Here is a 43,086-nt window from a genome sequence, read left to right as displayed (position 1 = left end):
GGCACCCCCCGCCCCGTCATCCATCACCTGCAGCATCAGCCGGTTCGCCACCCGCCACACATCCACCGACGCCCCCGACGCCCGCGCATGCTTGCTCACGTTCTGCAGCAACTCCGACACCGTGAAGTAGACGATCCCCTCGATCGCCGCAGCCGGCCGCTCCGTCAGATCCACGTCCACCCGCACCGGCACCACGCACCGGGAAGCCACCGCCGACAGCGCCGCGTCCAGCCCCCGATCCGTGAGCACCGCCGGATGTATCCCGCGCGCCAGATCCCGCAGCTCCCGCAACGCCGTCTTCACCTCACCGTGCGCCTCCTCCACCATCCGCGCCGCAGCCCGCGGATCCTCCGTGAGCTTCTCCTTCGCGAGCCCGAGGTCCATCGCCAGGGCCACCAGCCGGGCCTGCGCCCCGTCATGCAGATCCCGCTCGATGCGCCGCAGATCGGCCGCGGCGGTGTCGACGACCACCCCCCGGTCGGACTCCAGCTCGACGACCCGTGTCACCAGCCGCGACGGCCCGAGCAGCCCCTGCACCATCACCCGGTCCACCTGGGTCAGCGCCCGCACGATCCAGGGCGTGGCGATGGTGAACAGCAGTCCGACCAGCGCGGTCACGGTGATCTCGAACGGGTTGTCGAGGTAGACGCTGTGGGTCTCGTCGCCGTACAGCTGAAGACCGTCCTGTCCGCCGTACATCGGGAAGAGCCAGAACCACAGCGGATACGTGAGCAGCGCCCAGCCGTACACCCAGAAGATCACCGCGACCACGAACGAGAACATCGCCCACGGCAGATGCAGCACCGAGTAGAGCAGGTGCCGCCACGAGGTACCGCTCTTGAGCACGGCCCCCATCCAGCCCGTCGCCCCGGACCTCCGCGCGCGCACCGGCTCCGGTTCGGGCATGTCGAGCCCGAGCAGCCCACGGGCCATCTTCCGCTCCAGCACACCGAACCCGCGGCACCCCGCCAGACCCACGGCCAGTACCGGAATCCCGAGGAAGGTGACGAGGAGCAGCGAACCGGCGAACAGCAAGGTCACGGCGTACGAGAACACCAGCACGCCGACCGGCAGACTCAGCAGCACGTACCCGAACTCACGCCAACTGCGCGCCTCGACGGGCGCCCGCAACGCGGCCGGCAACCGAGGCCGCCTCCCCTGCCCGGCGCCCCCGGCACCCCCGTCGGCCGAGCCGTGGAATCCGGCCCCGGGGCCACCTTGCCCCCCGTACCCCTGTCCGTACTCCATGGCCATCGCCCCAGTCCGTTCTACTAGTCAGCCCAGCTAGCCAGATAGCCAGATCGTCAGCGCATGGGCTCGCCCGTTTGTCTGCCATCAGCCTGCTCGCGCCGAACCCCACGGACCATGGAGCACGTAGGCGTCTTCCCCCGGGGGTTTTCCCTACCTACGCCCGACGCCTACGCCTCGACCCGCTCCCGCCAGGGCAGCTCGGCCGTGACGGTCGTGGGCCCGCCCTCGGGCGACTCGATGACGAACAGCCCGTCCACCGCGCCCAGTCGGTCGGCCAGCCCTGCCATTCCCGTACCGCCGTCGAGCCGCGCACCGCCGCGCCCGTCGTCCCAGACCTGGATCAGCAGCCGGTCGTCGGTGCGCCAGACGTCGACGGACGCGTTCCGCGCCCCGCTGTGCTTGCTGATGTTCTGGAGCAGCTCGGAGACCGTGAAGTAGGCGATGCCCTCGATGGCGGGGGCAGGCCTGGCCGGCAGGTCGGCGGTCACCTGCACCGGCACGGTGCACCGCGAGGCCACCGAGGACAGCGCCGCGTCCAGCCCGCGGTCGGTCAGCACGGCCGGATGGATCCCGCGCGCCAGATCCCGCAGCTCCTGAAGCGCGAGCTTCACCTCACCGTGCGCCTCGTCGACCATCGCCGCCACGTGTTCGTCGGCCTGCCCCTCCAGGAGCTTCTCCTTGGCCAGCCCGAGCCCCATCGCGAGGTTCACGAGCCGGGCCTGGGCCCCGTCGTGCAGATCGCGTTCGATACGCCGCAGATCGGCGGCGGCCGTGTCGACGACGACCCCCCGGTCGGACTCCAGTTCGGCGATACGGCGTTCCAACTCGTCGGAGGGGGACAGCAGCCCGCGCACCATCACCCGGTCCACGTTCGTGAGCCCCCGGGCCAGGAACGGCAGCACCGGCCACAGCACGAAGAACGACACGAGCACGAAGGAGAAGGTGAAAACGCCCCACGGCAGCCGGACGAAGTCGTACAGCAGGGTGCGCCAGCCGACCGGGTCCTTCAACGTCAGCATCATCCGCCCGAAGAACCCGAGCTTCTGGCCACGGGCCCCCCGTGAGCCCGCCGACGGCAGGGGGCTCGGCTCGTCCACCCGGACCCCGAGCAACGCCCTGGCCCGCGCCCGCTCGAACCGGCCCAGCAGACGTGCGCCCATCAGCCCGGCGGCGAGCATCGGAAGACCGATCACCGTGAGCGTGAGGAAGGAACCCACGCTCACCACGGTCACCACGTACACGAAACCGAACAACGCCATCGGCAGGTTGGTCAGGAGGTGAACGATCTCCTTCCAGGTGTGCGGGTCGAAGGCGAAACGGACAGGGGGCAGTCGGTCGCCCTCGGTTTCCGCGCTGGTGGCGGTGATACGTGCGGTCATGCCCGCCAGCCTGCCCGCCACCAGGCCCCGGCGCCATGAGGCGGACCGCCCGCCGACCCGGGGGAAAACCCCACCTCGTACGGCATCTCGGCATGGCCATGCGTGACGGGCTGCTTACGGTCTCTTTAGCAGGCCCTAGACTCCGGACCGTACAGATCTCCGACAGATCGCACGAGGCCAGGGAGCGAGGGACGGACGTGCCGGTACCGACCGCCGTAGCCACGACGGAGTACATCGCAGCGACATCGACGTCGTCCACGTCGGCGTCGGCGTCGATGTCGGCGACATCATCGATGTCGTCAGCGTCGGAGTACTTCCAGTCCTACTCCGTCGTCGGACTGCTCGCCACCGTCGGCGTGCTCTTCGTCGCGGTCGCCTTCGGAGCGGGCCGCCTGCTGCGTCCCGTGGTCCCGACCCCCGAGAAGCTCCTGACGTACGAGTGCGGTGTCGACCCCGTGGGCGAGGGCTGGGCCCACACCCAGGTCCGCTATTACGTCTACGCCTTCCTCTACGTCGTCTTCGCCGTCGACTCGATCTTCCTGTTCCCGTGGGCGACCGTCTTCGCGGCCCCCGGCTACGGAGCGGCCACCCTCGTCGAGATGTTCATCTTCCTCGGCTTCCTCGCCGTGGGCCTGCTCTACGCATACAAGAAGGGCGTCCTGACATGGACGTGACGCCAGAAACGAATTCACCGGAGCCGGAGCCGCAGCCGGTGCCCGTATCCGCGCCTGTGCCGGTGTCCGCGCCCGTGCTCCTGCCGGAGCCGAAACGCCTGGGTGCCCTCGCCCGGCTGGCCCCCGAGCCGATGAAGGTGGTCCTGAACTGGGGCCGCCGCTACTCGCTCTGGGTCTTCAACTTCGGCCTCGCCTGCTGCGCGATCGAGTTCATCGCGGCGTCCATGGCCCGTCACGACTTCATCCGCCTCGGCGTGATCCCGTTCGCCCCCGGGCCGCGCCAGGCCGACCTGATGGTGGTCTCGGGCACGGTCACGGACAAGATGGCCCCGGCCGTACGGCGCCTGTACGAACAGATGCCCGAACCGAAGTACGTCATCTCCTTCGGCGCGTGCAGCAACTGCGGCGGCCCGTACTGGGACTCCTACTCCGTGACGAAGGGCGTCGACCAGATCATCCCGGTCGACGTCTACGTCCCCGGCTGCCCGCCCCGCCCCGAGGCGCTGCTCCAGGGCATCCTCAAACTCCAGGAGAAGATCGCCCGGGAGTCCCTGGGCGAGCGGTACGCCTCCGGGCAGGCGGCGCGCCCGTCACCGGCCGTGCTCCAGAGCCCTCTGGTCCAGGCGCCGACCGCAGGGGAGGGGAACGGAAGATGACGACCACCGGCTGGCTCCCCGCCCCCACCGAGGAACTCTTCGGTACGGAGGCCACGGCCGAGGAGTCGTACGACGTCCTGACCGTCGACGTACCCCCGGTATCCTGGATCACGGCGCTGGAGACAGCCCGCGACCGCCTCTCCTGCACCTACTTCGACTGGCTCAGCGCGGTCGACGAACCGGGCACGGGCTTCCGCGTCGCCGCCCACGTCGTCGCCCTCTCCCCGGTCCGCCGGCTCCTCGTACGGACGACAGTCCCGCACGAGTCCGCCGTACTGCCCTCCCTGGTCGGCGTCTACGCGGGCGCCGCCTGGCACGAGCGCGAGACCCACGAGATGTTCGGCGTACGTTTCGAGGGCCACCCAGGCCTGGACCACCTCCTCCTTCCGGAGACCTTCGAGGGCCACCCCCTGCGCAAGGACTTCGTGCTGGCGGCGCGGGTCGCCAAGGCGTGGCCGGGCGCGAAGGAACCGGGGGAATCGGAACACGGGGGCGCGAGGCGCCGCCAGATGCTCCCACCCGGAGTACCCGACCCCAACGAATGGGGCCCCCTGAAGGGCCAGCTCCCCCCGGCCCCGACCCGCCCGGCCCGCGCCGCCGCCGGTGGCCGCGCGACCGGCGACCGCCCGGTACGCCGCACCCGCACGGCCTCAGAGGGCTCGGCAAGCCAGCCCCCGGCAACGGAGGGCACCCCCACGGAGGCCCCGCCGACAACGCCGCGCCGTGCACGCAGCGCAAGCCAGGGCTCGGCGTCACAGCGCCCCCAGACACCGCCGACACCGCCGACACCGCCGACCGAACCTGTTGACGCCCCCAAGCCCCCATCCGCGCCGGACGCCCCCTGGCCCCCGGCTCGCCCGGCCTTCGAAGAACCCGCTGAACCCAGCGAACCCAGCGCACCCACCGAACCCGCCTCGGACGACGCCACCTCCGAAGGCCGCACCCCGGAAGACCGCACCCCCGAACACCGCACCCCCGAAGACCGCACCCCCGAAAACCCCGCAGGAGGCTCGCAGTGAACGACGCGCTCGACGTCGCCCTGCGACTCCTGATCGTCTTTGTCGTCTTCCTCACCTTCCCCCTGATCGTCGGGCAGACCGAGCACAAGGTGATGGCCCACATGCAGGGCCGCCTCGGCCCGATGTACGCCGGCGGCTTCCACGGCTGGGCCCAACTGGTCGCCGACGGCGTGAAGTTCGCGCAGAAGGAAGACATCGTCCCGGCCGGAGCCGACCGCCGTATCTTCCAGCTCGCCCCCGCAGTGGCCCTCCTCCCGTACCTTCTCGTCCTCCTCGCCATCCCGATCGGCCCGGGCGACGGCGCCGTCGGCGAGGTCATCGACGCGGGCGTCTTCTTCGTCCTCGCCGTCATGGGCGTCGGCGTACTCGGCTCGCTCATGGCCGGCTGGGCGTCGGCCAACAAGTTCTCCCTCCTCGGCGGCCTGCGCACCGCCGCCCAACTCCTCGCCTACGAGCTCCCGATGCTCCTCACCGCCGCCTCGGTCGCGATGGCGGCGGGCACGGTGTCCATCCCCGGCATCCTCGACGCCTTCGAGTGGTGGTGGCTGCCCTGGCAGATCGTCGGCGCGATCGTCTTCTTCGTGGCCGGCCTCGCCGAACTCCAACGGCCCCCCTTCGACATGCCGGTGGCCGACTCGGAGATCATCTTCGGCGCCTACACCGAGTACACCGGCCTCCGCTTCGCCCTCTTCCTCCTCGCCGAGTACGCAGGAATCGTCGTCCTGTGCGGCCTGACCACCGTCCTCTTCCTGGGCGGCTGGCACGGCCCCTGGGCCGCCGACGGCCTGGGCTGGGTCTGGACCCTCCTGAAGACCGCGCTGCTGGCCTTCGTCGTGATCTGGCTGCGCGTCACCTACCCCCGCCTGCGCGAGGACCAGCTCCAGAAGCTCTCCTGGACCCTCCTCGTCCCCCTCTCCCTAGCCCAGATCGCCGTCACCGGCATCGTGAAGGTGGTGATCTCGTAACCATGGCTGGACCTACCCCGCCCACCGGGCCCCGCATCCCCGGCATCGGCCTGGCCAAGGGCCTGGCCGTCACCCTCCGCACGATGACGAAGAAGACCGTCACCGCGCAGTACCCGGACGCCCAGCCCGACCTCCCGCCCCGCAGCCGAGGAGTCATCGCACTCTTCGAGGAGAACTGCACGGTCTGCATGCTGTGCGCCCGCGAGTGCCCGGACTGGTGCATCTACATCGACTCCCACAAGGAGACGCTCCCGGCCGCCGCCCCCGGCGGGCGTGAGCGCAGCCGCAACGTCCTCGACCGTTTCGCCATCGACTTCTCCCTCTGCATGTACTGCGGTATCTGCATCGAGGTGTGCCCCTTCGACGCCCTCTTCTGGTCCCCGGAGTTCGAGTACGCCGAGACCGACATCCTCGAACTCACCCACGAACGCGACAAGCTCCGCGAGTGGATGTGGACGGTCCCGGCCCCGCCCGCCCTCGACCCCGCAGCCGAGGAACCGAAGGAGATCGCGGCCGCCCGCAAGACGGCCGAGAAGCTCGCCGCCGCGACGCAGGCCGAGCCGACCGACCCGACCGACCCCGCCGATCTCCAGGGAGGAGACTCGTGACCCTCGCCGCAGCCACCACCGCGGCGGCACACGCCACGACCGCCGCCTCCCGAACCCACGGCTTCCTCTCCCCGACCGGCGTCGAGATCGCCTTCCTCCTCGTCGGCCTCGTCACCTTCGGCGCCGCGCTCGTCACCGTCACCACCCGGCAACTGGTGCACGCCGCCCTGTGGCTCGTGGTGACCCTCGGCGGACTCGCCGTCGAATACCTCCTCCTCACGGCCGAGTTCATCGCCTGGGTACAGGTCCTCATCTACGTCGGTTCCGTCGTCGTCCTCCTTCTCTTCGGCCTGATGCTCACCAAGGCCCCCATCGGCCGCTCCCCGGACGCCGACTCCGGCAACCGGTGGGCCGCCCTCGCCGTGGCCGTCGCCTCCGCCGTCGCCCTGGTCTGGGTGGTCGTCGACGCCTTCCGCGCGACCTGGATCGACCTGGACGGCGCCGCCGCGGGTTCCACCGCAGTCACCGGCGCGAGCCTCTTCCAGAACTGGGTCCTCCCCTTCGAGGCCCTCTCCGTCCTCCTCCTCGCGGCCCTGGTCGGCGCGATCGTCCTGTCCCGCAAGGCGAAGGCGGAGTCGAGCTCTCCCCCTGTGAACTCCCGAGCCGCGACCGGTAGTTCCCCTTCTGTGCCGAATTCCGGGAATCACCCGATCGAGCGAAGCAACCCGGTCGAGCAGGAAGGTGCCCGCTGATGCACCTCGCCTATCCCGCCGTACTCTCCGCCCTCCTCTTCTGCACCGGCCTCTATGGCGTCCTCGCCCGCCGCAACGCGATCCTGGTCCTGATGTCCGTCGAGCTGATGCTCAACGCCGTCAACCTCAACCTCGTCGCCTTCGACGTCTGGCTCAGCCGGACGGCCCGCGACACCCTGCACTCCGGCCAGGCCCTCACCCTGTTCACCATCGCCATCGCCGCCGCCGAGATCGGCATCGGCCTGGCGATCGTCCTCGCCGTCCACCGGGGCCGCGGTACCGCGGACATCGACAAGCTCCGCGACGCCGCCGAGCCGCACGGCCCCGACGAAGCCGCCCTCCCACAAGACGAGAAGGCCGAGGCCACCGCGTGACCACCACGACCCTCGCTGTCCTCGTCCCCCTCCTCCCGTTCCTGGGCGCCGCGGCCGGCCTGCTCCTGGGCCGCACGGCCCCCGGCTTCGTACGCCCCCTCGCCGTACTGCCGCCCCTCGCGGCACTCGTCCTCGCCGTCCTCGTCGCCGTACGCCAGGGCGGTGGCCGGGCCATCGACGCCGCCACCGAACTCACACCCACCGGCTCGGTCCCCATCGAGCTCGCCCTGCACATCGACGGCTTCGCTGCCCTCGTCGCCGTCCTCGTCACCCTGATCGCGACCTGCGTGCAGATCTACTCGACGGCCTATCTGCGCGACGACCCGCGCTACCCCTCGTACGCCGCTCTCGTCTCCCTCTTCACCTCCGCGATGCTGCTCGTCGTCTACTCCGGCGACCTGATGGTCCTGCTGGTCGGTTGGGAGGTCATGGGCATCTGCTCGTATTTCCTGGTCGGCCACTACTGGGAGACCCCGGAAGCCCGCGCCGCCTCCCTCAAGGCGTTCCTCGTCACCAAACTCGGTGATGTCCCCTTCTTGATCGGCCTGTTCGCGCTCGCCACCGACGCCGGGTCCTTCCGGATCACGAAGATCCTCGGCACCGTCGCGAGCGGCGGACTCGACCACCCGACGCTGGTCGCCCTGCTGCTCCTGGCCGGCGTGGCGGGCAAGTCGGCGCAGTTCCCGCTGCACACCTGGCTCCCCGATGCGATGGCGGGCCCCACTCCCGTCTCCGCGCTGATCCACGCCGCGACGATGGTCGCCGCCGGTGTCTACTTCGTCGCCCGCCTCCTCCCGGTCTTCGCGGCCTCCTCGGCCGCACTGGTCGTCCTCGCCGTCATGGCCGCCGTCACGATGACCGGCTCCGCCCTCGCCGCGCTCGCCCAGGACGACATCAAGCGCGTCCTCGCCTACTCGACGATGGGCCAGCTCGGCTACATGACCGGCGCCCTCGCCGTCGGCGACCGTGGCGCCGCCGTCTTCCACCTCCTCACCCACGGCGCCTTCAAGGCGCTGCTCTTCCTCGCGGCCGGCGTGATCATCCACGCCGCCGGCACCAACTCGCTGGCAGCCATGTCCCGCATGGGCCACCTGCGCGACCGCGTCCCCGACGCCTACTGGACGATGACCGTGGCGCTCCTCGCGCTCGCCGCGATCCCGCCCTTCAGCGGCTTCTTCTCCAAGGAGTCCGTCCTCGGCGCCGCTGAACACGCCACCACCGGCCACGCCGAGGGCATCCCCGAGGCCGTCGGCTGGCTCGTCCTCGTCGCCGGCCTGGTCGCCGCCCTGCTCACCGCTGCCTACGCGATGCGCCTGTGGCTGCTCGCCTTCCGGGGCCAGGGCGTCGACGCCCCCGACCATGGAAGGCAGCCCGTCGCGATGACCACGGTGCTCTGGGTGCTCGCCGTCCCCTCCCTCGCCCTCGGTGGGCTCACCTACGGCAGGCTGCCCGACTGGCTTGACGGCCACGACCTGACGCCGACCCTCACCACCTCGGTCCTCGGCACGGGCGTGGCCCTGGTCGGCGGCATCGTCACCTACGGAGCCTGGCGCCACACCACCGCCCTGGCGGCCCGCGTCCCCCTGGGCGCCGTCGCCGCCCACCCGGATGCCGACGGCGGCCTGGTCGAGGCCGAGGCCATCTCCAGCCACACCCCCGCCTACGGAGACATGGCCGGCGCACCCGACCCGGCGGACCCCGGCCGCCTCCTGCTCGGCCCCCTACACCGCCACGCGGCCGTCGGCTTCCACCTGGACGCCCTGTACACCGTGCTGTTCGTCCGCCCGGTCCAAGCCGGCGCCACCCTCGTCCGGTTCCTCGACCGCGAGGTCATCGACACCTATGTACGCGGTGCGGGCGCCGTGCCCCGCCTGCTGGGCACTGCCGTACGGCGCGCCCAGACCGGCAACGTCCAGACCTATGTGAGCGCGCTGCTCGCCGGCACCGTCGTCCTGGTGGTCGCCGTCCTCCTCGTCGCCACGGGAGCGTGAGCAGGCGTGATCGATATCAACGAGTCAGTGATGCAGTTCCTTCTGGCATTTCTCGTCGCGGGCCCGCTGATCGGCGCCGTCGCGGCTCTCCTGCCGGCCCCGCCCGGGCTGAAGGGGAAGTCGCCCGAGCAGGCCGTGCTGCGGCACGGCGTGACGGTCACCGGTGTGGTGCTCATCGCCGCGATCGTCCTCGCGCTCGGCTTCGACCACGACCATCCGTCGAAGATGCAGGCCACGACCGACATCAGCTGGATCCCCGCACTCGACGTGCGGATCCACCTCGGCGTCGACGGCATTTCCCTCCCCCTTCTGGTCCTGAGCGCGCTCCTCACCTTCCTCTGCGCGCTCTACTCCTCCTTCAAGCTGCCCTCCGGCCCTTCCCCGAAGGCATTCGTCGCGCTCCTCCTCGTCCTGGAGTCCGGCACCCTCGCCACCTTCGCCGTCCTCGACCTGCTGCTGTTCTTCCTCGCCTTCGAGACGGTGCTCATCCCGATGTACTTCCTCATCGCCCGCTGGGGCGGTGAGCAACGGACCCGGGCGGCCTGGAAGTTCATCCTCTTCACCCTGCTCGGATCCGTGGTCATGCTGTTGGGCCTGCTCCTGATCGGGATCAAAGCGGGCACGTTCGACATCATGGCACTCGCCACTGACAACGGGTCAGGACTGACCACATCAGTGCAGGTCACCGCCGTTTTGGCGATCGGGATCGGGCTCGCGGTCAAGACGCCGATGTGGCCGCTGCACAGTTGGCTGCCGGACGCCCACACCGCCGCCCCGACCGTCGGCTCGGTCCTGCTCGCGGGCGTCCTGCTCAAGATGGGCACGTACGGGTTCGTGCGCATCCTGCTGCCGGTCGCACCCGACGGATTCCGGACGTTCGCGCCCTACCTCGGCGCCTTCGCCGTCGTCGGGATCATCTACGGCTCCCTGGCCTGCCTGGCCCTCGCCCGGCAGGGCGCGAAGGGCGACCTCAAGCGGCTCATCGCCTACTCCTCCGTCGGCCACATGGGCTTCGTCCTGCTCGGCATCGCCACGATGACCCCGACCGGCGTCAACGGCGCGCTCTTCGCCAACATCGCCCACGGCCTGATCACCGGCCTCCTCTTCTTCCTGGTCGGCGCGCTGAAGGACCGCACGGGCACCACCGACCTCGACACCCTCGCCGACCACACCGGCGCCGCCCTCTACGGCCGGGCCCCGCGCCTCGGCGGCCTCGTGGCCTTCGCCGCCGTCGCCTCACTCGGACTGCCCGGCCTCGCCGGGTTCTGGGGCGAGATGCTGGCCCTGTTCGGCGCGTTCAACCCCGCCGACGACCTCAGCCGCCCCGCCTTCCTCACCTTCATGGCGATCGCCGCGTTCGGCACCCTGCTCACCGCCGCGTACATGCTCGTCGTCGTACGCCGCGTCTGCATGGGCGCCGCCCCGCAACCGGACACTCCGCGACTCGCCGACGTGCAGACGTACGAATTCGCGGCCTGGACCCCGCTCGTCGCCCTCACCGTCGTCGCCGGACTGTGGCCGAAGGTCCTCCTCGGCCTGACCGACCCGGCCGTGCAGCAGCTCCTCTCTGGAGGCCCCCGATGAGCTCCCCGGCTCAGTCCGTCGTCCAGTCCGTCGACTGGCTCGCCATCGCACCGCCCACCGTCGCGGCTTTCGTGGGACTCGCCGTGCTGGTCGCCGACCTGTTCGTCGGCGACAACAGAAAGGCACTCCTCGGCTGGACCTCGGTCGCCGGCCTCGCTGCCTCCGCTCTCCTCCTGCTGCCCCTCCTGGACGGCGACCGCTCCACCTTCTGCCTCGCCGGCAGCGCCGACGTCTGCAGCTACACGGCCGACCGCTTCACCCTCGTCCTCCAGTTCCTGGTCCTCGGCGGCGCACTGCTCGCCGCCCTCCTCTCGGTCACGGCCCTCAAGGACGCCGACCGAGGACTCCCCGAAGGGGAGTACTGGTTCCTGCTGCTGTCCTCCGCCGCGGGAGCCGCCCTCCTGCCCGCCTCCCGCGACCTCGCGACCCTGATCGTCGCCCTGGAGGTCGCCTCCCTGCCCGCCTTCGCCCTCGTCGGCATCCGGCACGGCGACCGGAAATCCTCCGAAGCGGCCCTGAAGTTCTTCCTGTCGTCCGTGACGGCGACCGCGGTCAGCCTCATGGGCATCAGCTTCGTGTACGCGTCCACCGGCACCCTCTACCTCACCGAGATCGCCGACCGGATCCAGCACGTCGACCCCCAGTTCCACACCCTCGCCCAGGCAGGCGTCGTCCTCACCCTCATCGGCTTCGCCTTCAAAACGGCCGCCGTACCCTTCCACTTCTGGGTCCCCGACACCTACGTGGGGGCGCCCCTGCCGATCGCCGCCTATCTGTCGGTCGTCGGCAAGGCCGTCGGCTTCTCCGGCCTGATCCTCATCACCGTCGTCGCCTTCCCGTCGTACGCCGACGTCTGGGGCCCGGCACTGGCCGCCCTGGCCGCGCTCACCATGACCGTCGGCAACGTCGGCGCCCTGCGCCAGCAGTCCACGCGCGCGTACAGCGCGGTACGCCTGCTCGCCTGGTCCTCCGTGGGTCAGGCCGGCTACCTCCTGGTCCCGATCGCCGCCGCCGCGTACTCCGACGACGCCCAGAAGTCGATCGGCTCCACCGTCGCGTACGCCCTCATGTACGCCGCCGTGAACCTCGGCGCCTTCGCGGTGGCGGCCCTGGTGGCCCGTACGAAGCCCCTGAACCGCGTCAGCGACTACCGGGGCCTGTACGCCACCCGCCCCCTGCCGGCGCTCGTCCTGGGCTTCTTCCTGCTGTGCCTCGCTGGGCTGCCGCCTGGGATCATCGGCCTCTTCGCGAAGGTCACCGTCTTCTCCGCGGCCGTGGACGCCGGAATCGGCTGGCTGGCCGTGATCATGGCGGTCAACGTGGTGATCGCCCTCTTCTACTACCTCCAGTGGACGGCCCTGCTCTTCCGCGCCCCCGAGAAGGCCGAGGAACGCCACCGCGCCCCCGCCCCCCTCACGGCCGCGATCGCCCTGACCGCCGTCCTCGGCATCGCCCTCTCTGGCGCGCCCCAACTGGTACTGCGCTTCGCCGACACCGGCCTCTTCTGACCCCAATGGCCGCCCGCGCGCGTGGACCTCACCCGAACGGGCCACGCGTGCCTGAGCGCACGCAAGGGAACTGCGCATCCCCGCCTGGCGTTGACCAGTGGAGAAGGGTCCACTGGACCTGACACCAGGGTTCCCCTGCCGCACTACTTGGAGGGCGTACCGTGCACCGCTGGCATAACGGGCTCAGGACAGCCCTTCTCCTCGGGGGACTGTCCGCACTCATCATCGTCATCGGCAGCTTCTTCGGCCGTGCAGGCCTGGTGATCGCACTCTTCGTCGCGATCGGCACGAACGCGTACGCGTACTGGAACAGCGACAAACTGGCTCTACGCGCGATGCGTGCCCGCCCGGTGAGCGAATTCGAGGCCCCGGCCCTGTACCGCATGGTCCGTGACCTCTCCACCCAGGCCCGCCAGCCCATGCCCCGCCTGTACATCTCGCCGACCGAAGCACCGAACGCGTTCGCGACGGGCCGCAACCCGCGCAACGCGGCCGTCTGCTGCACCGACGGCATCCTGCGCATCCTCGACGAGCGCGAGCTGCGCGGCGTCATCGGCCACGAGCTGAGCCATGTCTACAACCGCGACATCCTCATCTCGTCGGTCGCCGGCGCCCTGGCCTCCGTGATCATGTTCCTGGTCAACTTCGCCTGGCTGATCCCGATCGGCCGCTCGAACGACGACGACGGCCCCGGCATCCTGGGTATGCTGATGATCATGATCCTGGGCCCACTCGCGGCCACCCTCATCCAACTCGCCATCAGCCGCTCGAGAGAGTACGAGGCCGACGCGGCGGGCGCCCAGCTCACCGGGGACCCCCTGGCCCTCGCCAGCGCCCTGCGCAAACTGGAAGCGGGAACGAAGCAACTCCCGCTGCCCGCCGAGCCGCGCATCGAGACCGCGAGCCACATGATGATCGCGAACCCCTTCCGCCCGGGCCAGGGACTCTCCAAGATGTTCTCTACGCACCCGCCGATGGCGGAGCGCATCGCCCGGCTCGAAAAGATGGCAGGTCGCCACCAGTGAAGACAATCCTCAACGTCATTTGGCTCGTCCTGAGCGGCTTCTGGCTGTTCCTGGCCTATCTGGCCGCAGGTGTGCTGCTGTGCATCACGATCATCGGAATTCCGTTCGGCATCGCCTCTTTCCGTATCGGTGCGTATGCTCTGTGGCCCTTCGGCCGTACGACGACCGAACGCCGCGACGCGGGCGCCCCCTCCTGCATCGGCAACGTCCTGTGGCTGGTCCTCGCGGGCTGGTGGCTCGCAATGGCCCACGTGGTCACCGGTGTTCTTCTGTGCGTCACGATCATCGGCATCCCGTTCGGCATCGCCAACTTCAAGCTCATCCCCGTCTCGCTGCTGCCGCTGGGCCGCGAGATCGTGCCGACGGACGAGCCGTTCAGCTCGCGCTGGTAACGCTGCCGGGCGGGGCGTCTCCGTCCCGCCCAACCGTTTCTCCACAGCCGGGCGGGGGCATCGCACCCGCCGCCCGCCGGTTGTCCACAGGCCGACTCGATTGTCAGTGGCGGCCTGCATGATGAATCCATGACCGAGATCGAGCAGTTGCTGACACGGGTGGCGGCCCAGGCGCGCAACATCCGTCCGTGGGGCTGGCCTTCGCTCCCCGCTCCCGTGGACGCGGCCACGCTCGACCGCGCCGAGACCGCCCTCGGCTTCTCGCTGCCGCCGCTCCTCGCCGCGCTCTACCTCCGGATAGGAGACGGCGGATTCGGCCCGTCCTACGGTCTGTTGCCCCTGCTCGACAGCGCGCCCGCAGGTGAGCCGCCTGTCGTCGCCCAGTACCTCGCCAACCGCGCGGAGGCCCGCAAGGACCCGGAGTGGCTCTGGCCCGAGGGCATCCTGCCGATATCCCACTGGGGCTGCGGGATGTACGCCTGCGTGGACTGCCGCACCCCGCAAGACACCGTGCTGCTCTTCGAGCCGAACGCCGAGGACGCCGACCACGCGTGGTACACCGACGCCCCGGGCCTTGCGGAGTGGCTGGACACCTGGCTCGACGGCACCGGCTGGTACGAGGAGTCCAACGACGACGCGGCCCTGAAACCCTGGCCCGAATTCCGCATACGTACGGCGCCGGCGCCGCCGACGGCCCAGGCCTGACGACCGAAGCGAGTTCCGTCAGCGGTGAGGCTAGGCCGGCGACCGCGAAGCCGACCACCACCGTCGTACGCCATACGCGACCGCCCCCAACCCCAGCACACCCGCGCCCACGACCACCGACACCCCCGGAAGCGCGAACGCCAGCGTCACACAGCCGAGGAGCCCCACCGCCGGCACCAGCCGGGACACGGCAGCCGAACTCAGTGTCCAGGCGGAGGCGTTGGCCACCGCGTAGTACGCCAGAACCCCGAAGGAGGAGAAGCCGATAGCGCCCCGCACATCCACCGTCGCGGCCAGCACCGCGACCACCGCGCCCACGGCCAACTCGGCCCGGTGCGGCACCTGGAAGCGCGGATGCACGGCGGCCAGGGCACCGGGCAGATGACGGTCACGGGCCATGGCCAGCGTCGTCCGTGAGACGCCCAGGATCAAGGCGAGCAGCGAGCCGAGCGCGGCCACGGCGGCACCGGCCCGCACGACCGGCACCAGCCCAGGCACGCCCGCCGCCCGGACCGCGTCGACCAGGGGTGCGGTCGCATGCCCGAGCCCACCCGACCCCAGCACGGAGAGGACAGCAACGGCCACCGCCGTGTACACCACCAGCGTGATGCCCAGGGCCGTCGGGATCGCGCGCGGAATGGTGCGCGCGGGATCCCGTACCTCTTCACCGAGGGTCGCGATCCGGGCGTACCCGGCGAACGCGAAGAACAACAGCCCGGCCGCCTGAAGGACTCCGCCCACCCCCTCGGAGGCCCCGATCCTCAGTCGGCCCACGTCAGCGGCATCGGAGCCCAGGGACACCACCACCACGGAAGCGAGGACAGCGAGGACGACTGCCACGATCACCCGCGTCAGCCGGGCGGACTTCTGGACGCCGCCGTAGTTCGCCGCGGTCAGCGCCACCACGGCCGCGACCGCCACCGCGTGCGCCTGGCCAGGCCAGACGTACGTGCCCACGGTGAGCGCCATCGCCGCACAGGAGGCCGTTTTCCCGACGACGAACGACCAGCCCGCCAGATAGCCCCAGAAGGCGCCGAGGCGCTCGCGCCCGTACACGTAGGTGCCGCCGGAAGCGGGATAGAGGGCGGCCAGTCGGGCGGACGACATGGCGTTGCAGTAGGCGACCACGGCCGCCACACCGAGCCCGAGCAGCAGCCCGGACCCGGCCACGCGGGCCGCGGGCCCCAGGGCGGCGAAGACCCCGGCCCCCACCATCGAACCGAGCCCGATGACCACGGCGTCCCCGACGCCGAGGGTGCGCCGCAGTTCGGCGGACGATTCCGTACCAGGCTGTGTCATGCGCCGCACCCTACTGACCGCTGCAACCGCCAGGCGCAGGGCCGGCGTCGTATGAGGCAACACCGCAGGAACAACGCACCAACCAGAACGCACCGGCACAACGCGGCCGACGGGATCGACGAGAGCGACGCCGTCGCAATTCACAGTGCCGGGAGAGTTCGAACACGGCACAGAGGGGCAGGTTCAGGGCATGAGCATCATCGGCTGGATCATCCTGGGGCTGTTGGCCGGGGCCATCGCCAAATTCCTGCTTCCGGGACGCGACCCGGGCGGTTTCATCGGCACGACGGTCATCGGCGTCGCGGGCGCGTTCATCGGCGGCTGGATCTCGGCGCACTTCCTCGACCACCCCGTCAGCAAACAGTTCTACGACGGCACCACATGGGCGGCGGCGATCGGCGGCTCGCTGGTGCTGCTGATCGCGTACCGCATTCTGTTCGGCAACTCGCGCGACTGAGCAAGGGGAAGGGTGGGCACCTCGGGTGCCCACCCTTCCTCAACTGCTCGTGGACTACCGGTAGTTCACGAACTGCAGGGCGAAATCGAAGTCCTTGCCCTTGAGGAGAGCGATGACGGCCTGAAGGTCGTCGCGGTTCTTCGAGCTGACGCGCAGCTCCTCACCCTGGACCTGGGGCTTCACGCCCTTCGGGCCCTCGTCCCGGATGATCTTCGCGACCTTCTTCGCGTTCTCCTGGGAGATGCCCTCCTCGATCGAGGCGAAGATCTTGTACTCCTTGCCGGAGAGCTGAGGCTCACCGGCGTCCAGGGACTTCAGCGAGATGCCGCGCTTGATCAGCTTGGTCTCGAACACATCGAGGACCGCCTTGACGCGTTCCTCGGAGTTCGCCTCCATGAGGATCTTCTCGCCGGACCACGAGATCGAAGCACCCACGCCCTTGAAGTCGTAGCGCTGAGAGATCTCCTTGGCGGCCTGGTTGAGGGCGTTGTCGACCTCCTGCCGCTCGACCTTCGAGACGATGTCGAAACTGGAGTCGGCCATGTCCTGTGGCTCCTTGTATGGGGTGCTTGTCGGAATCTGCGAGGCGCGTATCGGCATGCGTGACGACAGCAGCCGAGCCCGGCGTACGTCCCGGGCCGCATCCGCATAAGCCTAGCCACCCCCTTCTGTCCGGGCGCCGCTCAATCGGGTGGCGAAGCACCCCGGTCCATCAGGTATCGTTTACGTCGTTGCCAAGGAGCACCGCCGAAAAGCGGTTCGAAGGGCAGCAAACCTTGGCGGTGTGCCCGAGCGGCCAAAGGGAGCAGACTGTAAATCTGCCGGCTCAGCCTACCCAGGTTCGAACCCTGGCGCCGCCACATTGGGGAGGCCCTCTTCCTCTGCGAATACGCAGAGGAAGAGGGCCTTTTCGTTGTGGGCGGGCGTGGTGGTCATGAAGTCATGAGGGAGAGTGATTCCCATGTCATCGATGTCACGGTCGTCGTTCGCGTCGTCGTCCCGGCGCCGGAGTTGTCCCGAGTGCCGGCGGGAGATCGCTGTCGTCGCCGGGAGGTTCGCGCGGCATGATCCGGAGGGCGCCCGGGGGAGGGGTGAGCTCGTTTCGTGTCCGGGGTCGCGGCGGCAGGCGGAACTCGGGGCGGTCCAGCCATCGTTGGACGGGTACGTCCAACCCGAATTTCCCGGCCAGCTGCCCCTCTTCTAGCCCCTCCGCTCACTCTCAGTTACCCGCCACAGACTTCACCGCCACCGAAACCGGCGTCGACCCGGCGATCAGCTCCAGCGTCAGACCTGCCGTCGCCGGAGTGTCCAGGAGTTCCGTGATGACGGCGGCCACATCGTCGCGCGGGACCTTGCCGCGCCCCGTGTCGGCCTCCAGGCGCACGCGGCCCGTGCCCGGGTCGTTCGTCAGGGCGCCGGGGCGCAGAATCGTCCAGTCGAGCGCGTCCAAGCCGCTGACGTACGCGTCCGCCTCGCCCTTCGCGCGCAGGTAGATGTCGAAGACGTCGTCGCCCCGGTGGGCCGGATCCGCGCCCATCGACGACACGACCACGTGCCTGCGTACCCCCGCGAGGACCGCCGCGTCCGCGAACAGCACCGCCGCTCCCCGGTCCACCGTGTCCTTGCGGGTCGTCCCGCTGCCCGGGCCCGCGCCCGCCGCGAAGACCGCCGCGTCAGCGCCCCGCAGCAGTGCCGCGACCTCCTCGGCCGACGCCGACTCCAGGTCGCACACCAACGGTTCCGCGCCGGCCGCTCGCAGGTCGTCGCCGTGTTCGGGACGGCGGATGATGCCCGCGGCCTCGTCACCGCGCGCGGCGAGCAGGCGCTCCAGCCGCAGCGCGATCTGACCATGTCCTCCAGCGATGACAATGCGCATGCCTTCGACCGTACGCCCCGGCGAACCCGTTCGCCGCACAGCAGGGCACAGCACGTACGACGCCCGTCCGTTCCGCCGAACCTTCGCCCTTTCCCTCACCTCACGGCGGCTCCGTACGCCCCTGCCGCGGCAGGTCCAGCGCCGCCACCACAGGCGTGTTGCAGTACTCCCGCACCGCACTGGTCCGCGCCACAACGCGCCCCCTGTGCACCACGATCCGGCTGTAGGCGAGGGACAGCGCGCCGGCCAGGTGGTCGCCCCGTACCGCCAGCAGGTCCGCCGGGAAGCCCGCCTCCACCCGCACCTCCGGCAGGCCGAGCACCGCCCGCGCGGAAGCGCTCACGGCGTCGTACGCCTCCTCCGGGCGCAGTCCGTGCCGCGAGGCGAGCAGATAGGCCGCCTCCAGGGGGTCCCCGCGGCCCACCGGGTTCGACACGTCCCGCAGCGCGCCACTGCCCGCCGCCACCCGTACCCCGGCCGCCCGCAGCAGCCGTACCGGAGCCGTGGCGCGGCGTTCCGCGCTCCCGCAGCCGCCCTGCGGGAGGCACACCACCGTCACGCCCGCCGCGGCGAGCTGGTCCGCGGCCCGCGAGGCCGCCTCGGCGGGAAGCCGGCCCAGGCCGCCGCAGGGACCGATGGTCACACCCGGGCGCAGGCCGCCCGCCATCGCCGCGAGGCGGGCCAGCCGGGCGGGATCGTCGCCGTCCGTGTGCAGGTCGACCGGACAGCCGTGTTCCGAGGCGATCTCCAGGACCGCCTCCACGTAGCCCGTCGGATCGGGGTCGCGGTCCGGGCAGCCGCCCACCACCGACGCGCCCATCTTTACCGCGTCCCGCAACATCGCCAGACCGTCCGTCCCGGCGGCGCCGGTCAGCACACGCGGCATCGCCACCGCCGTCAGCTCGGCGAGACCACGCAGCGCCCGCCGCGCCTGCAGTACGGCGGCGAGGGCACCCAGCCCCGGTACGTCACCGATGCGGACGTGTGAGCGCAACGCTGTCGCTCCGTGGCCGAGTTGGAGCAGCGCGGCCTCGGTGGCCCGGCGCTGGACGTCCTGTGGGTCGTACGAGACCGGGCCGTCGGCGTCGGCGGACAGGGCGGTGTCGCCATGGCCGTGCGGTTCGGCGGGAGCCGGCAGGAGGAGGTAGCCGCTGAGGTCCACGCGCGCGGCGTACGCGCTGAGGCTGCCGACCGTGCCGACCGCCTCGATACGACCGCCACCCAGCCGTACGTCCACGGTTCGGCCGTCGGTGAGCCGCGCCCCGCACAGCAGGAGGGCGGCCGGGTCCCCGGAGGAGGCGGGCGACGGGGAGGAGGACGAGGAGTGGTGCGGCTGGCTGTCGGGCATCGCGCTCCTGTGCTCGGGGGCGGCTGCGCGCAAGCGGGGACACAAGATCACGCAGAGTGAGTCGAGCCTAGGGCGGGCGTCCGCCCCTGTTGCGGAGGAGCGCAATAGTCGTACCGGTGTGGTCCGCCGGATGGGAAAAGTCACTGGCGAGGGGGTGTGGGAGCGGTTGCGGGAGGGGGCTTCGAGGCTGCTGGGGGAGGGGTTTTCGGAGCCCGGAACGCGGGCCGGAAGAGGGCGGGGAGGGGACCGCGAAACGGATTTGGGTGAACGCAGCCGAGCGTGTAATGTCTTCATCGCTCGCCCCAATAGCTCAGTCGGTAGAGCGTCTCCATGGTAAGGAGAAGGTCTACGGTTCGATTCCGTATTGGGGCTCTGGTGTGAGAGGTCCCCGTCGAAAGACGGGGTCCGATCGCATCACAGCGGTGTAGCTCAGTCGGTAGAGCAAGCGGCTCATAATCGCTGTGTCACCGGTTCAAGTCCGGTCACCGCTACTGACAGTAGCCGATTGCGGGGTCGGTCCTTCGATCGGCTACTCTGTTATGCGTTCAACGTCCCATCCGTTCGTCAAGGAGCACTCCTGTGGCTGCCACCGACGTCCGCCCGAAGATCACGCTGGCCTGCGTGGAGTGCAAGGAGCGGAACTACATCACCAAGAAGAACCGGCGTAACAACCCGGATCGAATGGAGATGAAGAAGCACTGCCCGCGTTGCAATGCGCACACCGCGCACCGCGAAACGCGATAAATCAGGCTCGTACGTCGAGGCCGTCCCCTGTTTGTTGGGGGGCGGCCTCGCGTCGTTACATCAGCTGTGAACCACGCGACCTCACGATTACGTGACATTGCGTAACCAGTGCGATTCAGGAGGTACCGAGTCCATGGCGCTCGACCAGTCCTTCGTGGGGCGGACCTATCCGCCCACCGAGCCCTATGAGGTCGGCCGGGAGAAGATCCGCGAATTCGCGGAGGCGGTGGGAGACGCCAATCCCGTGTACACGGACCCCGAGGCCGCCAAGGCCTTCGGTCACGCCGATGTGATCGCCCCGCCCACTTTTGTGTTCGCGATCACCTTCAAGGCGGCCGGAGACGTCGTGGCCGACCCGCGGCTCGGGCTGGACTACAGCCGGGTGGTGCACGGAGACCAGAAGTTCGCCTACGTCCGCCCCGTTCGCGCGGGCGACCGGCTCACCGTCACCTCGACCATCGAGACCATCAAGTCCATGGCGGGCAACGAGATCATCGACATCCGTGGCGAGGTCCACGACGAGTCGGGCGAGCATGTCGTGACCGCCTGGACCAAGCTCGTCGCCCGCGCGGCCGAGAAGGGCTGACCCCATGACAGCCAATTCCCTGAACGCCTCCGCGAGGGTCTCCTACGCCGAGGTGGAGGTCGGCACCGAGCTGCCCGCCCAGACGTTTCCCGTGACCCGCGCCACCCTCGTCCGGTACGCGGGTGCCTCGGGGGACTTCAACCCCATCCACTGGAACGAGAGGTTCGCGGTCGAGGTCGGTCTGCCCGACGTCATCGCGCACGGCATGTTCACGATGGCCGAGGCGATCCGCGTCGTCACCGACTGGGTCGGCGACCCGGGAGCGGTTGTCGAGTACGGCGTCCGCTTCACCAAGCCGGTCGTCGTTCCCAACGACGACCAGGGCGCCACCATCGAGGTCAGCGGCAAGGTCGGGGCCAAGCTCGACGACAACAAGGTCCGCGTCGACCTCGTCGCGATGTGCGCCGGCCAGAAGGTGCTGGGCATGTCGCGGGCTGTTGTCCGGCTGGGCTGAGCACGGTAGTTCGAGGCCATTCGGGTCTGAGTAAGGGGCGTTCGCCAATGGCGGGCGCCCCTTACCGGTCGGCCCACTACCGCTCGGCTCCTTCCGCCCTCCGGCCCACCCTTGACTTAGTTAGTGATTGAGTACTAACTTACCTGCATGGTCAGGATGAGCGCAGAAGAGCGGCGTGAGAGCGTCATTCGCGCGGCGATCGACGAGTTCGCCCAGAAGGGCTTCTACGGCACTTCCACCGAAGTGATCGCCAAGCGGGTGGGCGTCTCGCAGCCGTACCTCTTCCGGCTCTTCCCGGACAAGAAGGCCATGTTCGCCGCCGCCGCCCGGCGGTGCATGGATGATGTGCGCCGGGTCATGGGGGAGGCGGCCGAAGGGCTGGAGGGCGAGGAAGCCCTGCACGCCATGGCGGATGCGTACGCGCAGTTGATCGGTGAGCACCCCGAGCGGCTGCAGATGCAGATGCAGACCTACGTGACTGTCGCCGCCGCCGAGGCCGAGGGCGACCACGAGTTCGGTGAGGCCGTGCGGGCCGGCTGGATGAGGCTCTGGGATGCCGTGGAGATGTCCGTCGGGGAGGAAACGACGACCTTCCTGGCGTGCGGGATGCTCATCAACACTCTTGCGGCCATGGGGTTTCCGCCTGGGCATCGGGTCTGGCACGGTATGTGGCCCGCAGCGCAGATGAAGGGGCGGACCGAGGTCTGAGGGGCGCGGGTCGCTGTTCGTGGTCTTGGTCTTGGTTTGACCGTAAAAGTTAGTGATCAATAACTAAATTCTCGCAGGTAACAGGCGAAGCGATCACTCCAGGGGGAGCGATGTCACAACAGCAGAGCAAGCAGGGCGAGCAGAGCAGGAGCGGCACGCCACGCGGCGGTGCTGTCTGGGCCCTCGTCATCACCAGCGTCGCCGGGTTCATGGCGGCCCTCGACAACCTCGTCGTCACCACCGCACTGCCCTCCATCCGCAAGGATCTCGGGGGAGCGCTGGACGACCTGGAATGGACCGTGAGCGCCTACACACTCACCTTCGCCGTGCTGCTGATGTTCGGCGCGGCCCTCGGTGACCGCTTCGGCCGGCGCCGGCTCTTCCTCGTCGGGCTCACCGTCTTCACCGGCGCCTCCGCGGCCGCGGCCATGGCACCCGGCATCGACTCCCTGATCGCCGCCCGCGCGGTCCAGGGGGTCGGCGCGGCCATCATGATGCCGCTGACGCTGACCCTTCTCACGGCAGCCGTCCCGGCCGCCAAACGCGGTATGGCGTTCGGTATCTGGGGTGCCGTGAACGGGCTCGCCGTGGCCTCCGGGCCGCTCATCGGCGGCAGCCTCACCGAGCACATCTCCTGGCACTGGATCTTCTGGCTGAACGTTCCGCTGGGCCTCGCCGTGCTTCCGCTCGCCCGGCTGCGCCTCGCCGAGTCGTACGGCACCGGCGCCCCGCTCGACGTCACCGGCACCCTACTGGCCAGCGGCGGCCTCTTCGGCATCGTCTACGGGCTGGTGCGCGGCCCGGCCGACGGCTGGACCAGCTCCTACGTCCTGACCGGGCTGTTCGCGGGCGGCGCGCTCCTCGTCGCCTTCGTCGTCCACGGCACCCGTGCGAAGAACCCGATGCTGCCCATGCGGCTCTTCCGCTCCCGTGCCTTCGCCGGGATCAACGCGGCCTCCCTGCTGATGTTCCTCGGGATGTTCGGGTCGATCTTCCTGCTCAGCCAGTACATGCAGGGCGTCCTCGGCTACTCGCCCACCGAGGCGGGCCTGCGGATGCTGCCCTGGACGGGCATGCCGATGCTCGTCGCCCCGATCGCCGGCATCCTCTCCGACCGGATCGGCGGCCGGCCGGTCGTCGCCACCGGGCTCTTCCTCCAGGCCGCCGGCCTCGGCTACCTGGCCTTCGTGGTCACCGCGGACGCCTCCTACGCCATCCAGCTGCCCGGCCTGATCATCAGCGGCATCGGTATGGCCCTGTACTTCGCCCCGGCCGCCAACCTGGTGATGTCCGGCGTCCGCCCGAGCGAACAGGGCATCGCCTCCGGCGCCAACAACGCCCTGCGGGAAGTGGGCGGCGCCCTCGGAATCGCCGTCATGGGATCGATCTTCGCGGCCCAGGGTGGCTACGAGAGCGGCCAGACCTTCGTCGACGGTCTCCGGCCCGCCCTGGTCGTCGGCTCGGGTGTGGTCGCCCTGGCGGGCGTCGCGGCCCTGCTGATACCGGCCGCCCGTCGCCCGGCGCCGGACTCCGCGGGGCAGACGCCGGTCCTGGAGACGGCCGTCGCCCACTGAACGACGTAGGACAGCTCCACGCGCGCGTACGGCCCCGACGTTCCCCGCCGGGCCGTACGCACGCGTGGAGCCTTCTCGTCCTGTTGTCGTGCTGAGCTGTCAGTGGGGTCTCGTAGTCTTGGCGCGTGCAGGAAATCCACGACGCGCCCCTCGCCCCGCTGACCACCTTCCGGCTCGGCGGTCCCGCGGACCGGCTGATCACGGCGACGACCGACGCCGAGGTGATCGCCGCCGTCCGCGAGGCCGACGACTCCGGGACACCGCTGCTGGTCATCGGCGGCGGCTCGAACCTGGTCATTGGCGACAAGGGCTTCGCGGGGACGGCTCTGCGGATCGCCACGACCGGCTTCGACCTCGACGGCACGGGGCTGGAACTGGCCGCCGGCGAGGTGTGGACCGACGCCGTGGCGCGCACCGTCGAGGCCGGGTTCGCCGGGATCGAGTGCCTCGCCGGCATTCCCGGTTCCGCGGGCGCGACGCCCATCCAGAACGTGGGGGCGTACGGGCAGGAGGTGTCCTCGACGATCACCGAGGTCGTCGCCTACGACCGGATCACCCAGGAGACGGTCACCCTCACGGGCGCCGACTGTGACTTCTCGTACCGCCACAGCCGCTTCAAGGCCGACCCCGAGCGCCATGTCGTCCTGCGTGTCCGCTTCGCCCTGGAGGACGCGGACGGGCTGTCGGCGCCCCTGAAGTACGCCGAGACGGCCCGCGCCCTCGGCGTCGAGCCCGGCGAGCGGGTGCCGCTGGAAGCGGCCCGAGAGGCGGTCCTCAAGCTGCGCGCGGGCAAGGGCATGGTTCTCGACCCCGAGGACCACGACACCTGGTCCGCGGGGTCCTTCTTCACCAACCCGATCCTCGATGACGCCGAGTTCGCCGCGTTCCACGCGCGCGTGGCGGAGCGGCTCGGCGCCGACGCCCTACCGCCCGCCTACCCGGCGGGAGAGGGCCGCACCAAGACCTCGGCGGCCTGGCTGATCGACAAGGCCGGCTTCACCAAGGGGTACGGCACCGGGCCCGCCCGGATCTCCACCAAGCACACCCTGGCTCTCACCAACCGCGGTCTGGCCACCACGGAGGACCTGCTCGCCCTCGCCCGCGAGGTCGTCGCCGGGGTCCGGGACGCCTTCGGGGTCACCCTCGTCAACGAACCGGTGACCGTCGGCGTCAGCCTCTAGAAGCCCCCAGGTAGACCCCGAGGGGCCTACGAGGTCAGCCAGTCGTCGATCCCCGCCAGCAGCTTCGCCCGTACGTCCTCCGGCGCCGCCGAACCGCGTACCGACTGCCGGGCCAGCTCGGCCAGTTCCGGGTCCGTGAAGGCGTGGTACTGGCGGGCGATCTCGTACTGAGCCGCCAGTCGCGAGCCGAACAGCAGCGGGTCGTCGGCGCCCAGCGCCAAGGGCACCCCGGCCTCGAAGAGCTTGCGCAACGGCACGTCCTCGGGCTTCTCGTACACCCCCAGGGCGACGTTCGACGCCGGGCACACCTCGCACGTGATCTGCCGGTCCGCGAGGCGCTTCAGCAGGCGCGGGTCCTCCGCCGCCCGCACGCCGTGGCCGATCCGGGACGCGTGCAGATCGTCCAGGCAGTCGCGGACCGACGACGGACCCGTCAGCTCGCCGCCGTGCGGGGCCGACAGCAGGCCGCCCTCACGCGCGATGGCGAACGCCCGGTCGAAGTCCCGGGCCATGCCCCGCCGCTCGTCGTTGGAGAGCCCGAAGCCCACGACACCCCGGTCCGCGTACCGCACGGCGAGGCGAGCCAGCGTGCGCGCGTCCAGGGGATGCTTCATCCGGTTGGCGGCCACCAGGACCCGCATCCCGATCCCGGTCTCCCGGCCCGCCGTCTCCACCGCGTCCAGAATGATCTCCAGCGCCGGGATGAGACCGCCCAGCCGAGGCGCGTACGACGTCGGGTCGACCTGGATCTCCAGCCAGCCCGAGCCGTCCTTCGCGTCCTCCTCCGCGGCCTCGCGGACCAGCCGCTGGATGTCCTCGGGCTCCCGCAGACAGGACCGGGCCGCGTCGTAGAGCCGCTGGAAGCGGAACCAGCCCCGCTCGTCGGTCGCCCGCAGTCTCGGCGGTTCGCCGCTGGTGAGGGCGTCGGTCAGCGCCTCGGGCAGCCGCACACCGTACTTGTCGGCCAGTTCCAGCAGGGTCGCTGACCGCATCGACCCGGTGAAGTGCAGGTGCAGATGGGCTTTCGGCAGTTCAGCGACATTACGTACGTGCTCCATTCTCGGATCCTGCCGTACGTCCGGCTCGTATCGGTAGCGCTTTCCCTGAACGTGGTCTTGCTCGCACTCAGGGACGAAAAAGGCCGCTTCCCGGAGGGAAGCGGCCTCAATCACGTCAAACGGGTCAGTCCGTCGCCTCGGCCAGCAGCTTCTGCACACGGCTGATGCCCTCGACGAGGTCCTCGTCGCCCAGGGCGTACGACAGACGCAGGTAGCCCGGTGTGCCGAACGCCTCACCGGGTACGACGGCGACCTCGACCTCGTCCAGGATCAGCGCGGCCAGCTCCACGGAGTCCAGCGGGCGCCTGCCCCGGATCTCCTTGCCCAGCAGGGCCTTCACCGACGGGTAGACGTAGAAGGCGCCCTCGGGCTCCGGGCAGACCACGCCGTCGATCTCGTTGAGCATGCGCACGATGGTGTGGCGGCGGCGGTCGAAGGCCACGCGCATCTCCGCGACGGCCTCCAGGTCCCCGGAGACGGCGGCGAGGGCGGCGATCTGGGCGACGTTCGACACGTTGGACGTGGCGTGCGACTGGAGGTTGGTCGCGGCCTTGACGACGTCCTTCGGGCCGATGATCCAGCCGACCCGCCAGCCGGTCATGGCGTACGTCTTGGCGACGCCGTTGACGACGATGCACTTGTCGCGCAGCTCGGGCAGGATCGCGGGCAGCGAGGTGAACGTCGCGTCTCCGTAGACGAGGTGCTCGTAGATCTCGTCCGTCAGCACCCACAGACCGTGCTCCACGGCCCAGCGGCCGATCGCCTCGGTGTCCTCGGCGCTGTAGACGGCGCCGGTCGGGTTGGAGGGCGACACGAACAGGACGACCTTCGTCCGCTCCGTGCGGGCCGCCTCCAACTGCTCCACGCTGACCCGGTAGCCGGTCGTCTCGTCCGCGACGACCTCGACCGGGACACCGCCGGCGAGCCGGATCGACTCCGGGTACGTCGTCCAGTACGGGGCCGGGACGATGACCTCGTCGCCCGGGTCGAGGATCGCGGCGAACGCCTCGTAGATGGCCTGCTTGCCGCCGTTGGTCACCAGGACCTGGGAGGCGTCCACCTCGTAGTTCGAGTCGCGGAGCGTCTTGGCGACGATCGCGGCCTTCAGCTCGGGCAGACCGCCGGCCGGCGTGTAGCGGTGGTACTTCGGGTTCGAGCAGGCCTCGATGGCGGCCTGGACGATGTAGTCCGGGGTCGGGAAGTCCGGTTCACCGGCGCCGAAGCCGATCACCGGGCGCCCGGCGGCCTTCAGGGCCTTGGCCTTGGCGTCCACGGCGAGGGTGGCGGACTCGGAGATCGCGCCGACTCGGGTGGAGACCCGGCGCTCGGTGGGAGGGGTTGCAGCGCTCATGGTGCCCATCGTTTCAGACCGGAAACCTCCCCGGCACACGGGTTTCACCCATTGGTCAGACTGGACCGTCGGCCGGACACCTGAAGGGCGCGGGGCCGGGCGGACGGCTGAACAAGCGTCCGGATCCGGGTCCTGGGCTGGGCGATCCTCCGCTCGCGACGGTCGAGCGGGCGCTTTCTGTTCGACGACCGGCTCCGAAGCACGTACACTCTCACCTCGTTGGCCTTCACCGGCCCGCGCTCATTCGGTGCACATTGGGCATCCGGACGAGTACGGTACGTTGGAGTAACCACAAAGGGTCGTAGCTCAATTGGTAGAGCACTGGTCTCCAAAACCAGCGGTTGGGGGTTCAAGTCCCTCCGGCCCTGCTACACACGCCTGTCACCAGGCTGTGTGCGGATGTACGTACTGCAATGCATCGCCGTGCGGCTCAGACCGGGCGCGGCACGGCCACGACCCGGGAACAGGTGAGGACGAATGGCGGACGCCGTGGGCTCCATCGATATGCCTGATGCCCAGGATGAGGCGCCCGAGTCGGACAAGAAGACTCGTAAGGGCGGCAAGCGCGCCAAGAAGGGCCCGCTGAAGCGTCTCGCGGTCTTCTACCGTCAGATCGTCGCGGAGCTCCGCAAGGTCGTCTGGCCTACGCGTAACCAGCTGACGACGTACACGACCGTGGTGATCGTCTTTGTGATCGTCATGATCGGCCTGGTGACTGTGATTGACTTTGGACTCAACAAAGCCGCCAAGTACGTCTTCGGCTGAGCCAAGAGCGAAGGGCGCCGGGTGCGGCGCCCCTTTCGCATGTTCCACCCACATGTATCCAGGAAGAAGCAGCCACCGTGTCTGACCCGAACCTGAACGACGCCATCGTGCCGGACGAGTCCGTGGATGACGAGCTCGACATCGTCGAGGGCGTTGACGAGGTCGAGGACGAGGTCGACGCTGCGGACGCCGCCGTGGGAGAGCCCGCCGAGGAAGACGCCATCCACATCGAGGACGATGAGGATGAGGACGGCGATGTGGTCGAGGCCGACGACGAGGACGAAGAGCCCGTCGCGGACGAGTCCGAGACCGACGAGTCCGAGGACGACGCCGAGGCCGAGGCTGAGGAAGCCGAAGAAGAGCCCGCCGAGCCCGTCGACCCCGTCGAGGCCCTCCGCGAGGAACTGCGCACGCTCCCCGGTGAGTGGTACGTCATCCACACGTACGCCGGTTACGAGAACCGTGTGAAGACCAACCTCGAACAGCGTGCCGTCTCCCTGAACGTCGAGGACTTCATCTTCGCGGCCGAGGTGCCGCAGGAAGAGGTCGCTCAGATCAAGAACGGCGAGCGCAAGACGGTCCGCCAGAACAAGCTTCCCGGGTACGTTCTCGTCCGCATGGACCTGACGAACGAGTCCTGGGGCGTCGTCCGCAACACTCCCGGTGTCACCGGCTTCGTGGGCAACGCCTACGACCCGTACCCGCTGACCCTGGACGAGATCGTCAAGATGCTCGCTCCGGAGGCCGAGGAGAAGGCCGCCCGTGAGCTCGCCGAGGCCGAGGGCAGGCCCGCTCCGGCCCGCAAGCTCGAGGTCCAGGTGCTGGACTTCGAGGTCGGCGACTCGGTCACCGTCACCGACGGCCCCTTCGCGACGCTGCAGGCGACGATCAACGAGATCAACGCCGACTCGAAGAAGGTCAAGGGCCTCGTCGAGATCTTCGGTCGCGAGACCCCGGTCGAGCTGTCGTTCGACCAGATCCAGAAGAACTAGTACGTCACACAGCTTCCGTCCAGGTCAGGTCGGCTCTCTCGGAGCTTGCCTGACCTGCTCGGTTTCACGCCTCGCCACGGTGTCCCTTATCGTGGTGCGGTTGCCTGGCTTCTGTCGGGCACAGCGAAGACCAACGAAGATAGAGGACCCGGAATGCCTCCCAAGAAGAAGAAGGTCACGGGGCTTATCAAGCTCCAGATCAACGCCGGTGCGGCCAACCCCGCGCCGCCGGTCGGCCCCGCGCTCGGTCAGCACGGCGTCAACATCATGGAGTTCTGCAAGGCCTACAACGCCGCGACCGAGTCGCAGCGGGGCTGGGTGATCCCGGTGGAGATCACGGTCTACGAGGACCGCTCCTTCACCTTCATCACCAAGACGCCGCCGGCCGCGAAGATGATCCTCAAGGCCGCGGGTGTCGAGAAGGGCTCCGGCGAGCCGCACAAGACCAAGGTCGCCAAGATCACCGAGGCGCAGGTCCGCGAGATCGCCACGACCAAGCTTCCCGACCTGAACGCCAACGACCTGGACGCCGCGTCGAAGATCATCGCCGGCACCGCCCGTTCCATGGGCATCACGGTCGAGGGCTGAGCCCCAACCTCGTAAGTCTTGTAGTACGTGGCAGGGCCTGCTCGGTCCGTACCACGACTCCTCAGAACACACAGGAGCAGTAGTGAGCAAGCGCAGCAAGTCTCTCCGCGCTGCGGACGCCAAGGTCGACCGGGACAAGCTCTACGCCCCGCTCGAGGCCGTCCGTCTCGCCAAGGAGACCTCCACCAGCAAGTTCGACGGCACCGTCGAGGTCGCCTTCCGCCTGGGTGTCGACCCGCGCAAGGCCGACCAGATGGTCCGTGGCACCGTGAACCTCCCGCACGGCACCGGTAAGACCGCCCGGGTCCTGGTCTTCGCGACCGGTGACCGTGCCGAGGCCGCGACCGCCGCTGGCGCCGACATCGTCGGCTCCGACGAACTGATCGACGAGGTGGCGAAGGGCCGTCTGGACTTCGACGCCGTCGTCGCCACCCCGGACCTCATGGGCAAGGTCGGCCGCCTCGGCCGTGTCCTCGGCCCGCGTGGTCTGATGCCGAACCCGAAGACGGGCACCGTGACCCCGGACGTGGCCAAGGCCGTGACCGAGATCAAGGGCGGCAAGATCGAGTTCCGCGTCGACAAGCACTCGAACCTGCACTTCATCATCGGCAAGACGTCCTTCGAGGACGACAAGCTGGTGGAGAACTACGGCGCCGCGCTGGAGGAGATCCTCCGTCTGAAGCCGTCCGCCGCCAAGGGTCGCTACATCAAGAAGGCCGCCGTCAGCACGACGATCGGCCCCGGCATCCCGGTCGACCCCAACCGCACCCGCAACCTCCTCGTCGAGGAGGACCCGGCCGCCGTCTGAGCCTCCCGCTCACCCCGGTAGCCGCGCGTTCGCGTTCGTACTACGGGCCCCGCAACCTTTCGAGGTGCGGGGCCCGTTGTCGTACCGACGGGTTAGCGTGAAGATCACGGGGTGTAGGAGGGGGTGGGGGACCGGATGAGCGACAGCGGCGTACGGGGTATACGGGGCCTGCGGCGAGGGGTCCGGCCGGTCGCGGTGACCGCCGCGCTGGTCGCGGTCGGCGTGGTGATGTCGGGGTGCAGTCTCTCCGGGGCGCCCGACGACGAGGGCGCCGAGCCGACCCGGCGCGCCGGCCACCTCGACGCCGGTACGGCCGCCGCGCTGCACGCCGTCGAGAAGGCCACCGACCGGGCCGGTTCCGCCCGGGTCAGCGCCTCCTCCGTCATGGGCGGCTTGCTCTCCATGCGGACGGCCGGGGTCCTCGGCTGGGCCGGCGATCCGGTCGGCAGGCTCAGCATCACCTACACCGGCGGAGAGCTGGCCGACTCCATGCGGGCACTCAACAGCTCCTCCATGGAGGCCCGGCTGCTGCCCGACGCCTACTACGCCAAGGTCGGTGACAAGTTCGCCGCCCAGATGCACGGCAAGCACTGGATCAAGTACGCCTACGACGACCTGGCGGACCTGCCGGGCGGCTCGGGGACGTATCTGAAGGACCAGCTCCACAACACCGCTCCCATCCAGCCGGTCAGGCTGCTGCTGGCCTCCGGAGACGTCCGCAGGGCCGGGACGGAGACGGTGCGGGGGGAGCGTACGACGCACTACTCGGGCACGGTGACGGTGGCGGGCCTCGCCGACTCCGCTCTCAAGGAGCAGCTCGTCCAGGCCGGCGTCAGCACCGAGACCGTCGACATCTGGGTCAACGACCGGAACCTGCTGGTCAAGAAGGTCGAGCGGGGTGAGCTGACCAGCGGACGCATGTTGTCGACGGCGTACTACAGCGCGTACGGCGTGAAGGCGGCGGTGGCGGCGCCGGAGGGCGGGGACACCGCCGACTTCAAGGACCTGTTGGGGAATTCGGAAGCCTCGTCCGCCCCGCCGGGTTAGGCTCGCGGTCGTTTCTGAATCGCTCGTGTGTTCACAGTGTGTGTTCACCGTGTTCCTGGGGGGAACCATGGGTACTTCTTCTGCGCGTGCCGGACGTATAGGCCTCGCCGTGCTGCTTCTCGGTACCGGCGCTGTCGCCTGCTCCATGGGCGCCTCGGAGGAGTCGCCGAAGATGACGCCGGCCGCCGCCGTCGCCAAGGCGGCGAAGAACGTGGACGACATCACCTCGCTCAGCTACCGGATGAACGGCGAGACGCCCGGCGAGGGCCGCGTCAAGGCCGAAGCCAAGATGCGCCTCAAGCCCGACGTGGCGATGAGCATGAAGATCACCGCCCTCGACAAGGGAGCCGACGGCACCGCCGAGATCCGGCTCGTCGACAAGGCGATGTTCATCGGCGGGGGCGCGGCAGCGGCCAAGGAGATGGACGGCAAGAGCTGGATCAAGTTCGACATGGCCGCGCTGGGCGGCGCGGGCGGTGCCGGCGGCCCCCTCGGTGCCGCCGGGCAGGCCAACAAGAATCCCGCCCAGGAGTCCACCTTCCTCACCGGTTCCAAGGACGTGAAGGAGGTCGGCACCGAGACCGTGGACGGGGTGAAGACCACCCACTACAAGGGCACGGTCACCCTCGACGAGTTCCGCGCCTCCCTCAAGAAGCAGAGCAAGGTGACCCGCGAACAGCGCGAGAAGAGCCTCGAGCAGTACGCGAAGCTGGGCATCGACAAGTTCACGATCGACATGTGGATCGGTGAGGGCGACATCACCAAGCAGTTCCGGATGCGCGGCGCGGCCGACAAGGGCCCCCTCGACATGACCATCACCTTCGGCGACTTCAACGAGCCGGTGAACGTGGCTGCGCCGGCTGCGAAGGACGTCATGGACCTGGCGGAGATGATGAGGGGTGCGCAGGAGGGCTGAGCGCTCCGCCGGAAGAGCGTCCCTGCGGGCCGGTGGGGGCTTGTCGCGCAGTTCCCCGCGCCCCTTGCAGGGGCGCGGATTTGCTTGGTGGGGACACCCTCACGTACTCTCGTCCAGAAGCCAAAGACCGCTGGTCGTTGCCGTTTCCTCAACAGAGGGTGCGGTGACCGAAGGATCCGCTGAACTGCGGACGACCCGCGTAGGTGACTGTGGAAGTGCTCCCGGACGGAATCCGCTCACGGAATTCGTTTGGTCGAGTTCACGCCCCGTGCGCCTGCGCCGGGGCGTTTCGTTTTCCCAGTCTCCTTCTGAGCGGTCCTCATCACCCGGAAGGAGGCCACGCTTATGGCAAGGCCCGACAAGGCTGCCGCGGTAGCCGAGCTCGCGGACCAGTTCCGTAGCTCGAACGCCGCTGTGCTGACCGAGTACCGGGGTCTCACCGTGGCGCAGCTCAAGACGCTGCGTCGTTCGCTCGGTGAAGACGCCCAGTACGCCGTGGTGAAGAACACGCTGACCAAGATCGCGGCCAACGAGGCCGGGATCTCGACGCTCGACGACCTGTTCAACGGTCCGACGGCGGTTGCCTTCATCTCCGGTGACCCGGTGACGTCGGCGAAGGGTCTTCGTGACTTCGCCAAGGACAACCCGAACCTCGTCATCAAGGGCGGTGTCCTTGACGGTAAGGCGCTGTCCGCCGACGAGATCAAGAAGCTTGCGGACCTCGAGTCCCGCGAGGTTCTGCTCAGCAAGCTGGCCGGTGCCTTCAAGGGCAAGCAGTCTCAGACTGCCTCGCTCCTCCAGGCGCTGCCGTCGAAGTTCGTCCGCACCGCGGAAGCGCTTCGCGTCAAGCTCGCCGAGCAGGGCGGTGCCGAGTAATTCGGCTCGCACTCTGACCGCCGCCTGACGCGGCGGTCGACGCGGGCCGAACGTACGCCCGCCGACATGTACATCCGGCACCTGCCGAATTGACTGGAAGGATCGCCCAACATGGCGACGAAGCTGTCCCAGGAAGAGCTGCTCGCGCAGTTCGAGACCCTCACCCTCATCGAGCTCTCCGAGTTCGTGAAGGCGTTCGAGGAGAAGTTCGACGTCACCGCCGCCGCCGCGGTCGCCGCTGCCCCGGCCGGCCCCGCCGCCGCCGCTGAGGCCGTCGAGGAGCAGGACGAGTTCGACGTCGTCCTCACCGGCGCCGGCGAGAAGAAGATCCAGGTCATCAAGGTCGTGCGTGAGCTGACCTCGCTGGGCCTCAAGGAGGCCAAGGACCTCGTGGACGGCGCCCCGAAGCCCGTTCTCGAGAAGGTCGCCAAGGAGGCCGCCGAGAAGGCTGCCGAGTCCCTCAAGGCCGCCGGCGCCTCGGTCGAGGTCAAGTAACTCGATTGCGGTGACACAGGGCTGTCCGTAGCCCTGTAACGCTGACGCAGTGAAGAGCGATCATCCATCTGGGTGGTCGCTCTTCGGCGTTCGAGGGGCCGGGTCGTGGCTGCCTTGCAGGCTCGGTGACGGCGAGTAAGGTGATCTTCGTCGTGCCTCCGAACGCCCCTGATGACGTGCCCCACGTGACGATGGCAGCACCGGGTTTGGGCTTGGAGGCCTTGACGAACCGCACGTGGCGCGCAATTCTCAGGACGCGTCGTCACAACGATCCGAATCCGAGGCATGGATCGGTGGCGAAGAGGGCAGTATCGATGTGCATCGAGGGCTTGGTTTGCAGCAGGGGTTGAGAACAACGAGGGTCTTCAAAAACCCGCACTGGACATCAGTGGGCCAACTGGCTACACTGACCCTTTGCGCTGCCTGTTAGCTGCCTCCTGCCCGTCACCAGGGGCATGCCCTCGCTGAGCACCGACGATCGGACCTTCTCCGACCTGGCCCTTCCCGGCCGGTCGTGAAGCGCCTGTCTCTGTGCCCCGGTGAGGGGCCGGTACGCGCGTAGTGAGTCCGAGCCCTCGGAAGGACCCCCTCTTGGCCGCCTCGCGCACTGCCTCCGCGAATACAAACCACGGCGCCAGCACTGCCCCGCTGCGCATCTCTTTTGCAAAGATCAAGGAGCCCCTCGAGGTTCCGAACCTCCTTGCGCTGCAAACCGAGAGCTTCGACTGGCTGCTCGGTAACGCCGCGTGGAAGGCTCGTGTCGAGGCGGCTCTGGACAGTGGACAGGACGTCCCCACCAAGTCCGGTCTGGAGGAGATCTTCGAGGAGATCTCCCCGATCGAGGACTTCTCCGGGTCGATGTCCCTGACGTTCCGCGACCACCGCTTCGAGCCTCCGAAGAACTCGATCGACGAGTGCAAGGAGCGCGACTTCACGTTCTCCGCGCCCCTCTTCGTCACGGCCGAGTTCACCAACAACGAGACCGGCGAGATCAAGTCCCAGACGGTCTTCATGGGCGACTTCCCGCTCATGACCAACAAGGGCACCTTCGTCATCAACGGCACCGAGCGTGTCGTGGTGTCGCAGCTGGTCCGTTCGCCGGGTGTCTACTTCGACTCCTCCATCGACAAGACGTCCGACAAGGACATCTTCTCCTCCAAGGTGATCCCCTCCCGGGGTGCCTGGCTGGAGATGGAGATCGACAAGCGCGACATGGTCGGTGTCCGCATCGACCGCAAGCGCAAGCAGTCCGTCACCGTCCTCCTCAAGGCTCTCGGCTGGACGACCGAGCAGATCCTCGAGGAGTTCGGCGAGTACGAGTCCATGCGCGCCACCCTGGAGAAGGACCACACCCAGGGCCAGGACGACGCGCTGCTCGACATCTACCGCAAGCTCCGTCCGGGCGAGCCGCCGACCCGTGAGGCCGCGCAGACGCTTCTGGAGAACCTGTACTTCAACCCGAAGCGTTATGACCTCGCCAAGGTCGGCCGTTACAAGGTCAACAAGAAGCTGGGTGGCGAGGCCCCGCTGGACGCCGGTGTGCTGACCGTCGAGGACATCATCTCGACGATCAAGTACCTGGTGAAGCTGCACGCCGGTGAGACCGAGACCGTTGGCGACAACGGCACGACGATCGTTGTCGAGACCGACGACATCGACCACTTCGGCAACCGTCGTCTGCGCAACGTCGGCGAGCTCATCCAGAACCAGGTCCGTACGGGTCTGGCGCGTATGGAGCGAGTCGTCCGCGAGCGCATGACGACTCAGGACGTCGAGGCGATCACGCCGCAGACCCTGATCAACATCCGGCCGGTCGTCGCCTCCATCAAGGAGTTCTTCGGCACCAGCCAGCTGTCGCAGTTCATGGACCAGAACAACCCGCTGTCGGGTCTCACCCACAAGCGCCGTCTGTCGGCTCTTGGCCCGGGTGGTCTCTCCCGTGAGCGGGCCGGCTTCGAGGTCCGTGACGTGCACCCCTCGCACTACGGCCGCATGTGCCCGATCGAGACCCCTGAAGGCCCGAACATCGGTCTGATCGGCTCGCTCGCCTCCTACGGCCGGGTCAACGCGTTCGGGTTCGTCGAGACCCCGTACCGCAAGGTCGTCGAGGGTGTCGTCACCGACGACGTCGACTACCTGACGGCCGACGAGGAAGACCGGTTCGTGATCGCCCAGGCGAACGCGATCCTCTCCGAGGACATGCGCTTCGAGGAGTCCCGCGTTCTCGTCCGTCGCCGTGGCGGCGAGATCGACTACATCCCGGGCGACGACGTCGACTACATGGACGTCTCGCCGCGCCAGATGGTGTCCGTCGCCACCGCGATGATCCCCTTCCTGGAGCACGACGACGCCAACCGTGCCCTCATGGGCGCGAACATGATGCGTCAGGCTGTGCCGCTGATCACCGCCGAGGCCCCCCTCGTCGGTACGGGCATGGAGTACCGCTGCGCCGTCGACGCCGGCGACGTCATCAAGGCCGAGAAGGCGGGTGTCGTCCAGGAGGTCTCCGCGGACTACGTCACCGTCGCCAACGACGACGGTACGTACACCACGTACCGCGTCGCGAAGTTCTCGCGCTCCAACCAGGGCACCTCGGTCAACCAGAAGGTTGTCGTCAACGAGGGCGACCGGGTCGTCGAGCACCAGGTTCTCGCCGACGGGCCGGCCACCCAGGAAGGCGAGATGGCGCTGGGCAAGAACCTGCTCGTCGCCTTCATGCCGTGGGAGGGTCACAACTACGAGGACGCGATCATCCTGTCGCAGCGCCTCGTGCAGGACGACGTCCTCTCCTCGATCCACATCGAGGAGCACGAGGTCGACGCCCGTGACACCAAGCTCGGCCCCGAGGAGATCACCCGGGACATCCCGAACGTCTCCGAGGAGGTCCTCGCCGACCTCGACGAGCGCGGCATCATCCGTATCGGTGCCGAGGTCGTCGCCGGTGACATCCTCGTCGGCAAGGTCACGCCCAAGGGCGAGACCGAGCTGACCCCCGAGGAGCGCCTGCTCCGCGCGATCTTCGGTGAGAAGGCGCGCGAGGTGCGCGACACCTCGCTGAAGGTGCCGCACGGTGAGATCGGCAAGGTCATCGGCGTCCGCGTCTTCGACCGTGAAGAGGGCGACGAGCTGCCGCCGGGCGTGAACCAGCTGGTTCGTGTCTACGTGGCGCAGAAGCGCAAGATCACGGACGGTGACAAGCTCGCCGGCCGCCACGGCAACAAGGGTGTTATCTCGAAGATCCTTCCGATCGAGGACATGCCGTTCCTCGAGGACGGAACTCCGGTCGACATCATCCTCAACCCGCTCGGTGTGCCGTCCCGAATGAACCCGGGACAGGTGCTGGAGATCCACCTCGGCTGGCTCGCCAGTCGCGGCTGGGACGTCTCCGGCCTCGGGGAGGAGTGGGCGCAGCGCCTCCAGGCCATCGAGGCCGACGTGGTCGCTCCCGGCACCAACGTCGCCACCCCCGTCTTCGACGGTGCGCGTGAGGACGAGCTGGCGGGTCTGCTCAACCACACCATCCCGAACCGCGACGGATCGCGCATGGTGCTCCCGACCGGTAAGGCCCCGCTGTTCGACGGCCGCTCCGGCGAGCCGTTCCCGGAGCCGGTCTCGGTCGGCTACATGTACATCCTCAAGCTCCACCACCTGGTCGACGACAAGCTGCACGCCCGTTCGACCGGTCCGTACTCGATGATCACCCAGCAGCCGCTGGGTGGTAAGGCTCAGTTCGGTGGCCAGCGATTCGGTGAGATGGAGGTGTGGGCGCTGGAGGCATACGGCGCCGCGTACGCCCTCCAGGAGCTGCTGACCATCAAGTCCGACGACGTGACCGGCCGCGTGAAGGTCTACGAGGCCATCGTCAAGGGCGAGAACATCCCCGAGCCCGGCATCCCCGAGTCCTTCAAGGTGCTCATCAAGGAGATGCAGTCTCTCTGCCTCAACGTGGAGGTGCTGTCCAGTGACGGTATGTCCATCGAAATGCGTGACACCGACGAGGACGTCTTCCGCGCGGCGGAGGAGCTCGGCATCGACCTGTCCCGGCGTGAGCCGAGCAGCGTCGAAGAGGTCTGACGGGAGTTCGGCGGGCCTTGAGCGATCAAGGCCCGCCGGCCCCAGGACCCCCGAATCAGACCCCATGACTTACAACCCTGAGAGGGATTGACGCATAGTGCTCGACGTCAACTTCTTCGACGAGCTCCGGATCGGCCTGGCTACGGCGGACGACATCCGTCAGTGGAGCCACGGCGAGGTCAAGAAGCCCGAGACGATCAACTACCGCACGCTCAAGCCCGAAAAGGACGGACTCTTCTGCGAGAAGATCTTCGGTCCGACCCGGGACTGGGAGTGCTACTGCGGCAAGTACAAGCGCGTCCGCTTCAAGGGCATCATCTGTGAGCGCTGTGGCGTCGAGGTCACGCGCGCCAAGGTGCGCCGTGAGCGGATGGGCCACATCGAGCTCGCCGCTCCCGTCACCCACATCTGGTACTTCAAGGGCGTTCCGTCGCGGCTGGGCTACCTGCTCGACCTCGCCCCGAAGGACCTCGAGAAGGTCATCTACTTCGCGGCGTACATGATCACGTACGTCGACGACGAGCGCCGTACGCGTGACCTGCCCTCCCTGGAGGCGCACGTCTCCGTCGAGCGGCAGCAGATCGAGAACCGGCGTGACTCCGACCTCGAAGCCCGCGCCAAGAAGCTGGAAAGCGACCTGGGCGAGCTCGAGGCCGAGGGCGCCAAGGCCGACGTACGCCGCAAGGTGCGCGAAGGTGCCGAGCGGGAGATGAAGCAGCTGCGCGACCGCTCGCAGCGCGAGATCGACCGTCTCGACGAGGTGTGGACCCGGTTCAAGAACCTCAAGGTCCAGGACCTGGAGGGCGACGAGCTGCTCTACCGCGAGCTGCGCGACCGCTTCGGGACCTACTTCGACGGTTCGATGGGTGCCGCGGCGTTGCAGAAGCGCCTGGAGTCCTTCGACCTCGAGGAGGAGGCCGAGCGCCTCCGCGAGATCATCCGTACCGGCAAGGGCCAGAAGAAGACCCGTGCGCTGAAGCGGCTGAAGGTCGTGTCTGCCTTCCTGCAGACCTCCAACAGCCCCAAGGGCATGGTCCTCGACTGCGTCCCGGTCATCCCGCCGGACCTCCGCCCGATGGTGCAGCTGGACGGTGGCCGCTTCGCGACCTCCGACCTGAACGACCTGTACCGCCGTGTGATCAACCGGAACAACCGTCTGAAGCGGCTTCTCGACCTCGGCGCGCCCGAGATCATCGTGAACAACGAGAAGCGCATGCTCCAGGAGGCCGTCGACGCGCTGTTCGACAACGGTCGTCGTGGCCGTCCGGTCACCGGTCCCGGTAACCGCCCGCTGAAGTCCCTCAGCGACATGCTGAAGGGCAAGCAGGGTCGATTCCGTCAGAACCTGCTCGGCAAGCGTGTGGACTACTCTGCGCGTTCCGTGATCGTCGTCGGTCCGCAGCTGAAGCTGCACCAGTGCGGTCTGCCGAAGGCGATGGCGCTGGAGCTCTTCAAGCCGTTCGTGATGAAGCGCCTGGTCGACCTGAACCACGCGCAGAACATCAAGAGCGCCAAGCGCATGGTCGAGCGCGGCCGCACCGTCGTGTACGACGTCCTCGAAGAGGTCATCGCCGAGCACCCGGTGCTGCTGAACCGTGCGCCCACGCTGCACCGCCTCGGCATCCAGGCCTTCGAGCCGCAGCTCGTCGAGGGCAAGGCCATCCAGATCCACCCGCTCGTCTGCACCGCGTTCAACGCGGACTTTGACGGTGACCAGATGGCCGTCCACCTGCCGCTCTCCGCGGAGGCGCAGGCCGAGGCCCGCATCCTGATGCTGTCCTCGAACAACATCCTCAAGCCCGCCGACGGCCGTCCGGTGACGATGCCGACCCAGGACATGGTCCTCGGTCTGTTCTTCCTCACCACCGACGGTGAACTGCGTGACGTCAAGGGCGAGGGCCGTGCGTTCGGCTCCACCGCCGAGGCGATCATGGCGTTCGACGCCGGTGAGCTCGCGCTGCAGTCGGCGATCGACATCCGCTTCCCGGTGGGCACCATCCCGCCGCGCGGCTGGACCCCGCCGGCCCGCGACGAGGGCGAGCCCGAGTGGCAGCAGGGGGACACCTTCCGCCTGCGCACCACCCTGGGCCGCGCGCTCTTCAACGAGCTGCTGCCCGAGGACTACCCGTTCGTCGACTACTCGGTGGGCAAGAAGCAGCTCGGCGAGATCGTCAACGACCTCGCTGAGCGCTACCCCAAGGTCATCGTGGCGGCGACGCTCGACAACCTGAAGGCGGCCGGTTTCTACTGGGGTACCCGCTCCGGTGTCACCGTGGCCATCTCCGACGTCGTCGTGCCCGAGGCCAAGAAGGCCATCGTCGCGGGCTACGAGGCGCTGGACGAGAAGGTCCAGAAGCAGTACGAGCGCGGTCTGATCACCAAGGACGAGCGCACGCAGGAGCTCATCGCGATCTGGACCAAGGCGACCAACGAGGTTGCCGAGGCGATGAACGCGAACTTCCCCAAGACGAACCCCATCTTCATGATGGTTGACTCGGGTGCCCGAGGAAACATGATGCAGATGCGGCAGATCGCCGGTATGCGTGGTCTGGTGTCGAACGCCAAGAACGAGACGATTCCTCGTCCCATCAAGGCGTCGTTCCGCGAGGGCCTGTCCGTGCTGGAGTACTTCATCTCCACCCACGGTGCCCGTAAGGGTCTCGCCGACACCGCCCTGCGTACCGCCGACTCGGGTTACCTCACCCGTCGTCTGGTGGACGTCTCGCAGGACGTCATCATCCGCGAGGAGGACTGCGGCACCGACCGCGGCCTCAAGCTGGCGATCGCCGAGCGCGACGAAGCCGGTGTGCTGCGCAAGACCGAGAACGTCGAGACGTCGGTGTACGCCCGTGCGCTGGCCGAGGACATCACCCTCGACGGACGTGTGCTGGCCCCGGCCAACACCGACCTCGGTGACGTCCTCATCGACGAGCTCGTCCGGCACGGCGTCGAGGAGGTCAAGACCCGCTCGGTCCTGACCTGCGAGTCCGCCGTCGGCACCTGCGCCATGTGCTACGGCCGTTCGCTGGCCACCGGCAAGCTGGTCGACATCGGTGAGGCGGTCGGCATCATCGCCGCCCAGTCCATCGGTGAGCCCGGTACCCAGCTGACGATGCGTACCTTCCACACCGGTGGTGTGGCCGGTGACGACATCACCCAGGGTCTGCCCCGTGTCGTCGAGCTCTTCGAGGCTCGTACGCCCAAGGGTGTCGCCCCGATCTCGGAGGCGGCCGGCCGCGTCCGTATCGAGGAGACCGAGAAGACCAAGAAGATCGTCATCACCCCGGACGACGGCAGCGACGAGACGGCGTTCCCGATCTCGAAGCGCGCCAAGGTCATGGTGCGTGAGGGTGACCACGTCGAGGTGGGCCAGAAGCTCACCTTCGGTGCCACCAACCCGCACGACGTGCTGCGGATCCTCGGTCAGCGCGCGGTCCAGGTCCACCTGGTCGGCGAAGTCCAGAAGGTCTACAACTCGCAGGGTGTGTCGATCCACGACAAGCACATCGAGATCATCATTCGGCAGATGCTCCGCCGCGTGACGATCATCGAGTCCGGCGACGCCGAGCTGCTGCCCGGTGAGCTGGTCGAGCGTGGCAAGTTCGAGACCGAGAACCGTCGTGTGGTCCAGGAAGGCGGCCACCCGGCCTCCGGCCGTCCGCAGCTGATGGGTATCACCAAGGCCTCGCTGGCGACGGAATCCTGGCTGTCGGCCGCCTCCTTCCAGGAGACGACCCGAGTGCTGACGGACGCGGCGATCAACGCCAAGTCCGACAGCCTCATCGGCCTCAAGGAGAACGTCATCATCGGTAAGCTCATCCCGGCCGGTACGGGTCTGTCCCGCTACCGCAACATCCGGGTCGAGCCGACCGAGGAGGCCAAGGCCGCGATGTACTCGGCCGTCGGCTACGACGACATCGACTACTCGCCGTTCGGCACGGGCTCCGGCCAGGCCGTTCCGCTGGAGGACTACGACTACGGGCCCTACAACCAGTAGGCAGTAGGCAGTAGGCCGTGGTCAGTAAGCGGTAGTTGGTAGTACGAAGGGCGGTCACCCCGGTTGCGGGTGGCCGCCCTTCGTCGTGTCCTGGCCTCAGCGCTGCTGCTGGAGGTACGGCTGCAGGTGGTGTAGCCGGGTGTGGTAGTCCGGGTGCGAGGAGAGCAGCTTGCTCAGCGGGCTCTCCTCCGGCGCCACCCCGTTGTTGAGCGCGGCGAGTGCGGCCGTCTCCTGCTGCTCCTCCTGGTGGAGCTTGCCGAGTACGGAGGCCAGCATCGGGGCGAAGCCGAGGGCCGCCGCGTGCTCGTCGGCGCGGAGTTCGGCCCGGCGGCCGACGGCGGCGAGCGCGTACGGAACCCCGAGGATCAGCAGGGGCAGGCCGTACAGGGTGCTGATGGTCGCCATGGCGATACCGCCGAGGACGAGCACGACGAAGCCGACGCCGAAGCAGGAGAAGGCGCGGGACACCTGGAAGACGAACCCCGAGAACGCGCGCAGGAAGCGCCAGGCGATACGGCCGGGCTGCGCGTACCAGTAGCCGAGCAGCCCCGACCAGGCGTGGCCGCCGACGTGGTGGCCCAGCTCGTGTGCCATGACGGCGGCGAGTTCGCCGTTGGGCAGCTCGTTCATGGCGAAGCGGGTGACGCCGACGATGTGGCCGGCGGCGGCGACCGCGTTCAGGCCGTCGCTGTCCTCGACCCAGAGCTCGTAGTTACGGCCCTCGACGCCCGCGCGGGCGGTGACCTCGCGCCAGACCGGTTCGAGTTTGGCTCGTTCTTGCGGCGTGGGGTAGCGCAGATGGAGCAAACGGCGCGCGAGGGCGCTTTCGGTGGGCCGGTGGAAGACGAGTGCGCCGCTCAGGATCCAGGCGATGATCACGAGGATCGCGAGGTCGCCGAAGAAGAGGGAGAACATGCTGACGACGAGGAGGCTGCAGAGGAAGTTAGGGAGGTAGAGAAGGAGGTTGCCCACGGCGGTGGCGTCGGTACGGCGCTGGTGAGCGGCTATGTGGACGCGGCCCCGGTCGGTGGAGATGTGGTGGGGGTGCTCGGCGGGGGGTGCCGGGAGT

40 protein-coding genes and 4 tRNA genes are annotated in these 43,086 nt (G+C 68.7%); 35 read left to right on the top strand and 9 right to left on the bottom strand.

Annotated elements, in window-relative coordinates; all coding sequences use genetic code 11:
* Both ADL01_RS33640 and ADL01_RS33635 read right to left on the bottom strand, forming a co-directional pair.
* Nucleotides 1–1,254, bottom strand: a 1,254-nt coding sequence (locus ADL01_RS33640; protein ID WP_053745832.1) for a sensor histidine kinase, incomplete at its 3' end; no start/stop codon positions are given.
* 164 nt (nucleotides 1,255–1,418) lie between these two features.
* A complete protein-coding gene (locus tag ADL01_RS33635; protein WP_053745829.1) occupies nucleotides 1,419–2,630 on the bottom strand; it encodes a sensor histidine kinase in 1,212 nt (403 codons plus the stop codon).
* Between the two features lie 275 nt (nucleotides 2,631–2,905).
* On the opposite strand from ADL01_RS33635, the gene ADL01_RS33630 reads away from it, so the two are divergent.
* From ADL01_RS33630 to ADL01_RS33570, 13 genes are all read left to right on the top strand, one after another.
* On the top strand, nucleotides 2,906–3,304 hold the full coding sequence (locus ADL01_RS33630) for an NADH-quinone oxidoreductase subunit A (protein ID WP_053745831.1): 399 nt from the start codon (nucleotides 2,906–2,908) through the stop codon (nucleotides 3,302–3,304).
* Nucleotides 3,295–3,960: an NADH-quinone oxidoreductase subunit B gene (locus tag ADL01_RS33625; RefSeq protein ID WP_078960905.1), complete on the top strand. Its 666-nt coding sequence runs from the start codon at nucleotides 3,295–3,297 to the stop codon at nucleotides 3,958–3,960. Before ADL01_RS33630 ends, ADL01_RS33625 begins: the two co-directional genes overlap by 10 nt.
* Entirely contained in the window at nucleotides 3,957–4,979 is a 1,023-nt protein-coding gene (locus ADL01_RS33620; protein WP_053745827.1) for an NADH-quinone oxidoreductase subunit C, read from the top strand. Before ADL01_RS33625 ends, ADL01_RS33620 begins: the two co-directional genes overlap by 4 nt.
* On the top strand, nucleotides 4,976–5,944 hold the full coding sequence (locus ADL01_RS33615) for a complex I subunit 1/NuoH family protein (protein ID WP_053745826.1): 969 nt from the start codon (nucleotides 4,976–4,978) through the stop codon (nucleotides 5,942–5,944). The genes ADL01_RS33620 and ADL01_RS33615 overlap by 4 nt, the downstream gene beginning before the upstream one ends.
* Nucleotides 5,945–5,946: 2 nt before the next feature.
* Complete coding sequence (locus tag ADL01_RS33610; protein WP_053745825.1) at nucleotides 5,947–6,552, top strand: NuoI/complex I 23 kDa subunit family protein; 606 nt, start codon at nucleotides 5,947–5,949, stop codon at nucleotides 6,550–6,552.
* On the top strand, nucleotides 6,549–7,244 hold the full coding sequence (locus ADL01_RS33605; protein WP_053745824.1) for an NADH-quinone oxidoreductase subunit J: 696 nt from the start codon (nucleotides 6,549–6,551) through the stop codon (nucleotides 7,242–7,244). The genes ADL01_RS33610 and ADL01_RS33605 overlap by 4 nt, the downstream gene beginning before the upstream one ends.
* A complete protein-coding gene (gene nuoK / locus ADL01_RS33600; protein WP_053745823.1) occupies nucleotides 7,244–7,618 on the top strand; it encodes an NADH-quinone oxidoreductase subunit NuoK in 375 nt (124 codons plus the stop codon). The genes ADL01_RS33605 and nuoK overlap by 1 nt, the downstream gene beginning before the upstream one ends.
* Nucleotides 7,615–9,609 carry an NADH-quinone oxidoreductase subunit L gene (locus ADL01_RS33595; protein ID WP_053745822.1) on the top strand — a complete coding sequence of 665 codons (1,995 nt, stop codon included), beginning with the start codon at nucleotides 7,615–7,617 and terminating at the stop codon, nucleotides 9,607–9,609. Before nuoK ends, ADL01_RS33595 begins: the two co-directional genes overlap by 4 nt.
* Before the next feature lie 6 nt (nucleotides 9,610–9,615).
* On the top strand, nucleotides 9,616–11,193 hold the full coding sequence (locus ADL01_RS33590) for an NADH-quinone oxidoreductase subunit M (protein WP_053745821.1): 1,578 nt from the start codon (nucleotides 9,616–9,618) through the stop codon (nucleotides 11,191–11,193).
* Complete coding sequence (locus tag ADL01_RS33585) at nucleotides 11,190–12,701, top strand: NADH-quinone oxidoreductase subunit N (RefSeq protein WP_053745820.1); 1,512 nt, start codon at nucleotides 11,190–11,192, stop codon at nucleotides 12,699–12,701. Before ADL01_RS33590 ends, ADL01_RS33585 begins: the two co-directional genes overlap by 4 nt.
* Before the next feature lie 161 nt (nucleotides 12,702–12,862).
* Nucleotides 12,863–13,726 (top strand): zinc metalloprotease HtpX, encoded by an 864-nt coding sequence (gene htpX, locus ADL01_RS33580; protein ID WP_053745819.1) that lies wholly within the window; start codon nucleotides 12,863–12,865, stop codon nucleotides 13,724–13,726.
* Nucleotides 13,723–14,118, top strand: a complete 396-nt coding sequence (locus ADL01_RS33575) for a YccF domain-containing protein (RefSeq protein ID WP_053745818.1) — start codon at nucleotides 13,723–13,725, stop codon at nucleotides 14,116–14,118. Before htpX ends, ADL01_RS33575 begins: the two co-directional genes overlap by 4 nt.
* Before the next feature lie 129 nt (nucleotides 14,119–14,247).
* On the top strand, nucleotides 14,248–14,823 hold the full coding sequence (locus tag ADL01_RS33570) for an SMI1/KNR4 family protein (protein ID WP_053745817.1): 576 nt from the start codon (nucleotides 14,248–14,250) through the stop codon (nucleotides 14,821–14,823).
* Between the two features lie 30 nt (nucleotides 14,824–14,853).
* Here the strand turns inward: ADL01_RS33570 and ADL01_RS33565 are convergent, their stop codons facing one another.
* A complete protein-coding gene (locus tag ADL01_RS33565) occupies nucleotides 14,854–16,122 on the bottom strand; it encodes an APC family permease (RefSeq protein ID WP_053745816.1) in 1,269 nt (422 codons plus the stop codon).
* 190 nt (nucleotides 16,123–16,312) lie between these two features.
* Here ADL01_RS33565 and ADL01_RS33560 point away from each other — a divergent pair, with 190 nt between their 5' ends.
* The gene (locus ADL01_RS33560) at nucleotides 16,313–16,579 is read left to right on the top strand and encodes a GlsB/YeaQ/YmgE family stress response membrane protein (RefSeq protein WP_053745815.1); all 267 of its coding nucleotides are present in this window, start codon (nucleotides 16,313–16,315) and stop codon (nucleotides 16,577–16,579) included.
* A gap of 54 nt (nucleotides 16,580–16,633) precedes the next feature.
* Here the strand turns inward: ADL01_RS33560 and ADL01_RS33555 are convergent, their stop codons facing one another.
* A complete protein-coding gene (locus ADL01_RS33555; protein ID WP_053745814.1) occupies nucleotides 16,634–17,122 on the bottom strand; it encodes a YajQ family cyclic di-GMP-binding protein in 489 nt (162 codons plus the stop codon).
* Between the two features lie 235 nt (nucleotides 17,123–17,357).
* Here ADL01_RS33555 and ADL01_RS33550 point away from each other — a divergent pair.
* Both ADL01_RS33550 and ADL01_RS46845 read left to right on the top strand, forming a co-directional pair.
* Nucleotides 17,358–17,439 (top strand) — tRNA-Tyr (locus tag ADL01_RS33550).
* Nucleotides 17,440–17,549: 110 nt separating this feature from the next.
* On the top strand, nucleotides 17,550–17,783 hold the full coding sequence (locus ADL01_RS46845) for a hypothetical protein (RefSeq protein WP_078960906.1): 234 nt from the start codon (nucleotides 17,550–17,552) through the stop codon (nucleotides 17,781–17,783).
* Nucleotides 17,784–17,798: 15 nt separating this feature from the next.
* On the opposite strand, the gene ADL01_RS33545 is transcribed toward ADL01_RS46845, so the two are convergent.
* Together ADL01_RS33545 and ADL01_RS33540 are read right to left on the bottom strand one after the other, a co-directional pair.
* Nucleotides 17,799–18,455 (bottom strand): NAD(P)H-binding protein, encoded by a 657-nt coding sequence (locus ADL01_RS33545; RefSeq protein WP_053745813.1) that lies wholly within the window; start codon nucleotides 18,453–18,455, stop codon nucleotides 17,799–17,801.
* A 100-nt stretch (nucleotides 18,456–18,555) separates the two neighbouring features.
* A complete protein-coding gene (locus ADL01_RS33540) occupies nucleotides 18,556–19,803 on the bottom strand; it encodes an amidohydrolase family protein (RefSeq protein ID WP_053745812.1) in 1,248 nt (415 codons plus the stop codon).
* A 299-nt stretch (nucleotides 19,804–20,102) separates the two neighbouring features.
* Here ADL01_RS33540 and ADL01_RS33535 point away from each other — a divergent pair.
* The 8 genes from ADL01_RS33535 to ADL01_RS33500 all read left to right on the top strand — a co-directional run bounded on the left by ADL01_RS33535 (nucleotide 20,103) and on the right by ADL01_RS33500 (nucleotide 25,050).
* Nucleotides 20,103–20,175, top strand: a tRNA-Thr gene (locus tag ADL01_RS33535).
* A 46-nt stretch (nucleotides 20,176–20,221) separates the two neighbouring features.
* A tRNA-Met gene (locus ADL01_RS33530) sits at nucleotides 20,222–20,294 on the top strand.
* An 88-nt stretch (nucleotides 20,295–20,382) separates the two neighbouring features.
* On the top strand, nucleotides 20,383–20,547 hold the full coding sequence (gene rpmG, locus ADL01_RS33525) for a 50S ribosomal protein L33 (RefSeq protein WP_018834916.1): 165 nt from the start codon (nucleotides 20,383–20,385) through the stop codon (nucleotides 20,545–20,547).
* A gap of 133 nt (nucleotides 20,548–20,680) precedes the next feature.
* The gene (locus ADL01_RS33520) at nucleotides 20,681–21,133 is read left to right on the top strand and encodes a MaoC family dehydratase N-terminal domain-containing protein (protein ID WP_053745811.1); all 453 of its coding nucleotides are present in this window, start codon (nucleotides 20,681–20,683) and stop codon (nucleotides 21,131–21,133) included.
* A gap of 4 nt (nucleotides 21,134–21,137) precedes the next feature.
* Nucleotides 21,138–21,587 carry a MaoC family dehydratase gene (locus tag ADL01_RS33515; protein WP_053745810.1) on the top strand — a complete coding sequence of 150 codons (450 nt, stop codon included), beginning with the start codon at nucleotides 21,138–21,140 and terminating at the stop codon, nucleotides 21,585–21,587.
* Between the two features lie 147 nt (nucleotides 21,588–21,734).
* Nucleotides 21,735–22,295, top strand: a complete 561-nt coding sequence (locus tag ADL01_RS33510) for a TetR/AcrR family transcriptional regulator (protein ID WP_053745809.1) — start codon at nucleotides 21,735–21,737, stop codon at nucleotides 22,293–22,295.
* A gap of 110 nt (nucleotides 22,296–22,405) precedes the next feature.
* Nucleotides 22,406–23,869 (top strand): DHA2 family efflux MFS transporter permease subunit, encoded by a 1,464-nt coding sequence (locus ADL01_RS33505; RefSeq protein ID WP_053745808.1) that lies wholly within the window; start codon nucleotides 22,406–22,408, stop codon nucleotides 23,867–23,869.
* A 125-nt stretch (nucleotides 23,870–23,994) separates the two neighbouring features.
* Nucleotides 23,995–25,050 carry a UDP-N-acetylmuramate dehydrogenase gene (locus ADL01_RS33500; protein ID WP_053745807.1) on the top strand — a complete coding sequence of 352 codons (1,056 nt, stop codon included), beginning with the start codon at nucleotides 23,995–23,997 and terminating at the stop codon, nucleotides 25,048–25,050.
* A 26-nt stretch (nucleotides 25,051–25,076) separates the two neighbouring features.
* On the opposite strand, the gene ADL01_RS33495 is transcribed toward ADL01_RS33500, so the two are convergent.
* Together ADL01_RS33495 and ADL01_RS33490 are read right to left on the bottom strand one after the other, a co-directional pair.
* Entirely contained in the window at nucleotides 25,077–26,108 is a 1,032-nt protein-coding gene (locus ADL01_RS33495; protein WP_053745806.1) for an adenosine deaminase, read from the bottom strand.
* A gap of 124 nt (nucleotides 26,109–26,232) precedes the next feature.
* Nucleotides 26,233–27,459, bottom strand: a complete 1,227-nt coding sequence (locus ADL01_RS33490; protein WP_053745830.1) for a pyridoxal phosphate-dependent aminotransferase — start codon at nucleotides 27,457–27,459, stop codon at nucleotides 26,233–26,235.
* A gap of 295 nt (nucleotides 27,460–27,754) precedes the next feature.
* Here ADL01_RS33490 and ADL01_RS33485 point away from each other — a divergent pair.
* The 11 genes from ADL01_RS33485 (at nucleotide 27,755) to ADL01_RS33435 (ending at nucleotide 42,017) form a co-directional block, all read left to right on the top strand.
* Nucleotides 27,755–27,827, top strand: a tRNA-Trp gene (locus ADL01_RS33485).
* A 109-nt stretch (nucleotides 27,828–27,936) separates the two neighbouring features.
* Nucleotides 27,937–28,224, top strand: coding sequence for a preprotein translocase subunit SecE (secE, locus tag ADL01_RS33480; protein WP_006383475.1), 288 nt, complete (start codon nucleotides 27,937–27,939; stop codon nucleotides 28,222–28,224).
* 77 nt (nucleotides 28,225–28,301) lie between these two features.
* Complete coding sequence (gene nusG, locus ADL01_RS33475; protein ID WP_053745805.1) at nucleotides 28,302–29,216, top strand: transcription termination/antitermination protein NusG; 915 nt, start codon at nucleotides 28,302–28,304, stop codon at nucleotides 29,214–29,216.
* Between the two features lie 153 nt (nucleotides 29,217–29,369).
* Nucleotides 29,370–29,804, top strand: coding sequence for a 50S ribosomal protein L11 (gene rplK / locus ADL01_RS33470; protein WP_020132675.1), 435 nt, complete (start codon nucleotides 29,370–29,372; stop codon nucleotides 29,802–29,804).
* A gap of 82 nt (nucleotides 29,805–29,886) precedes the next feature.
* On the top strand, nucleotides 29,887–30,612 hold the full coding sequence (gene rplA / locus ADL01_RS33465; RefSeq protein WP_006383486.1) for a 50S ribosomal protein L1: 726 nt from the start codon (nucleotides 29,887–29,889) through the stop codon (nucleotides 30,610–30,612).
* Nucleotides 30,613–30,747: 135 nt separating this feature from the next.
* Nucleotides 30,748–31,659: a hypothetical protein gene (locus ADL01_RS33460; protein ID WP_053745804.1), complete on the top strand. Its 912-nt coding sequence runs from the start codon at nucleotides 30,748–30,750 to the stop codon at nucleotides 31,657–31,659.
* A 67-nt stretch (nucleotides 31,660–31,726) separates the two neighbouring features.
* A complete protein-coding gene (locus ADL01_RS33455; protein ID WP_053745803.1) occupies nucleotides 31,727–32,575 on the top strand; it encodes a hypothetical protein in 849 nt (282 codons plus the stop codon).
* A gap of 345 nt (nucleotides 32,576–32,920) precedes the next feature.
* A complete protein-coding gene (gene rplJ, locus ADL01_RS33450; RefSeq protein ID WP_053745802.1) occupies nucleotides 32,921–33,451 on the top strand; it encodes a 50S ribosomal protein L10 in 531 nt (176 codons plus the stop codon).
* 111 nt (nucleotides 33,452–33,562) lie between these two features.
* On the top strand, nucleotides 33,563–33,946 hold the full coding sequence (gene rplL / locus ADL01_RS33445; protein WP_053745801.1) for a 50S ribosomal protein L7/L12: 384 nt from the start codon (nucleotides 33,563–33,565) through the stop codon (nucleotides 33,944–33,946).
* A 591-nt stretch (nucleotides 33,947–34,537) separates the two neighbouring features.
* On the top strand, nucleotides 34,538–38,020 hold the full coding sequence (rpoB, locus tag ADL01_RS33440; protein WP_053745800.1) for a DNA-directed RNA polymerase subunit beta: 3,483 nt from the start codon (nucleotides 34,538–34,540) through the stop codon (nucleotides 38,018–38,020).
* A gap of 97 nt (nucleotides 38,021–38,117) precedes the next feature.
* Nucleotides 38,118–42,017: a DNA-directed RNA polymerase subunit beta' gene (locus tag ADL01_RS33435; protein WP_053745799.1), complete on the top strand. Its 3,900-nt coding sequence runs from the start codon at nucleotides 38,118–38,120 to the stop codon at nucleotides 42,015–42,017.
* Nucleotides 42,018–42,113: 96 nt separating this feature from the next.
* Here the strand turns inward: ADL01_RS33435 and ADL01_RS33430 are convergent.
* Nucleotides 42,114–43,086, bottom strand: a 973-nt coding sequence (locus ADL01_RS33430) for a M48 family metalloprotease (protein WP_053745798.1), incomplete at its 5' end; no start/stop codon positions are given.

Origin of the sequence: Streptomyces sp. NRRL WC-3618 (assembly GCF_001280005.1) — a bacterium.
Lineage (GTDB): Bacteria > Actinomycetota > Actinomycetes > Streptomycetales > Streptomycetaceae > Streptomyces.
Note: the sequence above shows the minus strand (reverse complement) of the source record. Positions and strands in the feature narration are given on the sequence as shown.

Bases quoted from the DNA above. Each gene is read 5' to 3' on its own strand.
- secE (WP_006383475.1), top strand. From the start codon at position 27,937: ATGGCGGACGCCGTGGGCTCCATCGATATGCCTGATGCCCAGGATGAG.
- ADL01_RS33610 (WP_053745825.1), top strand. From the start codon at position 5,947: ATGGCTGGACCTACCCCGCCCACCGGGCCCCGCATCCCCGGCATCGGC.
- ADL01_RS33560 (WP_053745815.1), top strand. From the start codon at position 16,313: ATGAGCATCATCGGCTGGATCATCCTGGGGCTGTTGGCCGGGGCCATC.
- nuoK (WP_053745823.1), top strand. From the start codon at position 7,244: ATGCACCTCGCCTATCCCGCCGTACTCTCCGCCCTCCTCTTCTGCACC.
- ADL01_RS33460 (WP_053745804.1), top strand. From the start codon at position 30,748: ATGAGCGACAGCGGCGTACGGGGTATACGGGGCCTGCGGCGAGGGGTC.
- ADL01_RS33545 (WP_053745813.1), bottom strand. From the start codon at position 18,455: ATGCGCATTGTCATCGCTGGAGGACATGGTCAGATCGCGCTGCGGCTG.
- rplK (WP_020132675.1), top strand. From the start codon at position 29,370: ATGCCTCCCAAGAAGAAGAAGGTCACGGGGCTTATCAAGCTCCAGATC.
- ADL01_RS33555 (WP_053745814.1), bottom strand. From the start codon at position 17,122: ATGGCCGACTCCAGTTTCGACATCGTCTCGAAGGTCGAGCGGCAGGAG.
- ADL01_RS33540 (WP_053745812.1), bottom strand. From the start codon at position 19,803: ATGCCCGACAGCCAGCCGCACCACTCCTCGTCCTCCTCCCCGTCGCCC.
- ADL01_RS33570 (WP_053745817.1), top strand. From the start codon at position 14,248: ATGACCGAGATCGAGCAGTTGCTGACACGGGTGGCGGCCCAGGCGCGC.
- rplJ (WP_053745802.1), top strand. From the start codon at position 32,921: ATGGCAAGGCCCGACAAGGCTGCCGCGGTAGCCGAGCTCGCGGACCAG.
- ADL01_RS33505 (WP_053745808.1), top strand. From the start codon at position 22,406: ATGTCACAACAGCAGAGCAAGCAGGGCGAGCAGAGCAGGAGCGGCACG.
- ADL01_RS33490 (WP_053745830.1), bottom strand. From the start codon at position 27,459: ATGAGCGCTGCAACCCCTCCCACCGAGCGCCGGGTCTCCACCCGAGTC.
- ADL01_RS33495 (WP_053745806.1), bottom strand. From the start codon at position 26,108: ATGGAGCACGTACGTAATGTCGCTGAACTGCCGAAAGCCCATCTGCAC.
- ADL01_RS33515 (WP_053745810.1), top strand. From the start codon at position 21,138: ATGACAGCCAATTCCCTGAACGCCTCCGCGAGGGTCTCCTACGCCGAG.
- ADL01_RS33455 (WP_053745803.1), top strand. From the start codon at position 31,727: ATGGGTACTTCTTCTGCGCGTGCCGGACGTATAGGCCTCGCCGTGCTG.
- ADL01_RS33630 (WP_053745831.1), top strand. From the start codon at position 2,906: ATGTCGGCGACATCATCGATGTCGTCAGCGTCGGAGTACTTCCAGTCC.
- ADL01_RS46845 (WP_078960906.1), top strand. From the start codon at position 17,550: ATGTCACGGTCGTCGTTCGCGTCGTCGTCCCGGCGCCGGAGTTGTCCC.
- ADL01_RS33565 (WP_053745816.1), bottom strand. From the start codon at position 16,122: ATGACACAGCCTGGTACGGAATCGTCCGCCGAACTGCGGCGCACCCTC.
- ADL01_RS33625 (WP_078960905.1), top strand. From the start codon at position 3,295: ATGGACGTGACGCCAGAAACGAATTCACCGGAGCCGGAGCCGCAGCCG.
- rplL (WP_053745801.1), top strand. From the start codon at position 33,563: ATGGCGACGAAGCTGTCCCAGGAAGAGCTGCTCGCGCAGTTCGAGACC.
- ADL01_RS33510 (WP_053745809.1), top strand. From the start codon at position 21,735: ATGGTCAGGATGAGCGCAGAAGAGCGGCGTGAGAGCGTCATTCGCGCG.
- ADL01_RS33620 (WP_053745827.1), top strand. From the start codon at position 3,957: ATGACGACCACCGGCTGGCTCCCCGCCCCCACCGAGGAACTCTTCGGT.
- ADL01_RS33635 (WP_053745829.1), bottom strand. From the start codon at position 2,630: ATGACCGCACGTATCACCGCCACCAGCGCGGAAACCGAGGGCGACCGA.
- ADL01_RS33585 (WP_053745820.1), top strand. From the start codon at position 11,190: ATGAGCTCCCCGGCTCAGTCCGTCGTCCAGTCCGTCGACTGGCTCGCC.
- ADL01_RS33520 (WP_053745811.1), top strand. From the start codon at position 20,681: ATGGCGCTCGACCAGTCCTTCGTGGGGCGGACCTATCCGCCCACCGAG.